The 57671-nt window shown below is 67.3% G+C and carries 46 protein-coding genes and 1 pseudogene (1 of these 47 running past the window's edge); 25 read left to right on the top strand and 22 right to left on the bottom strand.

The features are described 5' to 3' along the window. Window positions 1-386: pseudogene (locus BM066_RS13750) on the bottom strand (alpha-glucosidase); the annotation flags it as partial. 1011 nt (window positions 387-1397) lie between these two features. Between BM066_RS13750 and BM066_RS13755 the strand changes: the two are divergent. Together BM066_RS13755 and BM066_RS13760 are read left to right on the top strand one after the other, a co-directional pair. Continuing rightward, entirely contained in the window at window positions 1398-2150 is a 753-nt protein-coding gene (locus BM066_RS13755; protein WP_018062093.1) for an IclR family transcriptional regulator, read from the top strand. A 191-nt stretch (window positions 2151-2341) separates the two neighbouring features. Continuing rightward, window positions 2342-4000, top strand: a complete 1659-nt coding sequence (locus BM066_RS13760; RefSeq protein WP_026176550.1) for an alpha-L-fucosidase — start codon at window positions 2342-2344, stop codon at window positions 3998-4000. Between the two features lie 99 nt (window positions 4001-4099). Here BM066_RS13760 and BM066_RS27035 read toward each other — a convergent pair whose 3' ends face one another. The 3 genes from BM066_RS27035 to BM066_RS26465 all read right to left on the bottom strand — a co-directional run bounded on the left by BM066_RS27035 (window position 4100) and on the right by BM066_RS26465 (window position 6183). Beyond that, window positions 4100-4249, bottom strand: a complete 150-nt coding sequence (locus BM066_RS27035; protein WP_369823247.1) for a GH39 family glycosyl hydrolase — start codon at window positions 4247-4249, stop codon at window positions 4100-4102. 53 nt (window positions 4250-4302) lie between these two features. Next, window positions 4303-5499, bottom strand: a complete 1197-nt coding sequence (locus tag BM066_RS13770; RefSeq protein ID WP_026176549.1) for an acyltransferase family protein — start codon at window positions 5497-5499, stop codon at window positions 4303-4305. Window positions 5500-5799: 300 nt separating this feature from the next. Continuing rightward, window positions 5800-6183 carry an alpha/beta fold hydrolase gene (locus tag BM066_RS26465; RefSeq protein WP_255367587.1) on the bottom strand — a complete coding sequence of 128 codons (384 nt, stop codon included), beginning with the start codon at window positions 6181-6183 and terminating at the stop codon, window positions 5800-5802. Between the two features lie 344 nt (window positions 6184-6527). On the opposite strand from BM066_RS26465, the gene BM066_RS13780 reads away from it, so the two are divergent. From BM066_RS13780 to BM066_RS13810, 6 genes are all read left to right on the top strand, one after another. Beyond that, on the top strand, window positions 6528-6932 hold the full coding sequence (locus tag BM066_RS13780) for a DUF427 domain-containing protein (RefSeq protein ID WP_049801106.1): 405 nt from the start codon (window positions 6528-6530) through the stop codon (window positions 6930-6932). Between the two features lie 43 nt (window positions 6933-6975). Further along, entirely contained in the window at window positions 6976-7854 is an 879-nt protein-coding gene (locus BM066_RS13785; RefSeq protein ID WP_018062086.1) for a hypothetical protein, read from the top strand. Window positions 7855-7990: 136 nt separating this feature from the next. Next, window positions 7991-8374, top strand: a complete 384-nt coding sequence (locus tag BM066_RS13790) for a response regulator transcription factor (RefSeq protein ID WP_089928888.1) — start codon at window positions 7991-7993, stop codon at window positions 8372-8374. Window positions 8375-8645: 271 nt separating this feature from the next. Next, entirely contained in the window at window positions 8646-9431 is a 786-nt protein-coding gene (locus tag BM066_RS13800; protein ID WP_018062083.1) for an SDR family oxidoreductase, read from the top strand. Between the two features lie 5 nt (window positions 9432-9436). Continuing rightward, window positions 9437-10195: an SDR family oxidoreductase gene (locus BM066_RS13805; protein WP_018062082.1), complete on the top strand. Its 759-nt coding sequence runs from the start codon at window positions 9437-9439 to the stop codon at window positions 10193-10195. Between the two features lie 21 nt (window positions 10196-10216). After that, entirely contained in the window at window positions 10217-10879 is a 663-nt protein-coding gene (locus BM066_RS13810) for an HD domain-containing protein (RefSeq protein ID WP_018062081.1), read from the top strand. Window positions 10880-10949: 70 nt separating this feature from the next. On the opposite strand, the gene BM066_RS13815 is transcribed toward BM066_RS13810, so the two are convergent. Beyond that, window positions 10950-11705, bottom strand: a complete 756-nt coding sequence (locus BM066_RS13815) for an SDR family oxidoreductase (RefSeq protein WP_018062080.1) — start codon at window positions 11703-11705, stop codon at window positions 10950-10952. Between the two features lie 382 nt (window positions 11706-12087). Here BM066_RS13815 and BM066_RS13820 point away from each other — a divergent pair, with 382 nt between their 5' ends. From BM066_RS13820 to BM066_RS13835, 4 genes are all read left to right on the top strand, one after another. After that, window positions 12088-12549 (top strand): carboxymuconolactone decarboxylase family protein, encoded by a 462-nt coding sequence (locus BM066_RS13820; protein WP_018062079.1) that lies wholly within the window; start codon window positions 12088-12090, stop codon window positions 12547-12549. Window positions 12550-12725: 176 nt separating this feature from the next. Then, a complete protein-coding gene (locus BM066_RS13825) occupies window positions 12726-13136 on the top strand; it encodes a hypothetical protein (protein ID WP_018062078.1) in 411 nt (136 codons plus the stop codon). Beyond that, a complete protein-coding gene (locus BM066_RS13830; protein WP_018062077.1) occupies window positions 13133-13654 on the top strand; it encodes a helix-turn-helix transcriptional regulator in 522 nt (173 codons plus the stop codon). The genes BM066_RS13825 and BM066_RS13830 overlap by 4 nt, the downstream gene beginning before the upstream one ends. 11 nt (window positions 13655-13665) lie before the next feature. After that, window positions 13666-14646, top strand: a complete 981-nt coding sequence (locus BM066_RS13835; protein WP_018062076.1) for an alpha/beta fold hydrolase — start codon at window positions 13666-13668, stop codon at window positions 14644-14646. A gap of 41 nt (window positions 14647-14687) precedes the next feature. Here the strand turns inward: BM066_RS13835 and BM066_RS13840 are convergent, their stop codons facing one another. After that, on the bottom strand, window positions 14688-15965 hold the full coding sequence (locus tag BM066_RS13840; protein ID WP_018062075.1) for a sensor histidine kinase: 1278 nt from the start codon (window positions 15963-15965) through the stop codon (window positions 14688-14690). 72 nt (window positions 15966-16037) lie between these two features. Then, complete coding sequence (locus tag BM066_RS13845; RefSeq protein ID WP_049801105.1) at window positions 16038-16724, bottom strand: response regulator transcription factor; 687 nt, start codon at window positions 16722-16724, stop codon at window positions 16038-16040. A 195-nt stretch (window positions 16725-16919) separates the two neighbouring features. Here BM066_RS13845 and BM066_RS13850 point away from each other — a divergent pair, with 195 nt between their 5' ends. Together BM066_RS13850 and BM066_RS13855 are read left to right on the top strand one after the other, a co-directional pair. Then, complete coding sequence (locus tag BM066_RS13850) at window positions 16920-19979, top strand: sensor histidine kinase (RefSeq protein ID WP_018062073.1); 3060 nt, start codon at window positions 16920-16922, stop codon at window positions 19977-19979. Further along, window positions 19972-20607: a response regulator gene (locus BM066_RS13855; RefSeq protein ID WP_018062072.1), complete on the top strand. Its 636-nt coding sequence runs from the start codon at window positions 19972-19974 to the stop codon at window positions 20605-20607. Before BM066_RS13850 ends, BM066_RS13855 begins: the two co-directional genes overlap by 8 nt. Before the next feature lie 9 nt (window positions 20608-20616). Here BM066_RS13855 and BM066_RS13860 read toward each other — a convergent pair whose 3' ends face one another. The 5 genes from BM066_RS13860 to BM066_RS13880 form a co-directional block, all read right to left on the bottom strand. Continuing rightward, window positions 20617-21162, bottom strand: a complete 546-nt coding sequence (locus tag BM066_RS13860) for a DUF4402 domain-containing protein (protein ID WP_018062071.1) — start codon at window positions 21160-21162, stop codon at window positions 20617-20619. Continuing rightward, window positions 21163-21579, bottom strand: coding sequence for a hypothetical protein (locus tag BM066_RS13865; protein ID WP_255367585.1), 417 nt, complete (start codon window positions 21577-21579; stop codon window positions 21163-21165). It abuts the gene before it with no gap. A 269-nt stretch (window positions 21580-21848) separates the two neighbouring features. Next, entirely contained in the window at window positions 21849-24620 is a 2772-nt protein-coding gene (locus tag BM066_RS13870) for a hypothetical protein (RefSeq protein WP_018062069.1), read from the bottom strand. Continuing rightward, window positions 24617-25525, bottom strand: a complete 909-nt coding sequence (locus BM066_RS13875; RefSeq protein WP_029669047.1) for a fimbrial biogenesis chaperone — start codon at window positions 25523-25525, stop codon at window positions 24617-24619. The genes BM066_RS13870 and BM066_RS13875 overlap by 4 nt, the downstream gene beginning before the upstream one ends. A gap of 159 nt (window positions 25526-25684) precedes the next feature. Then, window positions 25685-26215 carry a DUF4402 domain-containing protein gene (locus tag BM066_RS13880; RefSeq protein WP_018062067.1) on the bottom strand — a complete coding sequence of 177 codons (531 nt, stop codon included), beginning with the start codon at window positions 26213-26215 and terminating at the stop codon, window positions 25685-25687. Between the two features lie 692 nt (window positions 26216-26907). Here BM066_RS13880 and BM066_RS13885 point away from each other — a divergent pair. Next, window positions 26908-27411, top strand: a complete 504-nt coding sequence (locus BM066_RS13885; RefSeq protein ID WP_018062066.1) for a CYTH domain-containing protein — start codon at window positions 26908-26910, stop codon at window positions 27409-27411. 114 nt (window positions 27412-27525) lie between these two features. Here BM066_RS13885 and BM066_RS13890 read toward each other — a convergent pair whose 3' ends face one another. The 5 genes from BM066_RS13890 to BM066_RS27360 all read right to left on the bottom strand — a co-directional run bounded on the left by BM066_RS13890 (window position 27526) and on the right by BM066_RS27360 (window position 33186). Further along, window positions 27526-30417, bottom strand: coding sequence for a TonB-dependent receptor (locus BM066_RS13890; RefSeq protein WP_029669045.1), 2892 nt, complete (start codon window positions 30415-30417; stop codon window positions 27526-27528). Window positions 30418-30541: 124 nt separating this feature from the next. Next, window positions 30542-31468 carry a FecR family protein gene (locus tag BM066_RS13895; RefSeq protein ID WP_029669044.1) on the bottom strand — a complete coding sequence of 309 codons (927 nt, stop codon included), beginning with the start codon at window positions 31466-31468 and terminating at the stop codon, window positions 30542-30544. Then, window positions 31465-31968 (bottom strand): RNA polymerase sigma factor, encoded by a 504-nt coding sequence (locus BM066_RS13900; RefSeq protein ID WP_029669043.1) that lies wholly within the window; start codon window positions 31966-31968, stop codon window positions 31465-31467. The genes BM066_RS13895 and BM066_RS13900 overlap by 4 nt, the downstream gene beginning before the upstream one ends. A 208-nt stretch (window positions 31969-32176) precedes the next feature. Next, the gene (locus tag BM066_RS13905) at window positions 32177-32527 is read right to left on the bottom strand and encodes a RidA family protein (protein WP_029669042.1); all 351 of its coding nucleotides are present in this window, start codon (window positions 32525-32527) and stop codon (window positions 32177-32179) included. Continuing rightward, on the bottom strand, window positions 32524-33186 hold the full coding sequence (locus BM066_RS27360) for an FAD-dependent oxidoreductase (RefSeq protein WP_369823246.1): 663 nt from the start codon (window positions 33184-33186) through the stop codon (window positions 32524-32526). Before BM066_RS27360 ends, BM066_RS13905 begins: the two co-directional genes overlap by 4 nt. Before the next feature lie 97 nt (window positions 33187-33283). Between BM066_RS27360 and BM066_RS13915 the strand changes: the two genes are divergently transcribed. The 9 genes from BM066_RS13915 to atzF all read left to right on the top strand — a co-directional run bounded on the left by BM066_RS13915 (window position 33284) and on the right by atzF (window position 51403). Then, complete coding sequence (locus BM066_RS13915; RefSeq protein WP_255367589.1) at window positions 33284-34273, top strand: LacI family DNA-binding transcriptional regulator; 990 nt, start codon at window positions 33284-33286, stop codon at window positions 34271-34273. A 539-nt stretch (window positions 34274-34812) separates the two neighbouring features. After that, entirely contained in the window at window positions 34813-37719 is a 2907-nt protein-coding gene (locus tag BM066_RS13920) for a TonB-dependent receptor domain-containing protein (RefSeq protein ID WP_029669038.1), read from the top strand. 869 nt (window positions 37720-38588) lie between these two features. Continuing rightward, window positions 38589-41264: a TonB-dependent receptor gene (locus tag BM066_RS13925; protein ID WP_026176408.1), complete on the top strand. Its 2676-nt coding sequence runs from the start codon at window positions 38589-38591 to the stop codon at window positions 41262-41264. 154 nt (window positions 41265-41418) lie between these two features. Continuing rightward, window positions 41419-43890 (top strand): beta-galactosidase GalA, encoded by a 2472-nt coding sequence (galA, locus tag BM066_RS13930; protein ID WP_089928851.1) that lies wholly within the window; start codon window positions 41419-41421, stop codon window positions 43888-43890. A gap of 148 nt (window positions 43891-44038) precedes the next feature. Next, complete coding sequence (locus tag BM066_RS13935) at window positions 44039-44515, top strand: CopG family ribbon-helix-helix protein (RefSeq protein ID WP_018061409.1); 477 nt, start codon at window positions 44039-44041, stop codon at window positions 44513-44515. Continuing rightward, entirely contained in the window at window positions 44512-45351 is an 840-nt protein-coding gene (locus BM066_RS13940) for an urea amidolyase associated protein UAAP1 (protein ID WP_018061408.1), read from the top strand. Before BM066_RS13935 ends, BM066_RS13940 begins: the two co-directional genes overlap by 4 nt. 9 nt (window positions 45352-45360) lie before the next feature. Beyond that, window positions 45361-45987 (top strand): urea amidolyase associated protein UAAP2, encoded by a 627-nt coding sequence (locus BM066_RS13945; protein WP_018061407.1) that lies wholly within the window; start codon window positions 45361-45363, stop codon window positions 45985-45987. 8 nt (window positions 45988-45995) lie between these two features. Next, the gene (uca, locus tag BM066_RS13950) at window positions 45996-49622 is read left to right on the top strand and encodes an urea carboxylase (protein ID WP_089928853.1); all 3627 of its coding nucleotides are present in this window, start codon (window positions 45996-45998) and stop codon (window positions 49620-49622) included. Further along, window positions 49619-51403 carry an allophanate hydrolase gene (gene atzF, locus BM066_RS13955; protein ID WP_018061154.1) on the top strand — a complete coding sequence of 595 codons (1785 nt, stop codon included), beginning with the start codon at window positions 49619-49621 and terminating at the stop codon, window positions 51401-51403. The genes uca and atzF overlap by 4 nt, the downstream gene beginning before the upstream one ends. Here atzF and BM066_RS13960 read toward each other — a convergent pair. The 5 genes from BM066_RS13960 to BM066_RS13980 all read right to left on the bottom strand — a co-directional run bounded on the left by BM066_RS13960 (window position 51400) and on the right by BM066_RS13980 (window position 55654). Beyond that, a complete protein-coding gene (locus tag BM066_RS13960) occupies window positions 51400-51918 on the bottom strand; it encodes an ion channel (protein WP_255367586.1) in 519 nt (172 codons plus the stop codon). The two genes, atzF and BM066_RS13960, sit on opposite strands and share 4 nt — an antisense overlap. 91 nt (window positions 51919-52009) lie before the next feature. Continuing rightward, complete coding sequence (locus BM066_RS13965) at window positions 52010-52777, bottom strand: ABC transporter ATP-binding protein (RefSeq protein WP_026176406.1); 768 nt, start codon at window positions 52775-52777, stop codon at window positions 52010-52012. Further along, window positions 52777-53592 carry an ABC transporter permease gene (locus BM066_RS13970; protein WP_089928858.1) on the bottom strand — a complete coding sequence of 272 codons (816 nt, stop codon included), beginning with the start codon at window positions 53590-53592 and terminating at the stop codon, window positions 52777-52779. Before BM066_RS13970 ends, BM066_RS13965 begins: the two co-directional genes overlap by 1 nt. A 63-nt stretch (window positions 53593-53655) precedes the next feature. Further along, the gene (locus BM066_RS13975) at window positions 53656-54768 is read right to left on the bottom strand and encodes a putative urea ABC transporter substrate-binding protein (protein ID WP_089928860.1); all 1113 of its coding nucleotides are present in this window, start codon (window positions 54766-54768) and stop codon (window positions 53656-53658) included. A gap of 421 nt (window positions 54769-55189) precedes the next feature. Continuing rightward, on the bottom strand, window positions 55190-55654 hold the full coding sequence (locus BM066_RS13980) for a MarR family winged helix-turn-helix transcriptional regulator (RefSeq protein ID WP_089928863.1): 465 nt from the start codon (window positions 55652-55654) through the stop codon (window positions 55190-55192). A gap of 234 nt (window positions 55655-55888) precedes the next feature. Between BM066_RS13980 and BM066_RS13985 the strand changes: the two genes are divergently transcribed. Next, on the top strand, window positions 55889-57671 hold the 5' portion of the coding sequence (locus BM066_RS13985; protein ID WP_089928866.1) for a TonB-dependent receptor. 509 nt of this gene lie beyond the right edge of the window; the window shows 1783 of its 2292 coding nt (coding positions 1-1783); the start codon lies at window positions 55889-55891; its stop codon lies beyond the right edge, outside the window.

Here is a 57671-nt window from a genome sequence, read left to right on the forward strand (position 1 = left end):
CGCACCTTGACCGACACCGGCGGCAGGGACGGGGCGAAATAGCGCTCCATCTGCGAGGGCGCGCCCGGCCAGGGCTGGGCCGCCACCTCCAGCGACAGGGTCCCGGACGTGAAGACGTCGGCCCCGCCCTTCTGGTCGTGGCGCCAGCCCTTGGCGTCGCTGTCGGCCACGAAGCCGTAGCCCGGCGCCGAAGCCGCCAGGTCCTTGTCCTGGCTGATCGTCACCCGCACGATGTTGGGCGCGTAGGTCTCCACCGAAACGTACGAGCCGTTGCGGTCCATCACCGCCAACGGCGCGGCCACGGCCGCCCCGGCCGCCACGCTCAGCGCCAGGCCCAACACCAGCCCAGCCGACCAGCGTCCCGCGACCTTGTTCAGCCGATCCATCGCTTGCTCCCCATAGCCCCTAAACCCCGCCGCGGCGTCGCCGCGCCGATGCGGGACCTTTCTTCATTCCATATCGTTCTTGGCGACGCGCCATACGCTGCGCGATCCTTAAGATCCCTCACCGCCAGTCGACCGCCGCTTCTCCCGCATCAGCGAGCGGCCCGGATCGCTGGCCTATTCCTCCTACCAGAGAGCCAGCCCCCAACGCCCGGAGGCGTCGATCGAGCCAGGCCCTCTCGTCGCTAAATGGCAACGCTGTCATCTCTCTATGGACCTACCCCATCATCAGGATTTGGCAAGCCCATTCCTCATACAAATAGGGTGATTTTTGCAGAAACGGGGGATCGCGGCGCTGACACCGGTGACAATCGGAACGCCCGTCACGCGCCGAGCCATGGGTCGTCAAGAGGTCAAACGTCTTCACATCTCGTTGGATTATCGAGATAATATATTAGACAATTTTCTTAATTCGGCGTCGGAAAGCGACAGAGGGCATTAACAGCGCCCAAAGAGCCAATTAGTCAGACAATTTATCCCGCCCCACCCGGGAAGCACGCATCACGATCGCCCCGGGCACCCCATCGTGACGCGACCTTGATTCTCGACGCCGAGCCTCATTATGTCGGCGCTGCTGGCTCTATGTCGCCGCCATCCTGAATGAGCCATCGAAAATATATCGATCTTTTTCATTTGGACAAAGATTTTTGCATATGAAGCCGAGGGGCCGATTGGCGCGGGCCTTTATGCCTCCCGCTAAGCGACGAAGCGCCAGTTTGCGAGATCAACGAAAGAACGGAAGGCTTGAGCAGCATCGGCGCGCGCCCTCGAACCTAGAACGAACTCTTGAGACGCTCTCCTTTGTACAGCGGCCCCGATCCCTGCCCCAGCCCCGGATTCTCGCCGCCGGCTCTAATGGGAAGAGTCGGAACACGCCCTGGCTCCTCAAGCCTCCGCTTGCCCGCGCGCCCCTCGAAAGCTAGAGGCTGAAGCCCTAGTTTCGAAGGTCGCGCCATGTCGGATCGCAAGTACACCGCGCCCGCCCTGGAAAAGGGCCTGGATATTCTGGACCTGCTGGCGAGCCACGGCCAGGCCATGACCCTTTCCCAGATTTCGGTGGCGATGCAAAAGTCGGTCGGCGAGATCTTCCGGATGATCCACGTCCTGGAGTTCAAGGGCTTCATCGAGACGGTCCCGGGCGCGGAAGGCTACGCGTTGACGAACCGGCTGTTCCGCCTCGGCATGGCGCGCGCGCCGGTCAAGACCCTGCTGGAAGCCGCGCTTCCGCAGATGCGCGAACTGGCCGCGAGGGTCGAGCAATCCTGTCACCTCGCCCAGGCTTCACGCGAGCAGATCGTCGTCGTCGCCCGGATCGAGAACCCCGGCTACTACGGCTATTCGGTGCGCACCGGCCACCGCCGGGACATCGTGGAGGCGACCTCGGGCATGGTGCTCTACGCCTTCCAGCCCCCGCCGGTGCAGATCCGGTGGCGCGAGATGATCTTCAACGGCGTCTCCAAGGCCGGACGAGCCGCCTTCCTGGCCAACGCCGAGCGGGTCGCCCAACAGGGCTATTGGCGCGCCGAAAGCGATCTCGTGCCGAACGTCATCGACGTCTCATCGCCGATCATGGCCGACGGGGCCGCGATCGCGGCCCTGACCATGCCCTACATCCACAAGCGCGGCGTGCGGGCCGTCGACGAGATCATCGCAGAGGTCAAGGCCACCGCCGCGGCGATTTCGCGCGAGATCCAGGGCGTCGCCTAGTCGGCGCCCGTAGACCCTCGCCTGAAAAGGTTATGGCTCGGCATCGGCGGAAGGCGACGCCGGTCGCGCGGAGGTGCGGATTTCGCGCCCTCGGACGCCCAGCGCCCGATTTTTTAAAGCCGCAGACTATTGCGGACAATTTCTGCATATGAAATTACGTTCGCATACAAAACTATAAATGGGGATGGTCCATGGCGCCCAGCAGACGAATGCTCATGCACGGCTTGGCGGCGGCGGGCGCGGCAAGCACTCTGCCCGCTCAGGCGGCCGACCTGGCGCCGACGGGCTTCGACCAGATCGCCGACGGCCCGTTCAAGCCGACCTGGGAGTCCCTCAACGCCGGCTACAAGGCGCCGGATTGGTTTCGTGACGCCAAGTTCGGACTCTGGGCCCACTGGGGCGCGCAGTGCGTGCCCGAGGCCGGCGACTGGTATGCGCGCAGCATGTACCTTCAGGGACAAGCCGCCTACGACCACCACCTGAAGACCTATGGTCATCCCGCCGACACGGGCTTCATCGACCTCTATCCGAAGTGGCGGGCGGAGAACTGGAATCCGGACGATCTGCTGGATCTCTATGCAAAGGCCGGCGCCAAGTACTTCGTCGCCATGGCCAACCACCACGACAATTTCGACGCCTATGATTCCAGGTTCCATGACTGGAACACCGTCAAGATCGGCCCCAAGAAGGACATCATCGGCATCTGGGCCAAGGCGGCGCGCAGGCGCGGTTTACGCTTTGGCGTCTCCAACCACTCCGCCCACGCCTGGCACTGGTTCCAGACCGCCTACGGCTACGACCCCGAAGGCCCCCGCAAGGGCGAACGCTACGACGCCTTCAAGCTCTACAAGATCGACGGCAAGGGGAAGTGGTGGGAAGGCCTGGACCCGCAGCAGCTCTATGCCGGACCGGCCATGCCGATGCCCGACGGTCTTCAAAGCATAGCCGAAGCCGACAAGTGGCACGAAGCCAATGATCGCGTCTGGACCGAAAAGGCGCCGCTGAACAATCCGGCCTTCACGCGCCAGTGGTACCTGCGCTGCAAGGACCTGATCGACAGCTACAAGCCGGACCTCGTCTATTTCGACAATTTCGACCTGCCTCTGGAGCAGGCTGGCCTCGACATCACCGCCCACTTCTACAACGCCTCGCGGCAGTGGAACGGCGGCCGGCTGGAGGCCGTGGTCAACGTCAAGCCCGAACACGGTCGCGTGGTCCCGGGCGTGGTTCCCGACGTCGAGCGCGGCTTGCGCAGCGACATCAGCCCAATCGCCTGGCAGACCGACACCTGCATCGGTTCCTGGCATTACGATCGCCGGATCTTCGAGCAGAAGGGCTACCTGCCAGCGGCCGAAGTGATCCACCGGCTTTGCGACATCGTCTCCAAGAACGGCAACCTGCTGCTCAGCATTCCCGTCCGCCCCGACGGGACGATCGACTCCGAAGAGCGGCGGATCGTCGAAGAGATCGGCGGCTGGATGGGGCGGTTTTCGGACGCGATCCACGGCACCCGTCCGTGGGCGGTGTTCGGCGAAGGACCGACCGAAGTGGCGGGCGGCATGTTCAACGAGGGGAAGCAGAAGCCCTTCACCGCCAGGGACATCCGCTTCACCACCAAGGGCAAGTCGCTCTACGCCATCACGCTCGGGCGGCCCGAGGGCGGTCAGGTGTCGATCGCGTCCCTGGTCAAGGATGGGGCGCACGCCAAGCGGCCGGTCCGGCGCGTGACTCTGGCCGGTGAGCATGCGGCGCTGACCTATCGCCAGGACAGAACCGGCCTCCATGTCACCATCCCCGAGGGCGCGCTCCACCCGTTCGGCGTGGCGCTTCGGATCGAAGGCGTCATCTGACGGCCGCCAGGAACTCGGCCCCCCAAGGCCGCGCCCGCCGTCGAGGGGCCGCCCACCCAGAGGGCCGGATCGACCGCCTTGATGGCTCGGGCGCTGACGTCATAGAGCTCGAAATAGCGGCCTGATCAGCCGTTTCCAGAAACCGTCGAGGTTGGGCTCGTTCCACACCCCGAAGAACCACTTGCGGACCTCCTCGACGCCATAGCGCTGGCGGACGCGCCGGACGAGGCGTCGATCAGATTTCGCCAGGCCCTAGCTTCGGGTGTGCGGTCCTGAGTGCGGACAGTCGCGGACTCCTCCCTTCAATCGGCGGCCGGCCGCAAGCGGCCCGGAGCCAGGAGCTTGCCGCCCAGCCAACGCCGCGCGGGCTCGTCATAGGCCTTGAGGCATACATAGGCGATCGCGACGGCCGCCACGAACACCCCCGCCCCGACCAGCGCGCCCTGCGCCGCGGGAACCTTCTTGTTCACGACCCAGCCGGTGTAGATGTAAACCAGCGGATAGTGGGTGATGTAGAGCGGGTAGGACAAGTCGCCGAAGAAGCGGGCGATCCGCACCGACGGGCCGTCCACGTTCTTCTCGCCGGCCCCGATGACGACGATCAGCGGAAACAGCACGATGACGCAAAGGGCTTCGTAAAGGCCGTTGACCCACAGCCGCTCCGTCCCGCCGAATCTTGGGAGGGCCAGCGCCACGATCAGCAGCAGGCCGCAGACCGCGAAGGCGCCGCCGACCTTGATCCGCCTGCCCAACCGCATCAGCAGCACGCCGGCGAAGAACGGGAAGAGCACGCGCGTGAGGCCGATGCGGATTCCGCCGGCGTCGAGCGCCCACCCGCCGATGACGTCGCCCCGGGGGCCGAACACCAGCATGTGGACGAGCGCCAAGGCCGCCAGAGCCACGAGGCCGCCCAGCGCGCGGTTCGACAGCTTCCGCAGCCCCGCCGCATAGAGGATGTTGGCGAGGTATTCGTAGAACAGCGACCAGGCCGGCCCGTTCAGCGGATAGTTCTCGGTCCAACCACGGATCTCCGCCGACGGCGTCAGCGGGATCATCAGACAGCCGAGCAGCATGACGCCCACGATCTGCCAGACCGAAGCCGCTTCCAGCTTGGGGAAGACGGAGGAGTACTGGAAGACGACGAGGGCCGCGCCGATCAGGCTGCCCATGATGATCATCGGCTGAAGCCGCACCAGGCGGCGCTTGTAGAACTCCCACTGACTCATGCCCGCCGCCCAGCGATCATCGTAGGCGTATGCGATCACGAAGCCCGACAGCAGAAAGAAGAAATCCACCGCGAGGTAGCCGTGGTTGATGATCTGCTTCTGTGGGTTTCCGCCCGCATAGACTTCGAACAAATGGAAGACGACCACCATCAGGGAGGCCACGCCACGTAGGCCGTCGAGAATGACGTAGTGGCCTTTCGGGGACGCTGTCGCGACTGTCGATGTCGCCGCTTCCGACGACGGTGTCGCGAGCGTCCAAGTCTGCTCAGTCATGAGGCCTCCCCGCGCCTTGCTTGCGCCTATGCGGGTTCTGTGGACCCGATGGGAGGCGCATGGCGTCCCGCTTTGGCATTTGCGCCTTCGAATTTACAAGTAAAAATTAATGGCGCTAATAAAATTACCAGATTGGACCTGGCGTGTGAGACTTGTGCGACGGCCTCATCAAGACCTTCATGCACCGCCGACGGCGATGATCGAAAACATCATCGACCACCGGCCGGCCTGAAGAAGCGCGCGGCGAGCGACCAACTCCCGCAACGGCACAAGGCGGCGCCAACCCAATCGCCCCAACGCTCAGCGCGCCGACGCGGCCTCCTCGATGAGCGCGGCGACCTTGTCGGGGTGGGAGACCATCAGGGCATGGGAAGCGCCCTCGATCGCGACGGTCTTGCGCACGTGCGCGCGCTCGGCCATGAACCGGTGGGCTTCGGCGGGAATGTTGCGATCGGCCGAACCGTAGATCACATAAGACGGCAGCCGCTTCCACGACGCCGCCGTCGCCATGTCGGAGAGCGCGCGCCGTTCTCGACTGCGACACGGGATTTGCGTTGAGGGCCGCGGCGGTCGACGGCGTGGGCATCGCCCAGTTGCTGCGCTGGACGGTGGACGAGGACCTGCGAGCCGGTCGACTGGAGATCGTCTTGCCCCCCGCCCGCTGAGCCATTGCAGATCCTGCACGCTTTCGGTCGCTTCCAATCCCTGAGGGCGCGATTGTTCGCCGACTTCGTGGCCGATCAACTGGCGGCGCTGGGCCGCGCGGCCAACGCCCCGAAACAGGGTTAGACGGCCTAGACCTAAGTACAGTTCCGTTTAGGACGCCCTCGCCGATACCAACACTGTCGAGCCGTGTTAATCGGACGCGACAGGGATGATGAACGTAAGAGTTTTTCCGATTTCATCTTACGGCCGACGAAACGGCAGACGAGCGTCCCACCTGTCCGGCTCAAATCCGCGCGGCGTCCGCGGTCCAAGACCTGGACCGTGGACGCCGCGCCCCGCAGCCGGCCCGCGAGGAGACCGCCATGACCAACCCTGACCAAAGCCCCACCATCGCGCGTGAACCCGGCCGCGTCCGCGTGTTGTTCGAAGGCCATGACATCGCCGACAGCGACGACGTGGTCGTGGTGCACCAGCCGGATCATCCGCCGACGCGCTATTTCCCGCGCAAGGACGTGTTCATGGTGTTCCTGAGTCAGACCGACAAGGTCACTCGCAACCCCGACAAGGGTGACGCGCGCTACTTCACCATCTATCGCGACCAGCACCTGGTCGAGAACGTGGCCTGGTCGTACGAGGCGCCCCACGCGGCCTTCGCCGACATCGCCGGCCGCATCGCCTTCCATCCCGAACACGTCGAGTTCCAGGCCCAGGGCCGCACGGCGGCCGACACGGCGATCGCCGACGAAGATGTCGAGATCGACGGCTAGGTCCGCGAGCCCGACGTAACGCGCCCTTTCAGAGGAGGACAGGATGAGCCCAGCCCCGATCAGGATCCTGCTGCAGACCACGATCGTTCCGACAGCGGACGACTGGTCCATCGCCCGCTTCAGCAAGCTGGGTCAGTTGCTGGCCGCGCAGGTCGGAGCCGACGGCCGGCGGCTGTATGACGTGACCCTGCGCGACCGCGACCCACCGGACGCGCCCGACGCGGTGCTCTCGACCCTGGACCGCAGCGACTTCGACCAGCTGTGGCTGTTCGCCGTCGACGTCGGCGACGGGCTGACGCACGAGGACTGCGGCGCGATCTCGCGCTTTCGCCGCGCGGGCGGCGGGCTGATGGTGACGCGCGACCACATGGACTTGGGATCGTCGATCTGCACGCTGGGCGGCGTCGGCGCGGCGCATTATTTCCACACGCGCAACCCGCATCCCGACCCGGCCCAGCACACGCCCGATGACCCCTATACGACCGCGATCTCGTGGCCGAACTTCCATTCCGGGGCCAATGGCGACTACCAGACGATCACGCCGGTCCAGCCCGTCCATCCGGTGCTGAGCGATCCGGCCTCGCCCACCGGCTCGATCCGTCACCTGCCCTCGCATCCGCACGAGGGCGGGGTCCGGGCGCCCGAGGACGAAGGCGCCCGCGTCATCGCCATGGGGACCAGCAAGGCCACGGGCCACCCGTTCAACATCGCCGTGGCCTTCGAGGCGGGACCGGCCGGCGGACGGGCGATCGCCCAGAGCACGTTCCACCATTTCGCCGACTACAACTGGGACGTCCGGTCGGGCAGCCCGAGCTTCGTCGTCGAGCCCCCCGGCGACGGTCTGATCACTACGCCCCAGGCCATGGCCGACACCCAGCGCTACGTGCTCAACGTGGCGGACTGGCTCGGCGCCAAGGCGTAGCTCATTCGCGACCGATAGAGCCAGGCGCCGAACCCTCAGGGCTAAACCTTTGGATAGGTGTCGCCCGACGGGATTTGAGCCGATGAAAGACGCTCGCGGCGACGCCAGCCGCGCAAGGACCGATGACTTGTCCATTGTGCCTCTTTTCGCGATCGTCGACGACGACAAGGCCATGCGCGAAGCCCTGGCGGAACTGATCGAGGTGTTCGACTTCGCCTGCCTCACCTTCGACGGGAGCGAGAGCTTCCTGGCCGCGCACGCCCCGGGACGCTTCGCGGGCCTGGTCACCGACCTCAACCTGCTGGGCGAAAGCGGGCTGCAGCTCCAGCAGCGCCTGAAGGCGCTCGATCCGGCCCTGCCCGTCATCATCATCTCCGCCCAGACCGACCAGGCCACGCGAACGCGGGCCCTGGCGTCGGGCGCGATGGCCTATCTCACCAAACCTATCAACGACCAGGTTCTGCTCGGGCACCTCAACGCGGCCCTGGACCAGGGGCGTGGAACCTTCGAACCCGACTGAGCCCGTGTGGCCCGACCGATCCACGACCTGCCTTCCAGACCCTTCATTCGACATGTCCGACAGTCCGACGACCATGAGCCACGAGGCCTTTGGCCAAAACGCCTTTGGATCGGTCGACGCGTTGGCGGATCTATGCGCCGAAAGCATCATCGTCTTTGGCTTGGACCTATACCGGGGGATAGCCTGTCCCCGCCCTTTCACCCAATCGACCCACGACCGCTGGCGGCTCTAGCCTCTGATCCTCGTTTCCGGATCAGGCTTGAGTAGTGACATGAAAATCGTGGTGGCGGGCGGCAGCGGACGGATCGGCGGCAAGCTCGTCTACAATCTGCGCCAGGACGACCACAAGGTCCTCGAGGCCTCGCCGACCTTCGGTGTCGACACGGTCACCGGCGCGGGGCTGAAAGCGGCCCTGGACGGGGCGACCGTGGTCGTGGACGTGACCCAGTCACCGTCCCTCGACGGCGCGGACGCCAGGGCCTTCTTCGAGACATCGAGCCGCAATCTGATCGCCGCCGGTCTCGCCGCGGGCGTGCGGCACCATGTCGTCCTGTCGATCGTCGGCGTCGATCGCCTGCAGGCCAGCGGCTACTTCCAATCCAAGAAGATTCAGGAAGACCTGCTGAAGGCGTCTGGCCTTCCCTTCACGGTCCTGCGCTCGACCCAGTTCTTCGAATTCATCACCGGCGTGGTGCAGGACGGCCTCGATGACGACGTGGTGATCTCGCCGGCCCTGGTGCAACCGATCGCCGGCGAGGAGGTCGCCGAGGCCCTGGCCGACATCGTCCTGGGCCCGCCGCTGAACCGGATCACCGAGGCAGCCGGCCCCGAACGCCTTCGCCTGGACGATCTGGCGACCCAGGTCCTCACCGCCTACGAGGACCCCCGCCGCGTCGTCGCCGACGTCCACGCCCGCTATTTCGGCGCGGAGCTGGACGATCGGTCCCTGCTTCCAGGCGACGGGCCGCGCATCGCCTCCACACGCTTCCACGACTGGCTGCGCCAGAGCCTGCAATCGCCAACGCACGCCGCACGTGTCTCGAACCGGAAGAGTTGAACGCCATGAAGATCGTTGTCACGGGCGGCACGGGCGTCGTCGGCTCCAAGATCGTCAAGATCCTCGCGACACAGGGCCACCAGGTCACGGCCGCCTCGCAGCGGACGGGCGTCGACGTGATCACCGGCGAGGGCCTGGACGAGGCGCTCGTCGGGGCCGAGGTTGTGGTCGACGTCGTCAACGCACCGGCCTTCGACGACGCCACAGCCCTGCGGTTCTTCGAGACCTCCAGCCGCAACATCCTGGCGGCGGCTTCGGCCACGGGCGTGCGCCACTATGTGGGCCTGTCGATCGTCGGATCGGAGCGGCTGTCCGGGAACGGCTATTTCCGCGCCAAGCTGGTCCAGGAAGGGCTGATCAAGGACGGCGGCGTGCCGTTCACGATCGTCCGCTCGACCCAGTTCTTCGAATTCCTCCACGCCGTGGTCGAGGCGGCCGCGGACGGCCAGGAGGTTCGGCTGTCGCCGGCCCGCGTCCAGTTCGTAGCCGCCCAGGATGTCGCCAGCGCCCTGGCCGACATCGCCACACGCGCGCCGATGAACGAGACCCTGGAGGTCGCCGGCCCCGATCCCTTCCGGCTGGACGAGTTGGCTCGGCGGTACCTGGCCGCCCGCGGCGACAGCCGGCGCGTCGTGGCCGATCCCCAGGCGCTGTATTTCGGCACGATCCTCAACGACGAAACCTTGATCGCGGGCGCGGTTCCACGGTTCGGCCACACCGAGTTCGACAGCTGGCTCGGCCAACAGACCGCCGCCGCCCTCTAGCCCCGCCCAGGACGCTCCGCCATGACCGATGTCGCTCCCGTAACCCTGGCTCAACTGCGCGCGGCGTTTCCCGCCCTGCCGGAGTCACCGCTGATCGACCGGGCATTCGCCTACGCCCGCGACCGCAGCCCCGCCTATCTGTTCAACCACGTCGCCCGCTCGTGGATGTTCGCCGCCAGGCTGGCCGCTCTGGAACTCGTGGAGCACGACGCCGAGGTGTTGGCGGTCTCGACCCTGCTGCACGACCTGGGCCTGACCGACCACGCCCCGGGACCCAACCGTTTCGAGGTCAATGGGGCCGGGGTCGCCGCAGCGTTCGCGCGCGAACAAGGCTTTGACGATCGGCGCGCCCAACTGGTCTGGGACAGCATCGCCCTGCATGCGACCCCGTCGATCAGCGTCTTCAAGGAGCCGGAAGTCGCGCTGTGCGCGCGCGGCATCGGGATCGACTTTGGGACGCCTGATAACGACGTCCTGGGCGCGGCGGCGATCGCTTCGACCATCGCCGCCGCGCCCCGACTGGACATGAAGCGCCGGTTCACCGCCTGCCTGTGCCACATGGCCAAGACCCGGCCCGAGATCACCTACGCCAATTTCATCCGCGATTTCGGCGAGCGGTTGGTGCCCGGCTACCGGGCGCCGTCCTGGGTCGACGCGGTGTTCAGCGGCCCCTTCTCCGAATAGACCAGACTCGCAAAAGGGCCGGCGCCGATTAAGGCGCCCGGCCCTCAGGCTTTGTCAGAGAGACTCCGCCTCAGTCCGCGGCCATGGACTCGTCGAGCCATTCCTCGAAGGTCGTCTCGCCCAGCATCGCGCCAGCGTCCGGGATCAAGGTCCCGTCGTCCAGCACGGCGCCGAAATAGAGCGCCTTGGGGTCGGCCACGACGGTGCGAGGATCCTGCTGGGCGCTCAGATATTGCTCGGCGAAGGCGTCGAGGCGGAACGTCTCGGGGCCGGCGACCTCGAGCGCGCCGTTGACCGGCTGCCCCACCACCACCTTGGTCAGGGCGGCGGCGACGTCGTCGGCCGCGATCGGCTGAATCAGCACGGGCGGCAGGCGGATAGCGTCGCCGGCCGCCGCCGCGTGGACGATGCCGCCCACGAACTGGAAGAACTGCGTCGAGCGCAGGATGGTGTAGGGCGTCGGCGAGGCCTTGATCAAAGCTTCCTGAGCCAGCTTGGCGCGGAAATAGCCACTGGCCTGCAGGCGCTCGGTCCCTACCACCGACAGGGCGAGGTGATGCTTGACGCCGGCGACCTGCTCGGCGGCCAGCAGGTTGCGGCCCGCGGTCTGGAAGAACGCCATGGCCGCGTCGTCCTCGAACGACGGCGAATTGGCGACATCGACGACGACGTCGGCGCCGTCCAGCGCCCCAGCCAGGCCCTCGCCGGTCAGGGTGTTGACCCCGGTGTTGGGCGCCGCGGCGATGACCTCGTGGCCCAGGCGGGACAGGTTGCTGACGGTCTTGGACCCGATAAGTCCAGTCCCGCCGATGACGACGATCTTCATGCCACATCTCCTGAAGTGATGCCGCAGAGAATAATATGGACGCCAAGAACGATGCTACAGATATCATTTAGTCAAAATGCATGAGGCATATCATCAACGTCGCCTAACCCGGATCTCGAAAATCATACCTACAGCGTCGAGAACTACTCTCACGGAAGTAACGCATGTTTCTTTGCGCACAGATAACTACTCTTTCGGCGCCTCTTTTCGGAAAAACCTAAACCCGCGAGCAACTCCGGCTAGCGTTGGCGCCGCCCGACCTGTCCCCGCAGCCATACGCCCCTATGCCCGGGACATAGCCCCGCGCGCTTCGCGAACGGTGGCCGCCATCCCGGCGGGCTCGGCATCCTCGGGGCTCTTCAACTCCACCGAAGGACCAGACATGACCCCGCGCTTCGCCCCCTTCAAGATCGTTACGGACCTGACCAACGCCCTGCTGGCCGTCGAAAAGGCGCTGGCCGCGACCAGCATCGAACACAGCCTCGCCGAACTGGTGAAGATCCGCGCCTCGCAGATCAACGGCTGCGCTTTCTGCGTCCACATGCACGTCACCGACGCCAAGGCGCACGGCGAAACCGACATGCGCCTGTTCCTGCTCGACACGTGGCGGGAGTCGCCGCTGTTCACCGACCGCGAGCGCGCCGCCCTGGCCTGGACCGAGTCCCTGACCAGGATCGCCAAGACCGGCGCCCCGGACGCCGACTACGAGCTGGTCAAGAGCCAGTTCACGGACATCGAGATCGCGACCCTCTCGGTGATGATCGGCCAGATCAACGCCTGGAACCGCCTGCAGGTGGCCGCTCGCGCCGTACACCCGGTCCAGCCGGCCGTCGCGGCCGCCTAGGCCGGGATCGCAGGGCCTGAAGCGATCCGAAACCGCAACTTCGGATCGCCGATAAGACGGTAGTCCCTCCCCCAGGACGAAACGTCGTCTTCGCGCGCGCCTCGGCTCCTCGCCCCGAAGGGTCGAGGCGCGCCTCCCGGCCCTCGCGCCCGCGCCGCCTCTCGAAAGGGATCATCATGCTGAAATCAACCTGCCTCGGCCTGGCCGCCGTGCTCGGCGTCGCCGCCCTGGCCAACGGCGTCTTCATGCTGCTCGCCCCCGAAGCCTGGTACTTCGCCGTGCCAGGCGTGACGACGACGGGGCCGTTCAACCAGCACTTCGTTCGCGACATCGGCCTGATCTTCCTGTTCATGGGCGCGGGCTTCCTGGCCGGCGCGCTCCAGCCTCGCCAGCGTCTGCTCTTCTGGGCGGCCCCGACGATCTGGCTCTCCGGGCATGCGCTGTTCCACTTCTGGGAAGTGGCGGTCGGCATCTGTTCGGCCTCGGTCATTCCCCGCGATTTTCCGGCGGTGACCCTGCCGGCGATCCTGGGATGGCTGCTGACGGCCTGGGCGTTCCGCACCCGCGCGCCGGAGGACGCGGTATGAGCCCGGCGTCCACTCTCCTCGCCGAGCATGACGCCTCGACCGCCTCCGTCGTCGCCGACCTGATACAGACCGCGCTGCGCGCCGCTGAAAGCCGAAGCTTCGGCGACCAGAAAGCCTGGGCGAACGGCGAACCAAGTCCCGGCCAGGACCGTCGGCGCGCCCCGCCCCAGGGCACGCAGCTGGCGCCCTGGCGCGCCAAGAAGCTCGACCGCTTCATCGAGGAAAACCTCGATCGCAAGCTGAACCTGGAGATCCTGGCGCCGCTGGTCAGGCTGAGTTGCAGCCACTTCGCCCGGGCCTGCCGAAACACCTTCGGACTGTCCCCGCGCGAGCTGGTGATCCGCCGCCGCATCGCCCGCGCCCAGGCGCTGATGCGCGGCTCCAAGACGCCGCTCAGCCAGGTGGCCCTGGAGTGCGGCTTCGCCGATCAGGCCCATTTCTCGCGGTTGTTTCGCCGAACCGTTGGGATGACCCCGCGCGAATGGCGCCGCGACAACCCCGCTCCCTGCTCCCACTGAAGAGACGCCCCATGCATCTGCAAGACCATCATGCCTCGCGCCGCGTCGTCATGACCGCGGGCCTGGGCCTCGCCGCCGCCGCGACCGCCCTGCCCTCGCACGGCGCCGCGCAGGCCAGCCCTTCCTCCTCCCCCTCGCAAGGAACCATGACCATGGGCAGCGGCTACGTCACCACCAAGGACGGCGCGCAGATCTTCTACAAGGACTGGGGCCCCAGGACCGCCCAGCCGATCGTGTTCCACCACGGCTGGCCGCTCAGCGGCGACGACTGGGACAACCAGATGCTGTTCTTCTTGGCGCAGGGCTATCGCGTCATCGCCCATGACCGCCGCGGCCACGGGCGCTCGACCCAGACCGACGTCGGCAACGACATGGACACCTACGCCGCCGACCTCGCCGTGGTGACGACTCACCTGAATCTGAAGAACGCCATCCACGTCGGCCATTCCACCGGCGGCGGCGAGGCGGCGCGCTACGTCGCCCGCTACGGTGGCGACAGTCGGGTGTCCAAGGTCGTGCTGATCGGCGCGGTGCCGCCGATCATGCTGAAGACGCCGGCCAATCCCGGCGGCTTGCCGATCGAGGTGTTCGACGGCCTCCGGGCGGCCCTGGCGGCCAATCGCTCGCAGTTCTATCGGGACCTGCCGTCGGGACCGTTCTACGGCTTCAACCGCCCTGGCGCGAAGGTCCGCCAGGCGCTGGTCGACAACTGGTGGCGCCAGGGGATGATGGGCGGGGCCAAGGCCCAGTACGACTGTATCGCGGCCTTCTCGGCGACCGACTTCACTGACGACCTGAAGACGATCGAGGCGCCAGTGCTGCTGATGCACGGCGACGACGACCAGATCGTGCCGATCGCCGACGCCGCCCTGGTGGGGATCAAGCTGCTGAAGAAGGGCGCGCTGAAGGTCTACAAGGGCCTGCCGCACGGCATGGCCACGACCCACCCCGACATCATCAACCCGGACCTGCTGGCGTTCTTCAAGAGTTGACCACCGCGCAGGCGCGACGCCTCCCGACCGATCGAGGGGCGTCAGCCGCCCGGCCGCGCGTCGTCGCCGACCGGCAAACTCACGCGGAACATCGCCCCGCCCGCCGGATGGTTCGTCACGCCGATCTCCCCGCCATGCTCGGCGATGATCGACTGGCAGATCGAAAGGCCGATCCCCATGCCGGTGTCCTTGGTGGTGAAGAACCCGTCGAACACGCAGCCCAGGTCCGCCTCGGCGACGCCGGGGCCGGTGTCATGGACCGACAAGGTCACGGCGTCGGTCCCATCGACATCGATCTTCAGTTCGATGCGGCGCTCCCGGGCGTTGGCCTGCGCGATCGCCTGGATGCCGTTGACCAGCAGGTTGACGACGACCTGCTGCAGTTGCACCCGATCTCCGACCACGGGCGGAAGTTCGCCGGCGTCCACGCGCAGCAGGGTGATCCCCTGCGCGTCGAGGTCGTGGCGCACGAAGTGCAGCGCCTCATCGACCACCTCCGCTAGGTCGAGGGCCAAGCGCTCCGGCTCCTGCTTGGCCGCCATGCTCCGCACGCGCTGGATGATGTCGTTCGCCCGCAGGGCGCTCGCCGCGATCCGCCCGATCAGTTCACGAGCCTTGGCGAGGTTCGGCTCCTCCCGCGCCAGCCATCGCAGGCCGGTTTCGGCGTTGGTGACGATGGCCGCCAGCGGCTGCCTGACCTCGTGAGCGATCGAGGTGGCCAGCTCCCCCAGCATCGAGACGCGCGCGGCGTGCGCGAAGTCCGCCTGCAGGCGGCGAAGTTGGGCCTCGGTCCGCAGGCGCTCGGTGATGTCCTCCATGGTGATGAACGTGGTGTCGAGATGCTCCGGGGGCGCAGGATAGGTGACCGAGAACACGACGTCGCGCACCCGGCCGTCGAAGGTCGCCATCCTGGCCTGCTCGACATAGTTCCGGCGCCCCTCGAAGTGAGCGACCATCACGCGCTTGGCCATGTCCGGAGTGGCCGCGAACAGATAGCGGACAGGCCGGATCAGATCCGTTGCGGCGCCCGCCCCGAACAGGGCGACCGCCGCCCGGTTGATCTCGGTGACCAGGACGATGTCCTTGGCGATTTCCACCAACTCCGGATGCGCGTCGAGATGGGCGGCGATGTCCGTCACGCCCTCGGCCCGGAGGCGCTCGAAGACCTCGCCGGCGTCCCGCGCGTCCACGTACCAGAGGGGCGTAGGCGTATGGTGGATCAACATCCGGAAGCGGTCTTCGCCCGCCTGCCGCGCGCCCACGGTTTCCTCGACGACCGGGTCGCGATGGTCGTTGGAGGCGCCGAGCGCCCGCGCCATGGGGTCGAGATCAAGATCGCCATGCGCTTCCGCAACGGCGGGATCGCCCCCCGACAGGCGCCACACCATCGTCTAGGAGCGCCTTTCGCGCAGGGCCTGGGGGATCGCTTCCCAGGCCCGGATCAATTCGCCGACCGAGCTGGCCTGCATCTTGCGCATCACGTTGCTGCGGTGAAGCTTCACCGTGATCTGGCTGATGCCGAGGTCGAAGGCGATCTGCTTGTTGAGCCGGCCCCGCGCCACCTCGGCCAGCACTTGGCGCTCACGTGGCGTGAGTACGGCCAGCAGGTCGAGATGGCGCCTGACGGCGTTCGCATTCGCCCTTTGAACCCGGTCCCGCTCGATGCCGGCCGCGACCGCGTCGAGGAGCGTCTGGTCCCGCACCGGCTTGGTGAGAAAGTCGACGGCGCCGGCCTTCATCGCCTGGACCGTCATGGGGATGTCGCCGTGTCCCGTAAGGAAGATGATCGGCTTGGGATCGCCGCTTCGCACCAGGTGATGCTGCAGGTCCAGGCCGCTGGAGCCGGGCATCCGCACGTCGAGGATCAGGCATCCCGGACGGTCGACGAGGCCGGACTCCAGCCATTCGCGGGTCGAGGCGAAGGCGGCTGCGTCGATCCCCACCGATTCCAGGAGCTCGGCCAGGGCCATCCGCACATCGGGATCGTCATCGACGATCCGGACGAGCGGGCGCTCCGCCAGACCGGCGTCCGCTGGCGTTGTCGAGCCTGGAGACTGATATCGCTGCTCCTGATCCATTCTTACTCCCCTGGGGCTGACGCGGTCATTCTCCACGGGAGACCAGCGGGCGGCGCCCCTGAAACAGTCGACCGCGCGCCCCGGATCGGGGGATGTGCGCCCCCCTCACTTGGGGTTACCATCACGCCCATTCCCGGCGGCAAGTACGTGTTCACCCTCGCGACTTGGGAGTCAGGGGGAACGGCAGGACCAGCTTTGCGATCGATCTGGGCGATTTTCATCGCGGCGCTGCTGTGGCCGCCCGTCGCGGCGCTGGCGGCCGATCCGCCCCGCCGCCTCGCCCACTACACGCACCAGCGATGGACCGAGGAAGGCGAAGCGCCGGCTCCGGTGCTGGCGATGGCTCAGGGACGCGACGGCTTCCTCTGGCTCGCCACCGGCGAAGGGCTGTTTCGCTTCGACGGGATCAGCTTCGAGCCCATCAACGCCGAGAACGGCGACGAGCGCCATGACCTGCCGAGCGCCCTTCTGGTCGCACGCAACGGCGACGTCTGGACCAGCTTCGCCGGATCACATCGGTTCGCCGTCTATCGCGGCGGCAAGCTGCGCGTCTTGAGCACGCCAGCCGCCCCCGACCGGATCGCGGCGCTCGCCGAGGGCAAGGACGGGACGATCTGGGCTCTGACCGCCAAGTTCGACGCCGAGCTTCTGCAGCTCCGCGACGGCCAATGGCGGCTGTTCGGCGCCGACCAGGGCCTACCGCGCGACGACGCTCTCAGCCTGCTGGTGGCGGCCGACGGCTCGGTCTGGATCTCACTCTGCAATTCGGTCGTTCGACTGCGCCCGGGGACCGAGCGGTTCGAAAGCGTGCGAACGACCCCGCGCGCGAACGGCATGCTCTCGCAGGACCCCGAGGGCCGGATCTGGCTGTCCGAAAAAGCCGGGAGCTATCCCCTCACCGGACCTGGCGGGCGCGGGGCGCCGCCGCCTCTCCGCTCGCCCTACCGCACCGACGACTCGCTGATCCGCGGCGCGCCCATGTTCGACCGTTCGGGAAATCTCTGGATCGCGATGCGCTATCAGGGCGTGCAGCGCGTGGCGGCGGCCCCGACAGGCTCGCCCTCGTCGGGGCGCATGGCCCCTCAGGTCGAATCCTTCCGCGGTCGCGACGGCCTGTCCTCGGACGTGACCACCCAGGTCCTGGAGGACCGGGAGGGCAACATCTGGATTGGCACGGAAAAGGGCCTGGACAAGTTCCGGCCCGCGACCTTGCGGTCCGAGCCCGAGCTAACCGACCCCGCCGCGTTCGGCGACAAGCTGATGACGGCCTCGGACGGCAGCGTCTATATCGGCCAGGCGCGGACGATCTATCGGGTCGGGCCGGGCGGCGATCCAGAGCCCATCCTGCGCGACGTCCGTGAACCGCAGAGCCTCTGCGAGGCGCCGGACGGCGCCATCTGGATCGCGTTCGCCACGCGCATCGCGGTCTGGAAAAGGGGCCGTCCCCTCCGGACCTTCGCCCGTCCCGATACCGACAGCATCGTCTACGACTGCGCGTTCGACACCTGGGGCGACTACTGGATCTCCGCGGCCGCCGGCGGGCTGCTTCGTTACCGGGACGGCCGGTGGGAGGCGATGTTCGAGCCGCCCGGCGCCGGTCATCCCAGTCCCCTGACCATGGTTCGCGACGCCCAGGACCGCCTGGTGGTGCAGTGGACCGACCGCAAGCTGACCTGGATTGACCACGCCGCGCGCACGGTCGCTCCCCTGGACGTCGGCCCCGGCGAGCCCACGGCGCTGACGCTCTATCCGACCTCCAACGGCGACCTGTTCGCCGCCGGGACGTTCGGCCTTTCCCGCTTCCGCCTCGGGCGCGTGGACACGCTCTGGGCCGACCGGACGTCGCCGTACAGCCGCATCAGCGGGATGGTGCGGACGCCGGAAGGCGATATCTGGATCGCCTATCCCAGGACCCTGGTGCGGATCGGCTCCCAGGATCTGGAGCGCGCCTTCGCCGCTCACGCCTTTCCACCGGCTGGGCTTTCGCTAGGGTTCGGCGACGGCCTGACCAGCCGTCCCCATTCGCACACCCAGCGCTCCCTGGTTCAAGGCGGCGACGGACGATTGTGGATCGCCACTGAGACCGGCGCCCTCTGGATGGATCCCAAGCGCATCGTGCGGAACCACCAGCCGCCAGGCGTTGCGATTAAGTCCCTCACCGGCAACGACCGTCTCCACCGCGATCCTGGTTTCCTCAAGCTCAGGGCGGCGACGTCCAACGTCGAGATCGACTACGCCGTGCTGAACTTCGCCGATCCCAAGCAGGTCAGCGTCCGTTACAGGCTCGAAGGGTTCGACAAGGCGTGGATCGACCCCGGCCCGCGCCGGCAGGCCTTCTACACCAACCTCGGCCCCGGCAAGTACCGCTTCCGGGTGATCGCGGCGAACAACGAGGGCGTCTGGAACAAGGCCGGGGCCGCGGTCGACTTCGAAATCCCGCCGACCTTCCTGCAATCGCGCTGGTTCCTCGCCCTGTGTCTGGGCCTGGCCTTCGTCCTCCTCTGGCTGCTTTATCGCCTTCGCGTCGCTCAGATCGGGCAGCGCCTGCGCGTCGGCCTTGAGGCGCGGCTGGGCGAGCGCGAGCGCATCGCGCGCGAATTGCACGACACCCTGCTGCAAAGCGTGCAAGGCTTGGTGCTGCGCTTCCAGTCGGTGGCCAACAAGATGCCGCCCGGAGACCCGTCGCGAGACCTGCTGGAATCCGCGCTCAAGCGCGCCGACGACGTGATCATCGACGGACGCAACCGAGTCCGCGACCTCAGGATCGCCGAAAGCCCCAGCGACCTGCGCGCGGTTATCGAGGAAGGCGTGAGCGCGGCCGGGTTCGATCCGCCGATCACCGTCCGCATCGTGGCCGAGGGCGCGCCGCGCGCGGTGCACCCTTTGGTTTCCGCCGAAATCGGCCGGATCGCCGGCGAGGCCCTGTTCAACATCGCACGCCACGCCAAGGCCAGGTCGGTCGAGATCGCGATCAGCTTCGTCGGGCCTCAGCTGAGCGTCCGGATCCGTGACGACGGCGTCGGAATCCCCGAGACGGTGATGGCCGCGGGACACAAGCCTGGTCACTTTGGTCTGGTCGGCATGCGGGAACGCGCGCAGAGGATCGGCGGCGTCTTGACCATCGAAAGCCAAGCCGGCGCAGGCGCCGAAGTCGCCGTGAAGCTACCGGCCAGACTGGCCTTCGCGGACAAGGCGCCGGACAGGTGGCGGCTGTCGGCGTTGTTGCGTCGTTTCAGGAGAGCGTTCGTTGCCTGACCTCAGCCCAAGTCCGATCCGCATCCTCGTCGTCGACGACCATCCCATCCTGCGCGAGGGTGTCGCCGCGATCCTCGAGGACCGGGCCGACATGGTCCTGGTCGGCGAGGCGCGGGACGGCGTCGAGGCCATCGTTCGCTTTCGCGAGCTGCTGCCGGACGTCACCCTGATGGACCTGCAGATGCCGGGCATGGGCGGCGTCGAGGCGATCAAGGCGATCCGCGCCGAACATGCCGCCGCCCGCATCGTCGTGCTCACCACCTATGACGGCGACGCCCAGGCGGTCCGCGCATTGAAGGCGGGCGCGACAGGGTATCTGCTCAAGAGCAGCCTGCGCACCGAGATGCTGGACGCCATCCATGCCGTGCACCAGGGTCGCCGGTACCTGCATCGCAACATCGCCGACGAGATCGCCATGCACATCGTTGACGACGCCCTCAGCGACCGCGAAGTGGCGGTCCTGCAACTGGTCGCCGTCGGCAAGGCCAACAAGCAGATCGCCTGGGAGCTGGGGATCTCCGAGGAAACGGTGAAGGGCCACCTGAAGGCCATCTTCACCAAGCTTGACGTGTCCGACCGAACGCACGCGGTCACGGTGGCCGCGCGCCGCGGCATCATCGAACTTTAGCGCGCAGCCCTAGTCGTAGGTGATGGTCACCGGCGCGTTGGCTGTGAAGGCGGCGTTCTTGGTCCCCTTGGGCACGACCAGACTCGCGCCGATGCGGACCGTGTCCGTGCCCTGGGCGTTGAGCTGGCCGAGCCGGCTGGCGGTGATGTTACCGCTATTGGCGGACCACAGGGTGAAGGCGGTGACTGTCAGTCCACCGGGCGTGGCGGTAGCCGAAACCAGCGGCGTCACCCGGTAGATCCGGCCCGGCTCGCCGGTGATGACGCGGATGGCCGGGGTCTCGTCGCCGTTGGGCAGCAGTTGGACCTCGGTCGCGGTCCGCGTCGTGGGCGGGGCGGAGCTCAGGACCACATTGGAGGTCGCAGGGCCGGCGCCGTTGTACTGCAACCTGCCGAACGACATCTGAGCGGTCGTCGAGACGCTCATGGTGCGGATGATCGTCGCGGTTCCTGCGACGGTGCGCTGGGCGGCGTAGGCGGCGGTGGCCATCAGCACCGCCGCGCCGATCACGCCGCAGATCCGCCATGTCGCCCAGCCGGAAAGGGAGCCGCGCATCTAGTTCACCACCACGGAATAGGTCCAGGCCGTGGAGCCGGTGACGGCGCTGGAGTTGAAGGTCGCGTCGAAGGCCAGCTTGAAGCTGGCGGTGAAGCTGTTGTTGGTGCTGACGATCGAAAACACCAGGGGCGCGGCCGGGCCGGGCGCGGCCGGCGAGAAGGTGACGCCGGTCTGGGTCGACAGGTTGGAGACGTTGAAGGCCGGAATGGTGGTCGAACGGCCCGAGGTGGTGGTCCCGTTGGTGATCGTCACCGTATAGGTCTTCTTGCAGTTGCCGGACGACTGGGTGCAGGTGATCGTCACCGTCGGCACGGTGGCGTCGGTGGCGGTCAACCGGATCGCCGTGCCGCTGACCCGGGTGACCGCGCCGGTCGCCGCATCCACATGGAAGCGCGACACCGAAGAATCCGCCACCACCTTGCCGATCCCGAGCCCCGGGATCGCCGAAATGGAAATATTTTCCGCGTGCGATACGCCGACACCCAAAACAAGCGTCAGTCCGAATCCCAGAATTGTTTTGCGAAATGCCCCGACCATAGGAAACTGTTGCGGACAAAGGGAGCGCTCTTCAATCCCCCATACTGGGTATATCGCCCGTTTCGGGCGGGGATATCTTCCACTGAGCTTATTCGTCGCGACGCGGGCGGCGACGCAGAGATCGATGGTCGCGTGGTGGGGATGGGTCATGGCGCGCCAAGCTCCAGGTTGATGGTCGCCCTGCCCGCGAACCCACCCGTCGCGGGGACGGTCAGGTCGACCGGCGCGGTCATGACCAGTTTCAGGCGTCGGGCCTGCTCGGGGTCCAGCCGGACGGCGTAGACGCCGGGCCTCAAGGCCTCCAGGATCAGGGTCCCGTCATATTCGCTCCGCCCCTCGGCGGCGACCCGGCCGGCCGCGTCGATCAGCTGAACCTGGACCGCCGAGAGTCCGCGCGGCGCCTGGCCGGGACGCTGGAAGAGCACGTGCAGCTCGACCTCGCCGGTCACGGTCAGCGGAAAGCGCGCGACCGCCACCCGGCCGGGACGCGGCGTCAGCCGGAGGGTCCGCGGCGGCATGGCCAGATAGGGATCGTCGATGGAGTCGGCGTCGATCTGGACCTGGGTCCAGGCGCCGTCGCCCAGACCGTTGGCCACGGCCTCGCCCGCGGCGTCGGTGACCGCCGGGCGGCGGCCGCCCAGGACCGAGACCCCGGGCAGAGCCTGCTCCCCGGCTTGGCGCCGGCCATCGCCGTTGGTGTCGACGAACGACTCGACCGCAACCGCCCCGCCCGAGGCCGCTCCGGGACCCAGGGCCCGGTAGCGGCGACGCAGCGGATCGAAAGTCAGGCCCAGATTGATCTGCAGCCCGACCCGAAAGTCGTCGATTCCCGAGGTGTAGCTGGCGGCCAGGGACAGGTCCATCGGCCGCAGCCGCCAGGTCTGGGCGGCCTGAACGGTGGTCTGGCCGTCCTCGAACCCGTGGCCCAGGCTCAGATGCAGGGCGCTGCGTTCAGCGGTCTGGCGGTCGGCCGACACCACGACGGCTTTCAGCCGGGCGGTCGGCGCCAGTTCATAGGCCAGGCCGCCGCGCACCTGCCAGGCGCCGCCCGTCAGGACCGAAGCGTCGAGCGCGCCAGTGAACATCTCGTTCCTGGCCGCCGCGCCGCCGGACACCCGCTGATAGTCCCAGGCCGAGGAGATCAGGTAGCGGCCCAGCACCCGGCTCAGGCGCGCATTGGCCTGGATCCGCCGCTCGCCATCGACGAACTCGTCGCGGCCCAGCCGCAGAGATAGCGGCAGATCCGTCTTGCCCAACCGCGCGACGAGGTCGGCGTAGAGACTGGTGTTGCGGCGCAAGGCGATCGCCGCGCCCAGGGCCGCCGGCTGCACCTCGTCGATGAACCCGCCGACATATTCGCTGTGGCGCACGACCAGCGAGGCGTCGCCCACCCTTCCGGCCAGGCCGATCGCCGCCGCCCCGCCGCCGGCGTCGTCTCCCGCGGTGTCGAGCTGTAGGGCATAGGCGCCCAGGGACGTCGCCACGCCCAGGGTCGCGACCCGCCGGGTGTCGTCCAGGCGCGGCGTGTACTGCGAAACGCCGGCCGAGAGGGTCGTGGAAGCGCTGATCCCGTGCGAAAGGCTGCCGGCGATCCGCCACTGCCCCTGGCCGGCGACCTTCGCCGGCGCGACCGCGCCGTCGACGTCGAACAGCGGCGCGCCTTCCTGGACGGCGCCGAAGCTGTAGACGGTCTGGCCCTTGGCCAGCTGGCCGCCGCCGACATTGACCCGCCGCACCTCTTCGCGCCGCTCGCCGTGCGGGCCGTAGAACACCAGGCGGATGACGTTCTGGCCGTAGGCCAGGCTGACCTGGAGAAATTCGTAGCGGCCCTGGATCGGCTGCGCCTGGGCCGCGCGCAGCACTTCGTTGACATAGAGCTCAACCTCGAAGCCAAGCGGCAGTTCGCCCCGCAGATCGACCCGGTCGAAGACATTGAGCTGTTCGAGGGGCGCGGAGGTGATCGCCACGCCGCGTCCGCCGACACTGCGCGCGCCCAGCGCCAGCGTGGGCGAGAAGGTGTCGCCGACGCTGGCGAGGGTGGCGCCGAACGGCCCGGCGATCTTGCCGTCGGGGTCCTTGCGGGTCGCCAGCACGCGCAGGGTATTGAGCCGCCAGTCGCTGTCGGACCCGGCGAAGACCTGCAGCCCGGTCCAGGCCAGATCGCCGGCCGCCCGGAGCTCGTAGACGCCGGTGCGGCGCGGCTGATGGTTGCCGGCCCCGGTGGAGAGGTTGATGTCGATCGAGGGCGCGGTGAACGCCTCATAGGGGGTGACCAGGGTGGTGACCGCCTCCTGACCCGCGCCGCCGGCCGGTCCGATGCGGCGGCGTGCGCGCGCCAGGCGGTCCTGGAACGGCAGCGAGATTCGCGGCGTCAGGGTCAGGGTCAGGTCGGCCAGGTCCGCCTTGGCGTCCAGCGGCAGGATTCGCTGCAGCATGTCCAGGCGGACATAGATCTCGTCGCCCTGGAACGCCGCGTCGGTGGCCGACAGGCTGAAATCCTTGCCCTCCGCCCGCACCTGATGGCTGTCGAGGTCGAGGCGGAATCGGTTGTCCTCAGAAGCCACCCAGCCCTCGGCGCGGCGCCGGGAAGGGTCGACCACGATCGCCAGGTCCAACAGACGCGACAGCTCGCCCAGCGGCACGAACACCCCGGCGCGCGAGGAATAGGCCCCCAGGCCGTCGCTCAGCGTCTCGCCCCCGGCGTGGACCTCGAACAGCAGCAGGTCGTCGGGGGAAAACAGCGGCGGCCGATCGACGATCGGCCCTTGAAGGGCGTTGGCAGCGGCGTCGTTCGGGGCCCCGGCGGCGACCGCCGGCGCTTCGCCGCTCGGTCCGGCCGGCGGCGCCATGGTCGCGGCCCGGGCGCCGCCGGCCACCAACAGCGCCGTCGCCAGGATCACCGGGGTCCGGCGGTTCATGGGACCGTGAAATCAGCCGTGGCCAGCGGCGTCCCCGCGCGCGTGTCGTCGTCGCGGAAGACGATGCTGAGGGTCTCGCCCCTGGCTGGAATCCGGGTCAGCGGCAGGGCCAGGGTGCGACGGTCGATCTCGCCGTAAACGGCGACCCCCTTGGCTCCGCCGACGACCTCGCCCGGTTTGCCGGCCTTGACGGCGCGGATCTCGATATCGCCGAACAGCGAACTGGCGCCCTGGCGGACCAGGTCGATCGTCAGGAAGGCCGTCTGTTTTGAGGGGGCCGCGCCTGAAGCGGTCTGCGGGTCCTTGACCGCGAACCGGACGGCGTCGATCCCTGCCTGGACGTCCGCCGGGCCCTGGCGGACGATGACCGGAATGCTGACGCTGAACAGGGCGACGATACGGACGGCCAGCTCTCCCGCGCCGGGGGCCGCGGCCTCCTCGGCGGTGAGACCGGCGGTCTCGGGCGGCACGTCGGTCACGGTCAGGTGAGTACGATATTCGCCGACCGCCAGATCGGCGGGGCGCAGCACGCGGATGCGCACCGTCTGACTCTCGCCCGGCCGCAGGGTCACCCGCCGAGGCGCGAAGGTCAGCAACGCCGCCGCGGACTTCAGCCGGGCGTTGGCCGCGGCCCCTTCCGGCGCGTTCGCCGATTCCGCGACCGTGCGAATCTGGCCGTCGGGGGTCATGACCCGGTCGACGAGACCCAGGCTGTAGGTCGCCGCCTGGGAGCCGCGGTTGAAGATGTAGACCGTGGCGCTGCGCCCCGCCTCGTCGAAGGTCACGCGCTTGGGAGAAATGCTGAGATCGGCGCCGACCTGCGCCCTGACGAACGACGGCGAGCCGACGGCCGTCGCGGCGATCATCGAGATCGCGGCGAGACCCAACAGTCTTCGCGAAAACATGCACCCCCCATAAAAAGTCACTCTATTCTTTGATCGAAGCGTTCACGAAATTACTTGCCCGCGCAACGGCGCGAATTGTCCCACCCTCGCCGTCCGCAGCGAATGAAAACTCGCGGTTTTCCTGAAAACCGCGAGTTTCGGCGGGGGACGATCCAAAGGTTAATTGTAGTTAGAGCTGACCGTGAAGCTGCCGGTGTAGGTGCCGGTGGCGGTGGACGTCGCCACCGGGAAGGAGCCGCCGACGTTGACGACCAGCGAGCCCGAACCGCCGAGCGAGCCGCTCAGCAATTGGGCGCTGGCCGAACCGACCATGTCGTTGCTGGTGGTCACCAGCAGGCTGTTGGCGCCGTTGACGATGCTGAAGGACGCCGGCACGCCGACGGAGATCGATTGGCCGCCTTCGCCGGCCACCGTGAACTGGGCGGCCGACGAACTGGTCGAGCCCAGGGCCACGGCGTCGCCGCCGCCGGTGATCGAACGGGCGCCGGCGGTGCTGACGACCACCGAGTTGCTGCCGGTCGACGGCCGGACAATGGTGCCGAAGGCCAGGTTGGCGTTGTTGGTCACCGAAAGGCCCCGGATGATGGTGGCCGTGCCGGAGCCCGAGGCCGAGGCGGTGCTCTGAGCGAAAGCCGGAACGGCCAGGGCCGTCAGGGCGAGCGCCGCGGTGGCGCCGACAAGCATCTTCATGTGTGTCTCCGTATTGATCCTGCAAACGTGGAAATTTTCCGCCCACTCCCGCCACACCAGCGGCGAGTGGTTCATGATTTACCGATATTAACCCGGCTCGAAATACCCAATACCGGGTATTTCAGGATCATTATTGAATAAATTTCGAATCTTCGGCCAGACATTGTCGATAAATACTACATTCTAACTATTTCTCTATTAAGCATGAATCCCAAAAACTCTCCTGACAGGCGATATTTCCCTGGAGCGGAGAATCTGGCGCGGCACGGCCGCCAACCCTCTTTTCCGAATCTTCCAACCTGCGGGAGCCCCCCCCGCCCCTCCAGCCGCCGCCCCCTCATCAAGCCGGACGCGCCGGACTATTGCGCGCTGGCTGATCGGTTCGCCTTCAGGCGGCCGCTCTATCTGGAATGGCAGACCGCACAACCTCGCCCGCACGACCGGTCGCTCTGGCGATGAGCCAGAGGCCTTGCTAGGATCTCAGGCTAGTCCAGCCCCGCCCCGGAGAGGTCCATGAGCGTCGGGCTGGTCCGGATTCTAACGCCGCTCCGTCCGACCTCGAACCTTCCTTCTTTGGTCCCAGATCTCGCCTTCGACCTCAGCAAAGATCGCTGTCGCGTCCTTGGCCGGCGGCCGGGCACGGATGGCGGCGCGGTGGCCGTCTCGCAGGTGCGCTAGCGACAGGGCAAGTGATGGGCGTCGAAATCGAACGCAAGTTCCTGGTGATCAGCGAGACCTGGCGCGATCACGCGACCGCCGGGCGAAAGATCCGACAGGGTTATCTGGCGCGAGACGGCAACACCGTGCGAGTTCGGCGCACCGAGGATCGCGCCATCCTGACCATCAAGGGCCCTCGGTCCGGCTTGTCCCGGCGAGAGCACGAGTACGAGATCCCTCTCGCCGAGGCCGACCAGCTCCTGACTCACCTTTGCCTGAGGCCCCTCATCGACAAGACCCGCTTCGAGGTCGTCGTCGCCGATCATGTCTGGGAAGTCGACGTCTACAACGGCGCCCATCATGGCCTGGTCCTGGCGGAAATCGAGCTGGACGCCGAGGACGAGCTTTTCGTTCGCCCGATCTGGCTGGGTGCGGAGGTCACGGGCGATCCACACTACGGCTTTCAGGGCCTGAGCCGCTCCGAAACACTACGGGGTGTCTCAGGCGAGGAGGCTCGTTCGTTCGCGCCTCCTAGATAACCCGCCGCCTGAGCACGGTCAGGAATGAAGATCGGCGAGCGCATTGGGCGACTCCTGACTAGGCCAGCGCGAGGCACGCGCGGGCCTAGTCAGGGAACCATCTGAACAACCCGCCTAGAACTTGGCCCGCAGGCCGAAGCTGACCGTGCGGCCGTACTTGGTGTAGCCGCCGAACCAACCGCCCTTGACGAACTGCCATTGGGCCGCGTCGGTCAGGTTCTGGGCTTCGATCGCGGCGGTGATCCGCGGCGTGATCTTGTAGCTGACGCTCGCGTCCAGGGAGCCGAACGCGGAATCGTTCAGGGCTGAAAGGCCGGCGCCGCCGACGTCCTGCAGGACATCGTCGACCCAGCTGTAGCTGGCCCGGGCGGCGAAGCGGTCCTTCTCATAGAAGCCGGTGACGTTGAAACTGTTCTTGCCGACATTGACCATCGCGTCCTTCAGCATCGGCGAGTAGGTCGCCTCGGTATCGGTGTAGGTGTAGTTGGCCAGGAAGCCGAGGCCGTCGAACGGGGCCGGCAGGGCCTTGAACAGATGCTGGTAGGCCAGCTCGACGCCCTTGATGGTCGCCTGGCCGCCATTGGTCGGCGAGGTCAGCTGATAGGTCTGGCCGTCGACCACGATGTTGGTCGTCTGGCTGTAAACAAAGGTGGTGATGTCCTTGTAGAAAGCGCCGGCGATCAGGGCGCTGCCGGGGGCGAAGTACCACTCCAGCGTCGCGTCGTACTGCCAGGCCTCGAAAGGTTTGAGCTGCGGGTTGCCGCCCACCGCCGTCAGTTGCACGCCCGAGGAGTTCAGCGTCAGGCGCGGGGCGAGATCGGCCAGCGACGGCCGGGTGATCACCTTGGCGGCCGCGACGTGGACCTGCAGGGTGTCGGACAGCTCCAGCACGAAGTTGGCTGTGGGCAGCACGTCGCTGTAGGTCTTCACGTAGCGCACCGGCAGCGCCGCCGAACCGTTGTCGGCATGGCCGGCCGAGACCTGCTTGGTGTGGGCCACGCGGGCTCCCACCTGGCCCCGCAGCGGCGCGCCGAACAGGCTGGTGTCGAGCTCGGTCAGGCCGTAGCCCGCGGCGATATCCTCCGACACATGGTACGAGTTGCGCTGGTCGGCGCGCAGCGTGCCCTTCTGGGTTTTATCCGCCAGGGCCCAGAACGCGGCCGGGTCGGGCATTACCCAGGTGGTCGGCAGGGTTCCGTCGACGTCGCCCAGGAAGTCGCTGACCGGGAAGGCGTCGAAATACTCGGCGCCGAACTTCTTGTTGGCCAGGTTGGTGGTGTAGTTAATGTCGGCGCGGTTGTACTCGCGCGAACGCTCCCGGTATTTCACGCCGAATTGGACGCGGCTGAACGGCCCCCGGGTGATCGGGCGCTCGGCGTCGAACTGGATGGCGGTCTCGTCGTCGGTCGAGTCGTTGACGCGCCACTCGATGCGACGGAACGGCAGCAGCGACGGGTTGCTAAAGTCGGTAGTCAGCAGCTTGACGCTCGGGATGGCGTCGCCGGCCCGCGTCATCGAGAACGTCGTCTGGCCGATCGCCCCCTGCAGGCGCGTGCGGGTGATCGGGTTGGACGTCTCCGAGAAGGCTCTGGCGTAGGCGAGATCGGCGGTCAGGGTCCAGTCTTCCAGCTTCTGGCGGATCTTGCCGGCGACCATCAGGTTGTCATGGGCGAGGTCGCTGACCTCCCGGCCGATCTGCGAGGTCGAAGTCACAGTCCCGCCGACCAGGGTGTTGTCCTTGATCACGGCCGTGCCCGGAACCAGTGTCGCTGCGGGCTGGTCGGCCGAATAGGTCAGCTCGTCGTAGTGATCGTCCAGCTTGGTGTAGCTGGCGTCGAAGATCACCTCGGTCTTGTCCGTCGGCCGATACTGGACCGACAATACGACGCCCTTGCGCTCGCGATCCTCGCGCTCGAGGGTCGGGCGGATGGCGGTGGGAAAAAGGTAGATCCCCTGGGCGATCAGGCTCTTGCCCAGGGTCGTGGCCGGATCCGAATAGCTCCAGCCCACGCCGGTGATGCGGTCCTGGCGCAGGGTGCGCTGGTCGTAGACCCCCGCGGCCAACACCCCGAAGGTCCCGGCCTGGTTCGTCCAGCTGGCCAGGCCCGAAACGCGCGGGTCGGTCTTGCCGGCCAGCTCCGGCCTGCTGGCCGTGGCCGACAAGGCCAAGGTGCTGCGGCCCAGGTCCAGGGGGCGGAAGGTCTTGATGTCGACCACCCCGCCGATCGCGCCTTCGTCCAACGAGGCGAGCGGCGTCTTGCCCACTTCGACGCCGGCCACCAGCTCGGACGGCAGGGTGTCGAAGCGGAACTGGCGACCGCTCTGGCCGCTGTCGCGCATGTTCTCGTTCACCGCCGCGCTACGGCCGTTGAGGGTGACGATCTGGAAATTGGGTCCCAGCCCACGGACACGCACGAACAGGCCCTCACCCCGGTCGCGGGTGATGGCCACGCCCGGCACCCGCTGCAGGGCCTCGGCGATGTTGTTGGACGGGAACTTGCCGATGTCCTCGGCCGAGATGCCGTCGACCACGTTCACGGCCTTGCGCTTCTCCGACAGAGCTCGGGCCAGCGAGTTGGCGAAGCCGCCGGTCACCACGATCTCCTCGACGGTGCTGGACGCCTCCTGCGGCGCATCGGCGATCGGCGCGGCGGGGTCCGAGGCGCGGGGCGCCGCCGCGGTCGAGATCTTCTGGACGACCGGGCGAAGGATAGCCGCGCCGCCGCTGCGCACGAAGGTCAGGCCGGTGCCGCGCAGCAGTTGGGTCAGACCGCTCTCGACATTCAGCGAACCCGTGACCCCGCCCGTGCGCTTGCCTGCCAGCAGGGCCGGGTCGGCCAGGACCTGCAGACCCGTGGCGCGCGAGAAGGCCGGCAGAGCCGAAGCCAGGTCGCCCGCCGGAATGGCCAGGACGGGCTTGGTCGCCGGGGCGGCCACGGCTGGCGCGGCGGTCAGCAGGGCCGCGGCGGACGCCGCGCCAAGCCAGGCAAAGGTTTTGGAAATCATCGCATCATCCCCGAATTCGCGCGGCGCATTCGCCGGCTTCGGCGAGGAAGACGTTGGCCGTCCTCGATCCCGGACAGGGAATTTTGTGAAGTTTCCGCGACGCCCCAGACGAACTGCGGGGCGGTCAGCGCGACAACACCAGGCTTCCCGCCTGTTTGCGAACCTGGAAGCCATGGACCAGGGCCAGATTGCGGACCAGGGCTTCAGACTCGTCCAAACGGAACCTCCCAGCTACGCGTCGGCGGCCCAGGGCGGCGTCGTCGATGACGATCGGCGTCTTGGAGGCGCGATTGAGACGCTCGACCAGCCGCGCCAGCGTCACGCCGTCGGTCTCCAGCCAGCCCGAGCGCCAATCGTCCGCTGACGGATCAAAGGCGCGCGGACGGGAAAGGCGGCCATCCTTAGCGAAGGCTCGCTGGCCCGCCGTCAGGTCGGTGGTGCGGCGGATCAGTCCCCCGGGCGCCAGGCGCACCTTGCCGCGATGCACAGACAGCTCCAGCCTGCCGTCGCCGCGCTCCAGGTCGAAGGCCGTGCCTAGGACCCGCGCCGAGCCCTCCGGCGCGCTGATCGTGAAGGGGCGCGCGGCGTCGTGGGCGATGTCGAAGAAGGCCTCGCCGGTCACCAAGCGCGCCTCGCGTCGGTGCGCGCCGATCCGGGCCTCCAGCCGGGTGGCGCCGTCCAGCGTCACCCGCGAGCCGTCGGCCAGAGCCACCGTCCGGATCTCTCCCGGTGCGGTCTCGAATCGCGCCGGATCCACGACCATCAACTGCAGCTGGGGCCAGGCGACAGCCAGGACGACCGCGCAGGCCGTCAGCCCACCCGCCAGCGTCGCGATCGTCGTCCATCCGGGCCGACGCACCGAACGCCGCTGGACGTTGAGGGCCATGGCCTCGGTCAAGGCCGCATCCTGGGCCGTGGCCCACAGCCGGTCGAAGGCCGCTCCGTTCGCCGGATCCGCCGCCCGCCAAGCGTCGAAGTCCTGGTCGTCACCGTCCTCGCGGTCCAGGCGGCGCGCCACCCACATCGCCGCCTTTTGTCGGGTCCGGTTCATGACCGGCCTCTCGTGCGGCGCTCGGCCTTGGCCATTTCGCGATGCAACTGCTCCAGCGCCCGCACCACGTGCTTCTCGACGGCCGGCTCGTTCATCTTCAGCTCGGCGGCGATCTGGCGGGTGGAATGGCCGTACAGCCGCCGCCGGATGAACACGTCGCGCCGCAACGGCGGCATGGCGTCCAGCGCCTTTCCGAACACCTCGACCTTCTGGCGGTGCATCAGGATCTGCTCCGGTGCGGGGGCCTCGCAGGGAAGGTCGTCGTCCAGCGCTTCAACCGCTCGGCGGCTCCGAAGACGAAAGTGGTCGCGGACCAGATTCAGCGCGATCCGATAACCCAGGGCCGCCCGGTCGACCACGGTCCGCGCCCGCTCGTAGGTCACCAGGCGCAGCAGGGTCTCCTGCACCAGATCATCGGCAGCGGCCGGATCGCGCGTGCGGCGGACGATGAAGTGATAGAGGTCGTGACGCTGGGCGCGCAGGCTGGCGAGGTCGCTCATCCCCGTCCGCCTTCGGCGCGGGCGAGACGGACAGGAACGGGCGAGTCTCTGCAAACCATGGCCGGCGCCTAGCACGCCTTGATGACAGTTTGCGCGACGCGCACCAGCCATGGCGACACATAGTCCGCCACCCGCCGCTCCATGCGCGGCGTGGGAGCGCCCCGGCGGCGGCGACCGCAGCGCTCACATCGCTTGCGGAGCTCCGTCGCTACCCCGGTGAGCGCGCGGCGACGACGATGATCTCGACCTTGTAGTCGGGCGTCGCCAACCGGGCCTCGCCCGTCGCGCGGGCCGGCGGGTTGGCTCCGTCGACCCAGGCGTCCCAGACCGCGTTCATCGCGCCGAAATCGGCCATGTCGGCCAGCCAGATCGTGGCCGACAGGATCTCGGCCTTGCTCGAGCCGGCTTCGGCCAGAAGCGCTTCGATCTGGCCGAGGATCTGCCGAGTCTGATCGGCGACGCCGGCGCCGGGCGCGCCGACCTGCCCGGCCAGATAGACGGTCTCGTTGTGGATGACGGCCTGGCTCATGCGCGGACCGGGGTGCAGGCGGGTAATCATAGAAAATCTCCGAAAGCAGGTTCTTCGAAAAACGGAAAGGTCAGGCGTAGCGGGCGATCGACAGGTCGTCGGTGCGGATCGGCGTTGGCGAAACTGGTCTCGAGGGCCGGCCCCTCGCGGCGATCGACCAGCACGACCTCATGCCCGGCCTTGGCCAGATAATAGGCGTTGGTGATGCCGATGACGCCCCCGCCCAGAACCGCGACGCGATAGGCCTTGCTGAAGACGTTCTTGCCCCACAGGCTCAGCGATTCGCCACTGGCGTCATGGGTGTAGGTCAGCGAGGCGTTGCTGGCGTTGCAGGCCTTCTGCTTGGACGACAGGCCGTTGGTCACTTCCAGATACTGGTCGTCGTACCAGACCCCGTCGACCTGGGCGGCCAGATTGCCCCGCGCCACGTCGACATTGTAGCGGAGCAGATAGTTGAAGCTGTAGCGCGGCGCGTTGGGGAACTTGGCCCCGACAAATGTTCTTCTGCGGGAAGTCGCAGACGAAGAAGCCGCCCTGGTTCTTGCAGTACTGGGCGTCCAGGGCCCCGGGGAAGAACTCAGGCCCGATCTGGGTTCCCGTCGCTGGAACGCTGGCCACACGCGAGGTCTGCCAGGTCGCGCCGAACATCGCGTCGAAATTGCGCGACGGCGACCTGTCGCGACGATCACGGATTGCGTCCGGGACGCAATGGACTAGGTAGCATGTAGAACGACGGCGACGGGGGAGCGATTGGCGAGAAACGCAGGGGGTGGTCGTCCGACGATTATCGACGTCGCGGCCAAAGCGGGCGTGTCGCCGATGACGGTTTCACGCGTGATCAACGGCCGCACAGGCGTTGGCCCCGACACACGCAAGGCGGTTGCGGCGGCAATCGAGATCCTGGGCTACACCCCCAACGTCGCAGCGCGCAGCCTGGTGACCTCCACCGAGCTGAGGATCGGAGTGATCTACTCCAATCCCAGCGCGGCCTTCATGAGCGACTTCCTGACGGGCGTCTACGAGGAGGCCTCGGCGCGCGGGGCCCACCTGATCCTGCTCAAGGGCGAACAGGGCGGACGCGCGCTTGAGCCCGCCGCGCTTGGAAGCCTGATCGCGTCAGGCGTCCTGGGCGTGATCCTCGCCCCGCCGCTTGGCGAATCCCCCGGCCTGCTGGAGGCGCTTCGCAAGGCCCGGCTGCCGATGGCGGCCGTGGGCGCCTATGACGTCGAGGGCGCGATCTGCGTGCGCATCGACGATCGCCGCGCCGCCTATGAAATGACGCGCGAATTGATCGATCTCGGCCATCGCCGCCTGGGATTCATCCTGGGCAATCCGGACCAGGCGGCAAGCGCCGAACGCTTGGCGGGCTTCCATGCCGCCGTGCGCGAGACCGATGGCGTGACGACGGCGATCGCTCAAGGCGATTTCAGCTTCACCTCGGGATTGGCGGCGGCCGAACAACTGCTCGACGCCGCCCAGCCACCGACGGCGATCTTCGCCAGCAACGACGACATGGCCGCCGCCGTCGTCTCCGTCGCCCATCGCCGCCATCTTGACGTCCCGGGTGAACTGACCGTCGCCGGATTTGACGACACTTCGGCCGCGGTCACCCTTTGGCCGCCGCTCACGACGGTCCGCCAGCCCGTGCGCAAACTGGCGGCCGAGGCGCTTGGCCTGCTGACCGCCCGCATCGCGGGCGTCGAACCGCCGGGCGCAGGCGGCGATCGCGTGCTCGACCATGAGATCGTCACCCGGCTGTCAGCATCACGCCTCTAGGGGCGAAGCGTCTAATCCCCTTCCCGCCTCATAGCGAAGAAAAGTCCGCGAGTTCGAAGTCCAGTCGCGCGACTAAGTTCTACCCACGGTTTCGCGACCACGAGACCCAAAGAGTCCGGCCTCTCTCCGGCTGAAGGTCTCATCGCGGGTGTCCGCAACCGCCGCAGCCCGTCACAGGTAACGTTACCATATGGAAGACCCGCCCTCTTGACGCATCCACATCCCGCATTTTGCGCCAATTTTCACAAGAAGGTGGCACATTTCGTCCTAGCAGCGAACAGAGGATCCCTCTTGAGCGTCGTTATGTCGGAGTATTGACATGCCGAGACAGCGGACATACCAAATTTTACGATAACGCTACCATCGACCGGGCGAACGCCCGCAGGAAGCGTCAAACGCGCCGGCCAACGGCGCTTTAGGGAGGGATGGATATGGTCTCGACGGACAGAGAGCTTTCGCGCGCCCGCGCCGGGAGCACCGGGAATTCCAATTTGGGCGCCGCGGCGAACGCGGCGATAAACGGACGTTTAGTCCGGCAAATGAAGCGCATGACTTTCAGCTCGGCCGGCGCGGCCGCCCTGCTCGCTAGCCTGATCGCCTCCCCGGCCCTGGCGCAGACCACCGCGCCCACGCCGGAGACCGCCACGGTCAGCGAGATCGTCGTGACCGGAACACGCATTCAGACCACGGGCTTCACCGCGCCCACGCCCACGTCGATGATCGGCGAGGCCCAGATCCAGAACAACGCCCAGCCCAACGTCTTCGCCACCATCGTCCAACTGCCGTCCTTGCAGGGCTCCAGCGGATCGACGACCAACACCTTCAGCACCTCTAGCGGCCAGCAGGGCCTCAGCTCGTTCTCGCTTCGCGGCTTGGGCACCATCCGCACCCTGACCCTGCTCGACGGACAGCGCGTGGTCGGGGCCTACTACACAGGCGTCACCGACGTCAGCCTGTTCCCGCAACTGCTGATCAAGCGCGTGGATGTCGTGAACGGCGGCGCCTCGGCCTCCTATGGGTCGGACGCTGTGGGCGGCGTCGTCAACTTCATCACCGACACCCACTTCAACGGGCTCAAAGGCAACGTCCAGGCCGGCGTCACCACCTACGGCGACGATGAGCAGGGCCTGGTGCAACTGGCCGCGGGCCGCAGCTTCCTCAATGATCGCCTTCGCGTGGTCGCCAGCGGCGAATGGGCCAAGGAGGACGGCGTGGGCCCGGGCGACTTCGGTCTGGACCTAGCCGGGGATCGCGACTGGTTCACCCAGACGACGATGATCAACCGCAACGTCACTAATGACGGCTCGCCGCAGTATGTGATGCGGGACTTCGCCCAGCCCTACAACTACACCAAGTACGGCCTGATCTCCGCGGGCCCGCTGCAAGGCACGGCCTTCGACCAGAACGGCCAGCCGTTCCAGTTCCAATACGGCTCCAACGGCGTGCCGTCCAAGGCCGCCAACGGGGCGGTCATCGGCTGCTTCCCCGGATTCTGCGTCGGCGGCGACCTGTCGGGCAATGTCGACACCGGCCGCACGCTCCAGTCGGCGATCGAACGCAAGGTCGCCTATGGCCGCGTGGGCTACGACTTCGCCGACAACAACGAGGTCTATCTGTCGTTCAACCTTGGCCAGGTCAAAACCCACAACCAGCCGGTGAACGGGGAAAATCGCCCAGGCTTGACCCTGCAGTGCGCCAATCCGTACGTGCCCGCTTCGGTGCAGGCCGCGTGCGCCACCGCGGGCGTCACCAGCTTCCAGTTCGGCACCAGCAACGCACTGCTGCCCAACACCGAGGTTCACACCGACCGCCGTCAGTATCGCACCGTCGCCGGCCTGAAGGGCAAGTTCGCGGCCTTCAATTCCGATTGGAGCTATGACGCCTATTACGAGCACGGGGTGAACAAGACGGCGATCGACGTCGACCACATCCTGCTCACGCCACATTACAACCAAGCCATCCAGGCGGTCACCTTGAACGGCGCGATCGTCTGCGCCGATCCCGTGGCGCGGGCCAACGGCTGCCAGCCGCTCAACATCATCGGCGGCAAGACGCCTTCGGCGGCGGCGCTGGCCTATGTCCAACCCGAGAACGGCCCGTTTCAGCGCCTACGCATGACCCAGGACGTGGTCAGCCTGAACTTCTCGGGCGCCCCGCTCAATCTGTGGGCCGGGCCGCTGTCGGTGGCGTTCGGCGCCGAATATCGCCGGGAGTTCTATACCGTCCGCGCCGACGCCTATGGCGCGGGCGTCTCGGACCGCAGCCCCAACACGGCCGAGTTCCCGGCCGACCCCGTGCTGTCGACCGTCGGCAACAATTGGTACGCGGGCAACTACAAGAACGGCAACGGCGCCTACCACGTCGAGGAAGCCTATCTCGAAGTGGACGTCCCCCTGATCAACTCCGAGCCCCTAGGGCGCGCCAACTTCAACGCCGCGGCGCGGGTGACCGACTACAGCACCTCGGGAACCGTCTGGACCTGGAAAGCCGGCGGCACCTGGGACACACCCCTCAAGGGCTTGCGCCTGCGCGGAGTCACCTCCCGCGACGTACGCGCGCCCAATCTTTCGGAATTGTTCGCCGCGCCGGTCACGACCACCCTGCCCAACTTCCTGGACCCGGTGCGCAACGTGAACGTGGTGGCGATCCAGAACGCCGTGGGCAACCCCAACCTGACCCCCGAGATCGCCCGCAACACCGAGCTCGGGGTGGTTTTGGCCAACCCTTCGTGGCTGCCCGGCTTCAGCGCCTCGTTCGACTATTACAAGATCAAGATCGACGACGTCATCTCAAGCTTGGGCGCGGCCCAGATCGTCGACCTGTGCTTTCGAAACATCCTGCCCGAGACCTGCGGGACCTATAATCTCAACAACACCAGCGGCCCCAACTACATCAACGTCCAGTCGTTCAACCTGGCCTCGTGGAAGACCAGCGGCTTCGACATCGAAGCCAGCTATCGCTGGCAACGACCTCTGGGCCTGGACGGCAACTTCACCCTGCGAGCCCTGGCCACGCATATCCGGGAGTTCATCACCGACACGGGCCTGCCGGGCACCGCGCCGACCGACTCAGCGGGCGTGAACACCGGGGCGACGCCGGACTGGAAGTGGCTGGCGATCCAAACCTACGAGAACGATCGCTTCAGCCTGACAGTCCAGGAGCGCTGGTTCAGCGACGGCAACTACGGCAACCAGTATGTCGTCTGCGCCGCGGGAAGCTGTCCCGTCTCGACGGCGATCGCGCCCACGATCGACAAGAACTTCATGCCGGGCGCGTTCTACCTGGACATCGGCGGCACGTATAACATCCGCCAGGACGTGACGGCCTATTTCAAGGTCGACAACGTCTTCGATCATGACCCGGCCAAGTCGCCCGCCTACGCCAATCCCGCCCTCTACGACATCGTCGGGCGCATCTATCGCGGGGGCGTCCGCTTCCGCTTCTAGTTCAGCGACCAGGCCGCCATCGGAAACATGGCGGCCTGGCGACACCTCCCGACCAAAGCTCATTGAGGCGCCGCGCGCGCCTGGCCGGCGCCCAAGCCGCCAGGCGCGCGCGGCAGGATCCAGCACGCTCCCACCGCGCCCGCGCCTTTCGCCTTTGGCCGGTCCGAAAGCTGCAGAGCCGCACTGAGCCCTGCTAGCGCGGTGGAAGCGCCAGAAGCGGGCTTCGCCGTCCTGATAGAATCCGGACTTGAACGGCTTGCCGACCGGTCATCCGTCCGAAGAGCCAGATCACGCTAGGCGCCATCAAGCCCGTGGACGGCGATCTGCCCGAGCCGCGCCTCGACGGCCCCTGACCCATTCCCGCAGATCGATCAGCTTCGGGCGCACCCGGATCGCCGCCTTCGGAGGCGCCATGGCGCGAGACAGTACCAATTTAGGCCCAATAAATAACCTTATGCGCCCATTCGCACGCCGAAAACCGCATTCTCTTAGGCACCTTCCAGAAAACTCATATTGATCATATGAATGATTAAGTTCACATTCTGACGGTGGTCATAAATTGGTATGCAAGAGACGCCTACCGACTCCTGGCCACGGGGGAACACACCGGCCGCTTCGCGGAAATATGAGAAGGGGGACCACGCCCGATCCGGTCGGAGACGAAAACGGAGACGCGCTCACAATTCTTAGCGCGTCAAGTTAAGCATTACAGACAACCACGAGATGAAATAAAACATACAAAGGGTAATCGCCTCAAAATAAAAGCAACCATAAGCATACAAGCAACACCATCACGACAGTGGGCTTGCATCAACGCTTAAGGAATGCAGAAGTATTTGCTACTCTACAATACAAAAGGGGAATGGGAAATGAAACTTCGACACTACGCCATGATGAGCACCGCCTTGTCGGGCTTCTTCTTCGCGAACGTGGCATCGGCCCAACAGGCTCCGCCTGCGGGCTCCGGCGACGAGATCGAGGCGGTCGTCGTCACAGGCTTCCGCAAGAGCCTGGCGACGGCGCTGCAGGCCAAACGCAACGACATCCGCGTCTCGGACGGCATCTCCGCCGAGGACCTGGGTAAGTTTCCGAGCGACAACATCGCCGAGGCCATTCAGCGCATCCCGGGCGTCCAGATCCAGAACGTCAACGGGCGCGGCGCCACCATCAGCATCCGTGGCCTTGGCCCGCAGTACGCGAAGGTGACCCTGAACGGTCAGGACTTCGCCAATCCCAACTTCATCGACGGCTTCCGCTTCGACATCATCCAGACCGAACTGGCCAGTTCGGTGCAGGTCTACAAGTCGCCGACGGCCGACATGGACATGGGCGGCCTGGCCGGCACCATCGACATCAGCACGGCTAAGCCGCTCGACATCAACGGTCAGAGACTGATCCTCTCGGCCAAGGGCCAGAAGGCCACGCTGGCCGGCGGCGGCGTCAATCCTGCTTTCGGCCTCGTCTACGCCAACCAGTATCTGGACGGGCGCCTGGGCGTCTACGCCGGTCTGAACTACCAGGAACTCGACGACCGCGCCGATTACGCGTTCATGGATCGCTGGTACACGGCCTCGGGCGCCCCCAATGAGTTTGCAGGTTCGGTCGCGACGCCACAGGGCACGCTGGTCCCACGCCGCTTCCGCTATCGGCGCATCGACCGCACCTCGGAACGCACCCAGTTCAACGCCGGCGTCGAGTACAAGGCGACCGACAATCTGAAGCTGGGCTTCACGGGCGTCTATTCGAAGGACGCCACCAAGTACAACGTCAACCAGATGGTGTTCGGCAACTTCGCCAAGTCCTCGGTCGCGCCGGTGAAGGTGGCCAATGGCGCGGCCACCGTCGTCAACCTCGGCAACTTCACGTTCGACAACAACCGTCAGCTTGAAGTGCGCGACCTGTCGACCCAGGCCTATACCGGCTACGCCCGCTGGGATCTGGCGCCGAAGTGGCAGGCCAACGCCGTCGTGCACTACACCAAGGGCGACGGCTATCTCAGCGAAGAGGCCGCGATCATCGAGCCGAGGATCGCCTCGGGCGTGCTGGACTTCAGCAACCCCGACAGCATCAAGTTCACCATGTCGAGCGCGGCGACGGATCCCAGCGTCTATGCGACCTCGAACCTGGCCTGGTCGACCTATCCGAACGGCGCCCAGAATCATCAGGTCACCGACAGCAAGTCCGCCCAGCTCGACGTGAAGTACGAGGCGGGCTGGGGCGTCGTCAGCGACGTCCAGTTCGGCGGCAAACTCAAGAAGGAGGGCTTCGACCGCAACGTCACCCGTCGCGACTTCTTCGACGACTTCTTCCAGTACGTTCCGACCTATACGGCCAGCAATCCGAAGGTCACCAACTTCCTGGACGGCGCGATCACCGGCGTGGACAGTTGGCTGACGCCCGACATCGAAGCCTATCGCAAGGCCCTGGCGGACAAGGGCGTGACGGTGCCGGCCGTCTACAACCCTCAGGACTCGTACGGCCTCTCGCGCAACGTCGACTCGCTCTACGCGATGACGAACCTGCGCGGCGACCTCGGCCCAGTGCCGTTCCGCGCCAATATCGGGGCGCGCTACGAGTCGACCAAGCAGACGGTCACTTCGAACCTGACCGATGGCTGTGACTGCGACATCCAGAACCTGCTGGGCAAGATCTCGACGACCAGCAAGTACGACAACATCCTGCCCAGCGCCAACGTGGTGTTCGATTTCACCGACAGCCTGATCCTGCGGCTGGCGGCGGCCAAGACCCTGGTCCGGCCGATCCTCGACAGCAGCTCCAAGCTCAACACCACCCAGTTCGAGACCCAGGACAGCGCCGGCCAGACCACGGTCTTCGTCGACCAGGGCAGTCCGACGCTGAAGCCGCTGACCGCCAAGAACCTGGATGTCAGCCTGGAGTGGTACTACGGCAAGGGCGCAGGCCTGAGCTTCGGCGCCTTCGCCAAGGACGTGAAGAACGGCACCTTCACCTCGCTAGTCTGTCCGACGTCATGGAACGGCGTCAATCTGACGATGAACGCTTCGACCAACGACTGCACCGGCGCGAACGGCAAGATCTACGACATCACCGTCACCCAGAACGATCCGTCGGTGATCAAGCTGCGCGGCTATGAGGTCAACTGGCAACAGTCGCTGGACGCCTGGCTGCCGATCGACGGCTTCGGGATCATCGCCAACTACACCTATGTGAACCCGAAGTATTCCACGACCGGCTTCTCGCTCCGGAACCTGTCTCGCAAGTCGGGCAACCTGACCGGCTACTGGGAGAACGACAAGTTCAGCACCCGGGTGTCGGCCAACTATCGCAGCGCCTACGAGCAAAGCAGCGTCGACAGCTTCTTCGCGCGTGAGGGGCACACCATCAAGTCGGGCGTGCAGGTGGACTTCTCGGCCAGCTATAACCTGAACGACCACATGACGCTCACGGCCGCGGGTCAAAACCTCTTCAACAAGAAGGAAGAGGCCTACAAGAAGACGCCGAGCCTCTGGCAGGAGACCGGCGTGTTCGGTCCCAGCTACCAGATCAGCTTCGTCTACAAGATGTAGCCAGCCGGCTTCATCGACGAAATGTCGCCTAACCCAGCGTCGCGGGCTTGAAATCCGCGACGCACCGCCTTCCCCCTTACCCGCCGCGTCCGGCCTGACATCCGCGCGGCGGGTAGCTTTTTTCACCGCTGTCCTTGTTCCAGGGAGCCCTGTTTTGCCGATCGATCGACGCACCTTGATCAGCGCCTTGCCTGTCGCGGGCGCGGCGATCGCGCCGGCCTTGGCGAAGGCGGCCGAACCGGCGTCGACGGCGGCGCCTGCTCCTCGCCAGCGGATCCGTCTGGACGATGGCTGGCGCTTCGCCCTGGGCCACGCCGCCGATCCCGATCGCGACTTCGGCTTCGGCGAATTCCAGCAGACCTTCGCCAAACAAGGGCGGGGCGTCGGCCGCATCGCCGCGCCCGACTACGACGACAGCGGCTGGCGGGACGTGACGCTGCCCCACGACTGGGCGGTGGAGCTGCCGTTCGTCGACAACGCGCGCTTCACCCGCAACCCCGCCAACAAGGACGACGAGGATCTCGCCGCCGCTCACGGCTACAGGCCGATCGGCCGGGGTTTCCCCGAAACCTCCGTCGGCTGGTACCGCACGATCCTGCCGATCGCCCCGGCCGACGCCCAAGGGCGCGTGGCCCTGGAGTTCGACGGGGCGTTCCGCGACGCCACCGTGATCGTCAACGGCTACATCGTTACCCAGCATCACAGCGGCTACGCCTCGTTCGGCGTCGACATCACCGAGTTCCTCAACACCGACGACAAGCCCAACGTGCTGCTCGTGCGGATCGACGCCAGCCTGGGCGAGGGCTGGTTCTACGAGGGCGCGGGCCTCTATCGCCACGTCTGGCTGGTGAAGACCTCAACGCTGTTCGTGCCCCAGTGGGGCGTCTTCGTTCGCGCCGCCCCCGACGGCCGCGTCGAGGCCGACGTCGAACTGACGAACCAACGCGATGCGCCGGCCCAGGCCAGGATCGAGGCCGTGGTGCTGGATCCGGCGGGCGCGCCGGTCGCCTCGGCCCAGACCGCCCAGGCCGTCGCGGGCTGGCGAACCGAGACCGCGCGCCTGGCCTGCGCCATCGCCTCGCCCCGCCTCTGGTCGACCGACGAGCCCAATCTCTACGTCCTGCGCGTGACCGTCCGGGAAGGCGAGGCGATCCGCGACATCTACGAGGTGCGCTTTGGCGTGCGCGCCTTCCGCTTCGACGCCCGCGAGGGCTTCTTCCTCAACGACCGGCCGCTGAAGCTCAAGGGCGTCAACAACCATCAGGATCATGCCGGAGTCGGCGCGGCGATCCCCGACGCCTTGCAGGTCTGGCGGCTGAAGCAACTGAAGACCCTGGGCGCCAACGCCTATCGCACCGCGCACAACCCGCCCACGCCCGAGCTTCTCGACGCCTGCGACGCGCTGGGGCTGCTGGTGATCGACGAAACACGCCAGATGAGCTCCGCGCCCGAGCCGCTCGACGAACTGCGCCGCCTGGTCCGCCGCGACCGCAACCATGCGTGCGTGATGCTGTGGTCGATCGGCAACGAAGAGCCGCAGCAGGGAACCGCGCGCGGCGCCAAGATCGCCAAGGCCATGGTTCGCGAAGTCCGCGCGCTGGACCCGACCCGCAAGATCACCGCCGCCATGAACCGCGGCCAGGGCCAGGGGATCACCGAGGCCCTGGACGTGATGGGCTTCAACTACCACGAAGAGCTGATCGAGCCGTTCCGGGTCCAATATCCGGACATGCCAATCATCGGCACCGAAACCGCCAGCGCCGTCTCCACGCGCGGCGAGTACGCCCGCGACGACAAGCGCGCCGTCGTCTCGTCGTACGATGTCGACGCGCCCTACTGGGGCAAGACGGCCCAGGCCTGGTGGAGCCTCTACAATTCCAAGCCTTACCTGCTGGGCGGCTTCGTGTGGACAGGCTTCGACTATCGGGGCGAGCCGACGCCGTTCAACTGGTGGCCGTCGGTGTCTTCCAACTTCGGCATCATGGACCTGTGCGGCCTGCCCAAGGACATCTTCTACTACTACCAGGCCTGGTGGCGCGACGACCTGCCGGTTCTGCATCTCCTGCCGCATTGGAACTGGGAGGGCCGCGAGGGCCAGCCGATCGAGGTCTGGGCCTATTCGAACCTCGAGGCCGTGGAGTTGTTCCTCAACGGCGTCTCCCTGGGCCGGAAGACGCCGCCCAAGGATGGGCATGCGCAATGGACGGTTCCCTACGCGCCCGGCCGGCTTGTCGCCTATGGCTTCAAGAACGGCCAGGTGGTGCTCAAGGCCGAGCGCCGCACGGCCGGCGCCCCCGCCCGCCTCGTCCTCGCGCCGGACCGCACGCAGTTGACCGCCGACGGCCAGGACGTGGCCGTGGTCAATGTCTCGGTCTGTGACAAGGCCGGCGTGATTGTGCCGAAGGCGGCCGTGCGGGTCGATTTCGGCCTTACCGGCCCAGGAAGACTGATCGGCGTCGGCAACGGCGACCCTAACAGCCACGAGCCGGACAAGGCCGCGTTCCGCACGACCTACAACGGCTGGGCCCAGGCGCTCGTCCAGACGCGCAAGGCCGGCGGGACCATCCGGCTGGAAGCCCGCGCCGAGGGATTGCCCAACGCGGTCGCCATCCTCTCCAGCCGTTGAAGGGCGGCCGGCCTGACTTTGACCGGCCGGGCCTTCCGCCCGGATGCGCAAGGATCGCACGCTCGCCGCTCAAAACCGAGGCGCCCGCGGCTCGGTTGAACCGCCCCTCAGTATTACGCATTGCATCCTTCGTAATATCGATGATGGGATGCGCAACATGGATACGTCCTCCTCAACACTGGCGCGCCTGAGCATCAGCCTGCCGGCCGAGCTGATGACCCAGCTCGACGCCATGGTCGCCGAGCGCGGCCTGCCCAGCCGCTCGCAGATGATCGCCGAGTTGATCCGCCACGAGCTGGCCGAACACAGCGGCGAGCGCCCCGACGCCGTGCTGGCCGGCACCATCACCTTGATCTACCGCGCCGAAAGCGGCCGGGTCCGCCACGCCTTGGCCCAGACCCAGCTGGGCTACGTGAAAGAGGTGATCTCGGCCCAGAATGTCTTCCTGGAGGATGACCAGGCCATGGAAGTCCTCCTGGTCCAAGGCCCCGCCGAGCGTCTCCAGCAACTGTGCGACGACCTGCGCAAGGTGCGCGGCGTCCAGCAGATCAAGCTCGTCACCACCACCGCCCTGCTGCCGCCGCTGCATTTCCACGGCGACGAGCCCGACGGAGAGTCCCCGTGAGCGACAATATCCCAAGCCAAACGGGCACCCCCTACGCCGCCCAGGCCCACGCTCGCGCCCAGGCAGGGACCCATGTCGAGGCCATGCCGACCGTGCCGGCCAGCGCCGCCGCAAACCTGCCGCCCGGCGTCGCGGCTGCTGACGTGGTCTGGGACGAGACCATCGCGCCGGGCGGCTACGCCAGCCGCCAGGTCGCGCGCGGCGCGCGCCTGCGCCTGACCGACCTGGCCGGCGACGCGGCTGTCTCGCTGTTGATCTTCAACGCCGAACGGCCAATCGAACGCCTGAACATCGCCGACACCCTGAAGGTCCAGTGGAACGGCTATCTCTGCCAGGGCCGCCTGCTGCTGTCCGATATGGGCCGGGTGCTGGCCAGCATCCTCGAGGACGAGGCCGGCACGCACGACGCCTTCTGCGGCGCGTCCAACCAGGCCAGCAACGCGCGCAAGTATGGCGACGGCTTCAACCACGGCGCCCATCCCAATGCTCGCGACCGCTTCTCGCTGGGCGTCGCCAAGTTCGGCCTGGGGCGCAGGGACATCCATCCCTGCCTGAACCTCTTCAAGGAGGTGCGCGTCGGCCAGGGCGGCGAGACCGTGATCGACGTCGGCCCCTACGCGCCAGGCCGGTTCGTCACGCTGCGGGCCGAGATGGACCTGATCGTCGTGCTGGCCAACTGCCCGCACGTGCTGGACCCCCGCGCCGACTACGCCGTGACCCCGTTGCGCGCCACCGCCTGGCGCGGCCCGGTCACACCGGAAAGCGACCCCATCCGCAACGCGACGCCCGAAGGCCTGCGCGCCTTCCTGAACGTCGAAGACTACTTCTCGCGCTGAGGCCCCGTCATGGCGTTCGATCCCCCTCCCCTGACCGACATCGTCCACGACGAGGTCGTGCCAGCCCGCGCCCCCTGGCTGCACACGGTCAAGGCCGGTCAGACCCTGCGGATCATCGACCTGGAGGGCAACCAGGCCGTCGACTTCCTGGCCTACAGCGCCGCCGACGACGCAGAGCGCTACAGCGCCCAGGACACCATCGCCGCCCAGAAGAACATCTTCCTGCGCGAGGGCTCGGTGCTGCTGTCGAACGAGGGCGCGCCGATGATGACGGTGACGGCGACGGCCGTGGCCTATCACGACACGATCGGCGGGGCCTGCTCGTGCGAGAGCAACACCCTGCGCTACGGCCACCATACCAAGGCCCAGCACGCCTGCGTCGAGAACTTCCTGGTCGCCAACGCCGCCCAAGGGCGCGGCAAGCGCGACATGGTCAGCAACGTCAACTGGTTCATGAACGTCCCCGTCGAAGCCGACGGGGCCCTAGGCATCGTCGACGGCATCTCCGCGCCCGGCCTCTATGTCGACCTGCGCGCCGAGATGGACGTGGTGGTGGTGGTCTCCAACTGCCCACAGATCAACAACCCCTGCAACGGCTTCGATCCGACGCCGGTGCGCATGATCATCGCGCAGTAAGGGCCGCCATGTTCGACAAGGTCCTGATCGCCAACCGCGGCGCCATCGCCTGCCGCATCATCCGTACACTGAAGGCCATGGGCGTGAAGTCCGTGGCGGTGTTCAGCGACGCCGACGCCGGCTCGCTGCACGTCTCCCTGGCCGACGAAGCCGTGCGCCTGGGCCCCGCGCCGGCCGCCGAAAGCTATCTGCGCGCCGACCTCGTCCTGGCCGCGGCCAAGGCCACGGGCGCCCAGGCCATCCACCCCGGCTACGGCTTCCTCAGCGAAAACGCCGACTTCGCCCAGGCCTGCGAGGACTCCGGCGTCGCCTTCATCGGCCCGACGGCGGACAACATCCGCGCCTTCGGCCTCAAGCACACGGCCCGTGACCTGGCCCAGGCGCATGGCGTGCCGCTGGCGCCAGGCACCGATCTGCTGGTCGATCCGGCGGCGGCGCTGGAAGCAGCCGAGCGCATCGGCTTCCCGGTGATCCTGAAGGCCACGGCCGGCGGCGGCGGCATCGGCATGCGGGTCTGCGAAACCGCCGAGGCGGTCGAGGAGGCCTTCGCCGCCGTCCAGCGCCTGGCGACCGGCAATTTCAGCGACAGCGGCGTCTTTCTGGAGCGCTACGTGCGCAAGGCGCGGCACGTCGAGGTGCAGGTGTTCGGCGACGGAGCCGGCAAGGTCGTGGCCCTGGGCGAGCGCGACTGCTCCCTGCAGCGCCGCAACCAGAAAGTCGTCGAGGAGACCCCCGCACCCGGCCTGCCCGCCACGACGCGCGCGGCCCTGCTGGACGCAGCCGTGCGCCTGGCCCAGGCGGCCAACTACCGTTCGGCCGGCACGGTGGAGTTCCTCTACGACGCCGACCGTGACGATTTCTTCTTCCTGGAGGTCAACACCCGGCTGCAGGTCGAGCATGGCGTGACCGAGCAGGTCACCGGCGTCGACCTGGTGGAATGGATGGTGCGTGGCGCGGCCGGCGATTTCGCCTTCCTCAACGCCCCGCCGCCCGAGCCGAAGGGCGCATCGATCCAGGTGCGCCTCTATGCCGAGGATCCAGCCCAGGACTATCGGCCCAGCTCCGGCGTGCTCACCCAGGTCGCCTTCCCGAACGGCGTCCGCGCCGACGGCTGGGTGGCCGACGGGACCGAGGTCAGCGCCTTCTACGACCCCATGCTGGCCAAGCTGATCGTCACCGCGCCCGACCGCGCGACAGCGGTGACGTCCTTGCAGCAGGCGCTGGACGAGACGCGCCTGGCCGGTATCGAGACCAATCTCGACTGGCTGCGCGCCGTGGTTCGCAGCGCGCCGTTCGTGACCGGCGAGGTCTCAACACGCGCCCTGGAGACCGTGGCCTGGACGCCCGACACCATCCAGGTGCTGAACGGCGGCCCGGCCACCACCGTGCAGGACTGGCCGGGTCGCCAGGGCTATTGGAACGTCGGCGTGCCCCCGTCAGGTCCGATGGACGCGGTCTCGTTCCGGCTGGGCAACCGGCTGCTGGGCAATGGCGAGGACGCCGCCGGGCTGGAAATCACCGCCCTCGGCCCGACCCTGAAGTTCAACCGTCCCGCCATCGTGTGCCTGACCGGCGCGCGCTTCGACGCCCGCCTGGACGGCGCGCCCGTCGAGTCCTACGCGCCCTTGGCGGTTCAGGCCGGCCAGGTGCTGAAGATCGGCCGCGCTCTGGAGGCGGGACTGCGGGGCTATCTTTTGTTCCAGGGCGGTCTCGACGTGCCCGCCTATCTAGGCAGCCGCTCGACCTTCACCTTGGGCGGATTCGGCGGCCATGCCGGACGCAACCTGACCGCCGGCGATGCGCTGCGGGTGTTGGAGCCGGCCGGCGCGAACGCCGCCCCGGCTCTGGCGAACGATCTGCGCCCCGAAATCACCAAGACCTGGACGATCCGTGTCCTGCCCGGCCCGCACGGCGCGCCGGACTTCTTCACCCCGGCCGACGTCGCCATGATCGGCGGTACGGACTGGAAGGTGCACTACAACTCCAACCGCACCGGCGTGCGCCTGGTCGGCCCCAAGCCCGAATGGGCGCGGCGCGACGGCGGCGAGGCCGGGCTGCACCCCTCGAACATCCACGACAACGCCTACGCCATCGGGGCGGTCGACTTCACCGGCGACATGCCGATCATCCTGGGTCCGGACGGCCCGTCGCTGGGCGGCTTCGTCTGTCCGTTCGTGATCATCCTGGCCGACCTCTGGAAGGCCGGCCAGCTGGCGCCGGGCGACACGGTCCGCTTCGCCGTGGTCGACGACGCCTCGGCCGTCGCCGCGTTGGAGGCCCAGGAGGCGCTGATCGCCGATCTCGGCGCGCGGTCGTCTTTGCCTGTCCCGCCGCCAGCGGACGATCAGGCGAGTCCCATTCTCCGCGAGCTGTCCCAGGACGGCCACCGACCCCGGGTGCTCTACCGCCGCCAGGGCGACCAGCACCTGCTGGTCGAGTATGGCCCGATCGTGCTGGACCTTGAGCTGCGCCTGCGCATCCACGCCCTGCTGCTGGACCTTCAGGCGCAGGCGCCGGAGGGCGTGATCGACCTGACGCCGGGCATCCGTTCGCTGCAGGTGCACTACGACAGCCGCCGCCTCACTCAGGCCCGACTGCTGGAAATCCTGGTCGCCGCCGAGGACCGGTTGGGCGGGCTGGACGACTTCGAGATCCCTTCGCGTGTCGTCCATCTGCCGCTGAGCTGGAAAGACCCGGCGATCTACCAGACCATCGACAAGTACATGCAGGCCGTCCGTGACGACGCGCCGTGGTGCCCCGACAACATCGAGTTCATCCGCCGGGTCAACGGGCTCGAAAGCATCGAGGACGTCAAGCGGATCGTGTTCGACGCCCGCTACCTAGTGATGGGTCTGGGCGACGTCTATCTGGGCGCGCCGGTGGCCACGCCGGTCGACCCGCGCCACCGCCTGGTGACCACCAAGTACAACCCCGCCCGCACCTGGACCCCGCCCAACGTGGTCGGCATCGGCGGGGCCTATATGTGCATCTACGGCATGGAAGGGCCGGGCGGCTACCAGCTGTTCGGCCGCACGATCCAGGTGTGGAACACCTGGCGTCAGACCGAGGCCTTCACCGACGGCAAGCCCTGGCTGCTGCGGTTCTTCGACCAAATCCGCTTCTTCCCGGTCAGCGCCGAGGAGCTGACCGAGTGGCGGCGCGACTTCCCGCTGGGGCGCCGCCAGATCCGCATCGAGGAGGAGACCTTCCGTCTCTCCGACTACCGCCGGATGCTGGCCGAGGAGGCCGACGGCATCGCCGCCTTCCAGGCCACGCGCCAGGCCGCCTTCGACGCCGAGCGCGCCGACTGGGAGACCAAGGGCGAATTCGCCCGCGTCGAGGCCCTGTCCGGCGTCGCGGACGCCGAGGAAGAGGCAGCCGCCGTCGAGATCCCGCCGGGCGCGGACCTCGTCGAGGCCCCGCTGGGCGGCAACGTCTGGAAGGTGCTGGTCGAGCCTGGCCAGCGGGTCGAGGCCGGGGCGGTGATCGCCATCATCGAGGCCATGAAGGCCGAGTGCGACATCTCCACCCCCGTGGCCGGAGTCGTCAGCGCCGTCTACGCCCTACCCTCGCAGTCCATCGCCGCCGGCGCGCCGGTCATCGCCGTCACTCCGGATCTGGAGGTCGCCGCGTGAGCTTCGAACGCCTGTCCGTCGAAGCCATCGCCAAGGCCGTGACCGGCGGCGCCAGCGCCGTCGAGGTCGCCCGGTCCGCACTGGATGCGGTCGCCGCCTATGACCTGATCCAGCCCCAGGTCTGGACCCTGCGCCTGCCCCCCGAGGCGGTCCTGGCCCAGGCCCGCGCCGTCGACGCCCGCATCGCCGCCGGCGAGAACCTGCGGCTGGCTGGCGTTCCGTTCGCGGTGAAGGACAACATCGACGTCGGCTCCTTTCCGACCACCGCCGCCTGCCCCGCCTTCGCCTACACCCCGGACCGCTCGGCGACCGTGGTCGAGCGGCTGGTCGCGGCCGGGGCGGTGCTCGTCGGCAAGACCAATCTCGACCAGTTCGCCACGGGCCTAGTCGGCGCGCGCAGCCCCTATGGCGCGCCGCGCTGCGTTTTCAACCAAGCCTTCGTCAGCGGCGGATCCAGCTCGGGTTCGGCGGTCGCGGTCGCCGCCGGCCTGGTCGCGTTTTCGCTGGGCACCGACACCGCCGGTTCGGGCCGGGTGCCGGCAGCGTTCAATCACCTGGTCGGCCTCAAGCCCAGCAAGGGGCGCTGGAGCGCGCGCGGCCTGGTCCCCGCCTGCCGGTCGTTGGACTGCATCAGCGTCTTCGCCGCCGACCTCGCCGGCGCGGCCCTCGTGGACGAAGTTCTGGCCGCCTTCGATCCCGAAGACGACTATTCCCGCCGCGGGCCCGAGACGCCGCTCGTTCTGGCCATGGGCGGTCTGCGGTTCGCGATCCCGCGTCCCGAGCAGCGCATCTTCCTCGGCGATAACGAGTCCGAGGGGCTCTACACGGCGGCCGTCGCGCGGTTGGAGGCCGTCGGCGGCGTCCCCGTCGAGGTCGACATCGCACCGCTGCTGGACGCGGCCAAGCTGCTCTACAGCGGCCCATGGGTCGCCGAGCGGACCGCCGCCGTCGAGCCGCTGCTGCGGGCGGCGCCCAGCGCCATCGAGCCGACCGTCCGCGCCATCGTCCAGGGCGGCCTGGCCGTCACGGGCGTCGAAACCTTCAAGGGCCTCTACGCCCTGGAGGGCTACCGCCGCGCAGCCGAGGCGATCTGGGACGTCGCCGACGTGCTCTTCCTGCCGACCGCGCCGACCATCTACCGGCTCAAGGAACTCAAGGCCGAGCCGCTGGCGCTGAACGCCAATCTCGGCCTCTACACCAACTTCGTGAACCTGCTGGACCTGTCCGCCCTCGCCGTTCCGGCCGGCTTCCGCGCCGACGGCACGGGCTTCGGCGTGACCCTGGTCGGCCCCGCCTTCGCCGACCGCGCGCTGCTGGACCTGGCCGCGCACTATCTGGAGACCTTCCCCATGGCCGACACGCCCCCGCTGGATCTGACGCCCCACAAGCCCGGCGTGAAGCTGGCCGTGGTCGGCGCGCACCTCTCCGGCATGCCCCTGCACTGGCAGTTGACCTCGCGTGAGGCCCGCCTCGTCTCGGCCACCAGGACCGCGCCAGCCTACAAGCTCTACGCCATCGCCAACTCGACGCCGCCCAAGCCGGCGCTCGTTCACGTCGGAGACGGCGGCGCCTCGATCCTGGTCGAGGTCTACGAGCTGGACGTCGAGGCGTTCGGCAGCTTCACGGCTGAGGTCCCGGCCCCTCTGGCGATCGGCACGGTGACCCTGGAGGACGGAACCTCGGTGAAAGGCTTCGTCGCCGAGCCCCGCGCCCTGAACGGAGCCGCCGACATCACCGCCCTGGGCGGCTGGCGGGCCTACATCGCGTCGCTCAACGCCTAGAGCGTTTCCCGGCCTGACGGCGTCAGGTCAGGCGCTCTAGATCTTTGTTTTAGCGTATTTTCTTCACGCGAACCGGCGTCCACTTCGCTTGAAAATGCTCTAGCGAAGCGCCAGTCGAGCCCCATCGCCAGAAAGGTGAAGGTCGTCGACCAGCCGATCAGGATCAAGCCGGCCAAGGGTTCCAGGCTCGCCACTAGGCGCAGCGGCCCGATGGGATAGACGTCGCCCACCCCCTGGGTCGTGAACGCTTCGATCGAGAAATAGAAGAACTGGCTGGCGCTCATGCGCGCCGCGCCGACAAAGGTTCCCAGGCGCAGCCAGCGCTCGCCCAGCGCATAGCCCGCGGCGAACACTCCGGCCTCCACGGCGTGGGCGGCGATCAGGCCGAAAATGATCATCAGAACCTTGAAATGACCCGAGGCGCCCGCGGACCGCTCCTGCCAGGCCGACAAGGCCAGCAAGGCCTGAAAGTGGATGGCGACGGCCGCGGTGATCAGCAGCAGCGCCAGCAGCAAGGCGCAAAGATCGGTCATTGAACGCGCTCCGCACAGCGACGACGAGACTGCATGCCGGTCGGGCCAAATTGCGACGCCGGACGCTTCGGACCTAGTCCTTCCCCAGTCCCGCCAGCGCCTCCGGCCCCACCGCCCCAGACTTGTCCAGTGGGAAGTCGTAGACCGCCGTCGCCCCGTAGCGGTGCGGTGCATGCGGGTCACGGCGGCGCTTGTCGAAGGCCAGCACGCGAGTGCCCAGCTTGAAGGCCTCCTTGATGTCGTGGGTGACCATCATGATGGTCAGGCCGTTGTCGCGCCAAAGGCCGGTGATCAGCTCGTGCATGTCCAGCCGCACGCCCGGATCCAGGGCTCCGAACGGCTCGTCCAGCAGCAGGATGCGGGGCTTCTTGATCAGGGCCTGGGCGATGGCCAGACGCTGCTGCATGCCGCCCGACAGCTTGGCCGGATAGAGGTCGCCGCTGTCGCCCAGCCCCACGGCGGCCAGCATGGCGTCAGCCTCCTCCAGCGCCCTGCGGCGACGCGCGCCCGCCAGCTTGCCCAGGAACGGCGAGCCGGCGCAGTCCAGGCCAAAGACGACGTTGTCGCGGGCCGACAGGTGCGGAAACACCGAATACTTCTGGAACACCACGCCACGATCAGGCCCCGGCTCGGCGCGCAGTTTTTGGCCATCCAGGTCGATCGCGCCGCGCGTCGGCGCCTCCTGGCCGATGATCAGCCGCAGGAAAGTGCTCTTGCCAGCGCCCGACGGGCCGACGATCGAGACGAAGCTGCCCTGGGTGATCGACAGGTCGATGTTCTCGAGCACGACCTTGTCGCCATACTCCACCCACACATTGCGAAAGGTCAGCAGGTTGGCCATCAGCGCCCCCTCGCCGGATAGGCCCACGGATAGGCGCGGCGGGCGACCAGCCTCAGCGCTACATCCATCGCCACCGCCAGGATCGAGATCCAGACGACGTAGGGCAGGATGATGTCCATCGACAGATACCGCCGGACCAGGAAGATGCGGTAGCCCAGGCCCACGTCGGCGGCGATCGCCTCGGCCGAGATCAGATAGACCCAGGCCGGGCATAGGGAGAGCCGCAGACTGTCGATCAAGCGCGGCATGGCCTGCGGCAGAGCCACGCGCAGGGCCAGTTGCCAAGTGCTGGAGCCCAGGGTCTGGGCCTTGACCAGTTGCTCCTCGGGAATGGCGGCCACGTGGGCGGCCAGGTCCCGGACCATGACCGGCGTCACGCCGATCACGATCAGGGCGATCTTAGCGGTCTCGCCCAGGCCAAAGACGATAAACAGGATCGGCAGGACGGCGATGGGCGGGATCACCGCGATCGCCGCCACCAAGGGTCCCAGCTTGACCCGCAGGATCGGCAAGAGTCCCAAGCTCAGCCCCAGGACCAGGCTGATCGCCGTGGCGAGGGCGAGGGCCACGCCGATGCGCTCCAGGCTAGCCAGGGTGTCGACCAGCAGCGGCGCGTGACCGGTCAGCGGATCGACCTTGGCCATCAGTTGCACGGCCTCGACCATGGCCCGAGGCGTCGGCAGCAGCTTGTCGCGCGGGTTGTCGGCGTGACGGGCCTGCGACGCCATCAGATAGACCAACGCCGCCACCAGCAGCGGGAGGGCCCCGAGCAGGACCGCGAGACCGCCCCGGGGTCTGACGTTCAACAGGCGCATGATCGCTCGTCGCTGAGAAATGAAGGACGCGCGTCCGCGCTCTGGGCGAAGACGCGCCGGTTCCTAGAGCTTGCCGTCGACCGCCTGCTGCACGTAGCTGGGATCGAAGCGCAGCTTGACGTTCTTCGGGTCGCCCAGGGTCTTGCCGCCCGGGAAGCTGATGCCGATGTCGTCCACCGACTTCGCGCCCTGTCCGAACAGGCCCATGCTGAAGCTGAACTTGCGCACGCGGTCGTTGGCGGTGACAAGATCCGGGCTGACCGTGGCGGCCAGGGCCGACTTCGGGTCAGCATAGAGATGGGTCGTCTTCAGCTGGCCTTCGAAGCTGGCCAGATCCGCGCCCGACAGCTTGGCCATCTGCTCGCGCGCGGCCTTGCCTTCCGGCGTCTGGGCCACGGTCAGGGCCATGGTCTCGTACCAGATGCCGGTCAGGGCCTTGCCGAGGTTTGGATTGGCCTTGAGGGCGTCGGTGCTGACCATCAGGCCGTCCAGGATCTCGCCCGGGATCTTGGAGCTGTCGAAGACCTCGGTCGCGCCGGGCATCTTCTTCACTTCCGACAGCTGCGGGTTCCAGGTCACCAGGGCCTTGGTGTCGGCCGCGCCAAAGGCCGCGACGATGTCGGCGTCCGAGGTGTTGACCGTCTTGACGTCGCTCATCTTCAACCCGGCCTTCTCCAGGGCGCGGGCCAGCAGGTAGTGCGAAACCGAGAGCTCGACGAGATTGACCGGACGCCCCTTCAGGTCCGCCAGACTGGCGCCGTTCTTCAGCACCACGCCGTCGTTGCCGTCGGAATAGTCGCCGATCATCACCACCGTGGTGTCCTTGCCGGCGGCGGCCGGCACGGTCAGGGCGTCCATATTGGTGGCTGTGACGCCGTCCAGCTTGCCGGCCGAGTACTGGTTCAGCGACTCCACATAGTCGTTGATCTGCACCAGCTCGATCTTCAGGCCGTACTTGTCGGCCCACTTCTTCACGATGCCCGACTGCTGGGCGTAGGCCCAGGGCATCCAGCCGGCATAGATGGTCCAACCGATCTTGTATTCGGTCTTGGCTGCGGCGGGGGCGGCCGCCGGCGCGGCGGCCTTGTCGCTGGTCTTGGGCCCGCACGAGGCCAGCGCCAGGCAGGACACGGCCATGGCCGCCATGAAACGCTTGCGGTTGAACAGGACACTCATCAGCGGCTCCCTCCATGTTCGCTGACCACAGAGAGTTCCATATTACGATTTCACGCAATCGTAATACCGAGAGCAATCCCGACGCCGCCTGAAATTCCCCCGAAATGCTGAAAAAGCAGGCCAGCCCGGACCTTGGCGCCCGAATCCCGCGCCCCGTAGGGTTCAGCCGTCATCCCCGCGTGACGCGTGGTTGCGGGGCGCCTTTGCGGGACCATCATGAGGCGAACTTCAGGAGGCCCTCATGATCCGCAAGTTCGTGATCGGCCTGAGCCAGACCTTGTTCTCCTGGCTGTCGGTCCGCGCCGGCCGGTATTGGGCGCACTAGCAGCGGCGTTGTTCGCAAGACGGCTGGCTTGAAAAGCCCGGTCAACGGCAGGCGCAGTGTTTCGTTAGACGGCAGGCGTCTCGCCCCGCCGTTCAATCAGAGGGCGGCGATACGCCTCAGAGCGGCCAACATGCGCTCCGTCTCGAAATCTCCGAGGGCGTCGAGAACCTTGCGGCCGTGCTGGTCGTGCGCGACCTTGGCCTTTTGCAGCAGTGCTTCGCCTTCGGTGGTCAGGGACAGGGCGTAGGCTCGACGGTCGCCCGGAACAGAACCCCGCCGCACCAGTCCTCGGGCTTCCAACTGGTCGATGATGGTCACCAGGTTGGGGCGCTGGATGCGCAGGACCTCGCCGATCGCGCGCTGCTGCAGGCCAGGCGTGGCCTCGATGACGAGCAGCACCGACAGGTCGGTGACGCGCAGGTCGAAGGGTTTCAGGCCCGCCAGAAGATCCTTGAACACCGCCACCTGGGCCAAGCGCAGCAGAAACCCGACCGTGGTCTCCAGGCCGCCCAGCGAAACGTCCTCGCCCATCGGTTCCTTGCGCTCGGCCGCGTCGATCATTCCGGCTTCTCTATCGTTGTCGCGGTCTTGGTACCACGTCGCGCGGATTCGCGCCGGCCGCGTCGAGTGACACTCGCGCAACAAGGTTCTTCGAACATCGACGCCTTCAGCATTGCCGATTGATCGCCGCATACATTCATGCTCTGAAATAATTAGTACTCATAACAAAATGCGTGTTGCCGGCGAACTCTCGGGGGCTCGCTGAGAAAACATCGACGTACGAGGAGGAAACAGATGCCCAGGAATGGGACTATCTCCGGCCGCCTGCGCGCCGGAGGCCTGCTGGTCTGCGCCGCCGCCGGCGCCCAGATCGCATCGCCCGCCTTCGCCTCCGGACAGTCCGAGGCGCCCGCCGTTCAGATCGAGGAGGTGGTCGTCACCGCCCGCCGCCGCGAGGAGCGACTGCAGGACGCCCCCGTCGCCGTCACCGCCCTGGCCGGCGAGGCGCTGGAGAGCCGGGGCGTCGACAGCGTCGACCAGATCGCCAAGTTCGCGCCCAGCATTCGCTTCGACGGCGCGGCGGCGCTGAGCGGCGGCAACTACAACGCCACCGTCTTCATCCGCGGCGTCGGCCAGAACGACTTCGCCATCTTCAGCGACCCCGGCGTGGGCGTCTATGTCGATGGCGTCTACTACGCCCGCTCGATCGGCGGCACGCTGGACGCCTTCGACGTCAGCCGGATCGAGGTGCTGCGTGGACCGCAGGGCACGCTGTTCGGCAAGAACACGATCGGCGGCGCGGTGCTGATCACCACCGACCAGCCGAAGAACGAGCTCGGCGGCAAGATCGAGGCTGTGACGGGCAGCTACAACCGTTTGGACGTCAAGGGTCACGTCGACATCCCGCTGAGCGAGAAGGTCTCGGCCCGACTGTCGGCCGCACGCCTGACCCGCGACGGCTATGGCAAGCGTCTCCTGGCGGGCGACGACCTGGGCGACCGCAACGCCACCGCCGCCCGCGCCCAGCTGCGCTGGGAAGCATCCGACGCGGTGACGGTCAGCCTTTCAGCCGACTACACCCGGGCGCGGGAGCATTCGGCGCCGCAGAAGCTGCTGGTGATCGGCGCGGTCCCGGGATTCGCAGTCGGGCCGTTCATGGCCAATTTCAACACCTATGTCGCGCCGGGCCTGGGGATCACCGCGCCGAACGGGGCCAAGTCGCTGAACCCTTCGTTCCTGACGAACAGTCCGTTCACGACCTATGGCACGGGTCCGAACATCAACGACCTGGACCTGTGGGGCGGTTCGGCCACCGTGGACTGGGATCTCGGCGGCGTCAGCTTCAAGAGCATCAGCGCCGTGCGCGGCCTGAAAGCGACCTTCGCCCGCGACGGCGACAACACGCCCTTCACCTTCCGCGAGACCTTCAACCACGACGTCCAGGCCCAATACAGCCAGGAATTCCAGCTGAGCGGCCAGTCGTTCGGTGATCGCCTGACCTGGGTGACCGGCGCCTACGCCTTCCGCGAGCGCGGCACGGACTCCGGCTACGCCAAGTTGGCGCTCGGCCTGGCGCCCGGCGTCTCGCCGCCGCCCTACAGCCCCTCGGCGGCGGTCTACACCAAGGTGACCAGCACCACCTACGCCCTGTTCGCCCAGGGCAGCCTTACCCTGACCGACCGCCTGAGCGCCACGGTCGGCGCCCGCTACAATCGCGACGAGAAGGCCTATGTGCTCGACCACCGCCGCATCCGCGACGGCGGCGTCATCGCCAAGGTAAGCCCGAGCGGATCGTGGAATTCGTTCACGCCCAAGGTCGGCCTGGAATTCAAGGCCACGCCCGACGTCCTGCTCTATGCGTCGGTCGGAAAGGGCTTCAAGAGCGGCGGCTTCAACGCCCGGCCGCTCAACGACGCCAGCGAGGTCACCGAATATCAGCCCGAGACCCTGCTCACCTACGAGGCCGGCGCCAAGACGGCCTGGCTGGACCGTCGCCTGATCCTCAACGTCGCCGGCTATTTCAGCGACTACCAGGACATCCAGGTCACGGTGAACCAGACGCCGCGCAACTTCGTGG

It is taken from the genome of Caulobacter sp. UNC279MFTsu5.1 (assembly GCF_900114015.1).
GTDB lineage: Bacteria > Pseudomonadota > Alphaproteobacteria > Caulobacterales > Caulobacteraceae > Caulobacter.

Bases quoted from the DNA above. Each gene is read 5' to 3' on its own strand.
- BM066_RS13870 (WP_018062069.1), bottom strand. From the start codon at position 24,620: ATGAACCGCCGGACCCCGGTGATCCTGGCGACGGCGCTGTTGGTGGCC.
- BM066_RS13880 (WP_018062067.1), bottom strand. From the start codon at position 26,215: ATGAAGATGCTTGTCGGCGCCACCGCGGCGCTCGCCCTGACGGCCCTG.
- BM066_RS13785 (WP_018062086.1), top strand. From the start codon at position 6,976: ATGAGCCCAGCCCCGATCAGGATCCTGCTGCAGACCACGATCGTTCCG.
- uca (WP_089928853.1), top strand. From the start codon at position 45,996: ATGTTCGACAAGGTCCTGATCGCCAACCGCGGCGCCATCGCCTGCCGC.
- BM066_RS13810 (WP_018062081.1), top strand. From the start codon at position 10,217: ATGACCGATGTCGCTCCCGTAACCCTGGCTCAACTGCGCGCGGCGTTT.
- BM066_RS13945 (WP_018061407.1), top strand. From the start codon at position 45,361: ATGGCGTTCGATCCCCCTCCCCTGACCGACATCGTCCACGACGAGGTC.
- BM066_RS13925 (WP_026176408.1), top strand. From the start codon at position 38,589: ATGAAACTTCGACACTACGCCATGATGAGCACCGCCTTGTCGGGCTTC.
- BM066_RS13905 (WP_029669042.1), bottom strand. From the start codon at position 32,527: ATGATTACCCGCCTGCACCCCGGTCCGCGCATGAGCCAGGCCGTCATC.
- BM066_RS13970 (WP_089928858.1), bottom strand. From the start codon at position 53,592: ATGCGCCTGTTGAACGTCAGACCCCGGGGCGGTCTCGCGGTCCTGCTC.
- BM066_RS13975 (WP_089928860.1), bottom strand. From the start codon at position 54,768: ATGAGTGTCCTGTTCAACCGCAAGCGTTTCATGGCGGCCATGGCCGTG.
- BM066_RS13860 (WP_018062071.1), bottom strand. From the start codon at position 21,162: ATGCGCGGCTCCCTTTCCGGCTGGGCGACATGGCGGATCTGCGGCGTG.
- BM066_RS13890 (WP_029669045.1), bottom strand. From the start codon at position 30,417: ATGATTTCCAAAACCTTTGCCTGGCTTGGCGCGGCGTCCGCCGCGGCC.
- BM066_RS13900 (WP_029669043.1), bottom strand. From the start codon at position 31,968: ATGAGCGACCTCGCCAGCCTGCGCGCCCAGCGTCACGACCTCTATCAC.
- BM066_RS13980 (WP_089928863.1), bottom strand. From the start codon at position 55,654: ATGATCGACGCGGCCGAGCGCAAGGAACCGATGGGCGAGGACGTTTCG.
- BM066_RS13780 (WP_049801106.1), top strand. From the start codon at position 6,528: ATGACCAACCCTGACCAAAGCCCCACCATCGCGCGTGAACCCGGCCGC.
- BM066_RS13820 (WP_018062079.1), top strand. From the start codon at position 12,088: ATGACCCCGCGCTTCGCCCCCTTCAAGATCGTTACGGACCTGACCAAC.
- BM066_RS13815 (WP_018062080.1), bottom strand. From the start codon at position 11,705: ATGAAGATCGTCGTCATCGGCGGGACTGGACTTATCGGGTCCAAGACC.
- BM066_RS13835 (WP_018062076.1), top strand. From the start codon at position 13,666: ATGCATCTGCAAGACCATCATGCCTCGCGCCGCGTCGTCATGACCGCG.
- BM066_RS13800 (WP_018062083.1), top strand. From the start codon at position 8,646: ATGAAAATCGTGGTGGCGGGCGGCAGCGGACGGATCGGCGGCAAGCTC.
- BM066_RS13825 (WP_018062078.1), top strand. From the start codon at position 12,726: ATGCTGAAATCAACCTGCCTCGGCCTGGCCGCCGTGCTCGGCGTCGCC.
- BM066_RS13965 (WP_026176406.1), bottom strand. From the start codon at position 52,777: ATGGCCAACCTGCTGACCTTTCGCAATGTGTGGGTGGAGTATGGCGAC.
- BM066_RS13840 (WP_018062075.1), bottom strand. From the start codon at position 15,965: ATGGCGCGGGCGCTCGGCGCCTCCAACGACCATCGCGACCCGGTCGTC.
- BM066_RS13845 (WP_049801105.1), bottom strand. From the start codon at position 16,724: ATGGATCAGGAGCAGCGATATCAGTCTCCAGGCTCGACAACGCCAGCG.
- BM066_RS13920 (WP_029669038.1), top strand. From the start codon at position 34,813: ATGAAGCGCATGACTTTCAGCTCGGCCGGCGCGGCCGCCCTGCTCGCT.
- BM066_RS13805 (WP_018062082.1), top strand. From the start codon at position 9,437: ATGAAGATCGTTGTCACGGGCGGCACGGGCGTCGTCGGCTCCAAGATC.
- BM066_RS13895 (WP_029669044.1), bottom strand. From the start codon at position 31,468: ATGAACCGGACCCGACAAAAGGCGGCGATGTGGGTGGCGCGCCGCCTG.
- BM066_RS13760 (WP_026176550.1), top strand. From the start codon at position 2,342: ATGGCGCCCAGCAGACGAATGCTCATGCACGGCTTGGCGGCGGCGGGC.
- BM066_RS13875 (WP_029669047.1), bottom strand. From the start codon at position 25,525: ATGTTTTCGCGAAGACTGTTGGGTCTCGCCGCGATCTCGATGATCGCC.
- BM066_RS13935 (WP_018061409.1), top strand. From the start codon at position 44,039: ATGCGCAACATGGATACGTCCTCCTCAACACTGGCGCGCCTGAGCATC.
- BM066_RS13770 (WP_026176549.1), bottom strand. From the start codon at position 5,499: ATGACTGAGCAGACTTGGACGCTCGCGACACCGTCGTCGGAAGCGGCG.
- BM066_RS13830 (WP_018062077.1), top strand. From the start codon at position 13,133: ATGAGCCCGGCGTCCACTCTCCTCGCCGAGCATGACGCCTCGACCGCC.
- BM066_RS13885 (WP_018062066.1), top strand. From the start codon at position 26,908: ATGGGCGTCGAAATCGAACGCAAGTTCCTGGTGATCAGCGAGACCTGG.
- BM066_RS13755 (WP_018062093.1), top strand. From the start codon at position 1,398: ATGTCGGATCGCAAGTACACCGCGCCCGCCCTGGAAAAGGGCCTGGAT.